The 56,879-nt window shown below is 64.1% G+C and carries 49 protein-coding genes and 1 pseudogene (2 of these 50 cut by a window edge); 23 read left to right on the top strand and 27 right to left on the bottom strand.

All coding sequences use genetic code 11. From position 1 onward, the window contains the following. Positions 1-1,003, bottom strand: partial view of a geranyl-CoA carboxylase subunit beta gene (gene atuC / locus AC19YT_RS09445; protein ID WP_500610144.1) — the 5' portion only. It extends 614 nt beyond the left edge of the window; only the first 1,003 of its 1,617 coding nucleotides appear in the window; it begins with the start codon at positions 1,001-1,003; its stop codon lies beyond the left edge, outside the window. Further along, positions 1,004-2,806 (bottom strand): acyclic terpene utilization AtuA family protein, encoded by a 1,803-nt coding sequence (locus tag AC19YT_RS09440; RefSeq protein ID WP_500610143.1) that lies wholly within the window; start codon positions 2,804-2,806, stop codon positions 1,004-1,006. A 181-nt stretch (positions 2,807-2,987) separates the two neighbouring features. Here AC19YT_RS09440 and AC19YT_RS09435 point away from each other — a divergent pair, with 181 nt between their 5' ends. From AC19YT_RS09435 to AC19YT_RS09425, 3 genes are all read left to right on the top strand, one after another. Beyond that, positions 2,988-3,623, top strand: coding sequence for a TetR/AcrR family transcriptional regulator (locus AC19YT_RS09435; protein WP_095107540.1), 636 nt, complete (start codon positions 2,988-2,990; stop codon positions 3,621-3,623). A 79-nt stretch (positions 3,624-3,702) separates the two neighbouring features. After that, on the top strand, positions 3,703-4,494 hold the full coding sequence (locus tag AC19YT_RS09430) for a substrate-binding periplasmic protein (RefSeq protein ID WP_095107541.1): 792 nt from the start codon (positions 3,703-3,705) through the stop codon (positions 4,492-4,494). Positions 4,495-4,758: 264 nt separating this feature from the next. Continuing rightward, the gene (locus AC19YT_RS09425) at positions 4,759-7,485 is read left to right on the top strand and encodes a hypothetical protein (RefSeq protein WP_500610142.1); all 2,727 of its coding nucleotides are present in this window, start codon (positions 4,759-4,761) and stop codon (positions 7,483-7,485) included. Between the two features lie 50 nt (positions 7,486-7,535). Here AC19YT_RS09425 and dsbG read toward each other — a convergent pair whose 3' ends face one another. From dsbG to dsbD, 3 genes are read right to left on the bottom strand one after another with little or no spacing between them, the layout of a single operon-like run. Next, entirely contained in the window at positions 7,536-8,306 is a 771-nt protein-coding gene (gene dsbG, locus AC19YT_RS09420) for a thiol:disulfide interchange protein DsbG (RefSeq protein ID WP_095107542.1), read from the bottom strand. Next, positions 8,282-9,139: a TlpA family protein disulfide reductase gene (locus AC19YT_RS09415; protein WP_095107543.1), complete on the bottom strand. Its 858-nt coding sequence runs from the start codon at positions 9,137-9,139 to the stop codon at positions 8,282-8,284. The genes dsbG and AC19YT_RS09415 overlap by 25 nt, the downstream gene beginning before the upstream one ends. Further along, positions 9,139-10,878, bottom strand: coding sequence for a protein-disulfide reductase DsbD (dsbD, locus tag AC19YT_RS09410; RefSeq protein WP_500610141.1), 1,740 nt, complete (start codon positions 10,876-10,878; stop codon positions 9,139-9,141). Before dsbD ends, AC19YT_RS09415 begins: the two co-directional genes overlap by 1 nt. Positions 10,879-11,049: 171 nt before the next feature. On the opposite strand from dsbD, the gene AC19YT_RS09405 reads away from it, so the two are divergent. Both AC19YT_RS09405 and AC19YT_RS09400 read left to right on the top strand, forming a co-directional pair. After that, positions 11,050-11,724: a response regulator gene (locus tag AC19YT_RS09405; RefSeq protein WP_500597525.1), complete on the top strand. Its 675-nt coding sequence runs from the start codon at positions 11,050-11,052 to the stop codon at positions 11,722-11,724. A gap of 2 nt (positions 11,725-11,726) precedes the next feature. Beyond that, a complete protein-coding gene (locus tag AC19YT_RS09400) occupies positions 11,727-13,052 on the top strand; it encodes an ATP-binding protein (RefSeq protein ID WP_500610155.1) in 1,326 nt (441 codons plus the stop codon). Between the two features lie 120 nt (positions 13,053-13,172). Here the strand turns inward: AC19YT_RS09400 and AC19YT_RS09395 are convergent, their stop codons facing one another. The 8 genes from AC19YT_RS09395 to AC19YT_RS09360 form a co-directional block, all read right to left on the bottom strand. Then, positions 13,173-14,072: a metal ABC transporter solute-binding protein, Zn/Mn family gene (locus tag AC19YT_RS09395; protein ID WP_500610140.1), complete on the bottom strand. Its 900-nt coding sequence runs from the start codon at positions 14,070-14,072 to the stop codon at positions 13,173-13,175. Beyond that, complete coding sequence (locus tag AC19YT_RS09390; protein ID WP_095107547.1) at positions 14,073-14,972, bottom strand: metal ABC transporter permease; 900 nt, start codon at positions 14,970-14,972, stop codon at positions 14,073-14,075. Further along, on the bottom strand, positions 14,972-15,736 hold the full coding sequence (locus tag AC19YT_RS09385; protein ID WP_095107548.1) for a metal ABC transporter ATP-binding protein: 765 nt from the start codon (positions 15,734-15,736) through the stop codon (positions 14,972-14,974). Before AC19YT_RS09385 ends, AC19YT_RS09390 begins: the two co-directional genes overlap by 1 nt. Next, positions 15,733-16,608 carry a metal ABC transporter substrate-binding protein gene (locus tag AC19YT_RS09380; RefSeq protein WP_371856219.1) on the bottom strand — a complete coding sequence of 292 codons (876 nt, stop codon included), beginning with the start codon at positions 16,606-16,608 and terminating at the stop codon, positions 15,733-15,735. The genes AC19YT_RS09385 and AC19YT_RS09380 overlap by 4 nt, the downstream gene beginning before the upstream one ends. A gap of 89 nt (positions 16,609-16,697) precedes the next feature. Further along, positions 16,698-17,273, bottom strand: coding sequence for a DUF6162 family protein (locus AC19YT_RS09375; RefSeq protein WP_095107550.1), 576 nt, complete (start codon positions 17,271-17,273; stop codon positions 16,698-16,700). Beyond that, positions 17,270-17,614, bottom strand: coding sequence for a hypothetical protein (locus AC19YT_RS09370; RefSeq protein WP_095107551.1), 345 nt, complete (start codon positions 17,612-17,614; stop codon positions 17,270-17,272). The genes AC19YT_RS09375 and AC19YT_RS09370 overlap by 4 nt, the downstream gene beginning before the upstream one ends. After that, positions 17,611-18,153: a PA2404 family protein gene (locus AC19YT_RS09365; protein ID WP_095107552.1), complete on the bottom strand. Its 543-nt coding sequence runs from the start codon at positions 18,151-18,153 to the stop codon at positions 17,611-17,613. The genes AC19YT_RS09370 and AC19YT_RS09365 overlap by 4 nt, the downstream gene beginning before the upstream one ends. Next, the gene (locus tag AC19YT_RS09360) at positions 18,150-19,370 is read right to left on the bottom strand and encodes a PepSY-associated TM helix domain-containing protein (RefSeq protein WP_095107553.1); all 1,221 of its coding nucleotides are present in this window, start codon (positions 19,368-19,370) and stop codon (positions 18,150-18,152) included. The genes AC19YT_RS09365 and AC19YT_RS09360 overlap by 4 nt, the downstream gene beginning before the upstream one ends. 269 nt (positions 19,371-19,639) lie before the next feature. Between AC19YT_RS09360 and AC19YT_RS09355 the strand changes: the two genes are divergently transcribed. After that, on the top strand, positions 19,640-20,326 hold the full coding sequence (locus AC19YT_RS09355; protein WP_095107554.1) for an HAD-IA family hydrolase: 687 nt from the start codon (positions 19,640-19,642) through the stop codon (positions 20,324-20,326). A gap of 69 nt (positions 20,327-20,395) precedes the next feature. On the opposite strand, the gene AC19YT_RS09350 is transcribed toward AC19YT_RS09355, so the two are convergent. Further along, entirely contained in the window at positions 20,396-21,130 is a 735-nt protein-coding gene (locus tag AC19YT_RS09350; protein ID WP_095107555.1) for a phosphoadenylyl-sulfate reductase, read from the bottom strand. A gap of 172 nt (positions 21,131-21,302) precedes the next feature. Here AC19YT_RS09350 and thrH point away from each other — a divergent pair, with 172 nt between their 5' ends. After that, on the top strand, positions 21,303-21,920 hold the full coding sequence (thrH, locus tag AC19YT_RS09345; RefSeq protein WP_500597520.1) for a bifunctional phosphoserine phosphatase/homoserine phosphotransferase ThrH: 618 nt from the start codon (positions 21,303-21,305) through the stop codon (positions 21,918-21,920). A gap of 46 nt (positions 21,921-21,966) precedes the next feature. On the opposite strand, the gene pabB is transcribed toward thrH, so the two are convergent. The 4 genes from pabB to rloA all read right to left on the bottom strand — a co-directional run bounded on the left by pabB (position 21,967) and on the right by rloA (position 26,520). Then, positions 21,967-23,310, bottom strand: a complete 1,344-nt coding sequence (gene pabB, locus AC19YT_RS09340; RefSeq protein ID WP_500610139.1) for an aminodeoxychorismate synthase component I — start codon at positions 23,308-23,310, stop codon at positions 21,967-21,969. Between the two features lie 149 nt (positions 23,311-23,459). Next, positions 23,460-24,446: an alpha-L-glutamate ligase-like protein gene (locus AC19YT_RS09335; protein WP_095107558.1), complete on the bottom strand. Its 987-nt coding sequence runs from the start codon at positions 24,444-24,446 to the stop codon at positions 23,460-23,462. Then, entirely contained in the window at positions 24,446-25,978 is a 1,533-nt protein-coding gene (rloB, locus tag AC19YT_RS09330) for an osmotic stress tolerance membrane protein RloB (RefSeq protein WP_095107559.1), read from the bottom strand. The genes AC19YT_RS09335 and rloB overlap by 1 nt, the downstream gene beginning before the upstream one ends. Positions 25,979-25,983: 5 nt before the next feature. Beyond that, positions 25,984-26,520, bottom strand: coding sequence for a retropepsin-like aspartic peptidase RloA (gene rloA, locus AC19YT_RS09325; RefSeq protein WP_095107560.1), 537 nt, complete (start codon positions 26,518-26,520; stop codon positions 25,984-25,986). Positions 26,521-26,809: 289 nt separating this feature from the next. Here rloA and AC19YT_RS09320 point away from each other — a divergent pair, with 289 nt between their 5' ends. From AC19YT_RS09320 to prpF, 5 genes are all read left to right on the top strand, one after another. Continuing rightward, positions 26,810-27,532 carry a GntR family transcriptional regulator gene (locus AC19YT_RS09320; protein WP_500610138.1) on the top strand — a complete coding sequence of 241 codons (723 nt, stop codon included), beginning with the start codon at positions 26,810-26,812 and terminating at the stop codon, positions 27,530-27,532. Next, positions 27,529-28,422: a methylisocitrate lyase gene (gene prpB, locus AC19YT_RS09315; protein ID WP_095107562.1), complete on the top strand. Its 894-nt coding sequence runs from the start codon at positions 27,529-27,531 to the stop codon at positions 28,420-28,422. The genes AC19YT_RS09320 and prpB overlap by 4 nt, the downstream gene beginning before the upstream one ends. 54 nt (positions 28,423-28,476) lie before the next feature. Further along, positions 28,477-29,604, top strand: a complete 1,128-nt coding sequence (gene prpC / locus AC19YT_RS09310; protein ID WP_095107563.1) for a bifunctional 2-methylcitrate synthase/citrate synthase — start codon at positions 28,477-28,479, stop codon at positions 29,602-29,604. A gap of 123 nt (positions 29,605-29,727) precedes the next feature. After that, complete coding sequence (gene acnD, locus AC19YT_RS09305; RefSeq protein WP_095107564.1) at positions 29,728-32,322, top strand: Fe/S-dependent 2-methylisocitrate dehydratase AcnD; 2,595 nt, start codon at positions 29,728-29,730, stop codon at positions 32,320-32,322. Positions 32,323-32,369: 47 nt separating this feature from the next. Further along, positions 32,370-33,560 (top strand): 2-methylaconitate cis-trans isomerase PrpF, encoded by a 1,191-nt coding sequence (gene prpF, locus AC19YT_RS09300; protein WP_500597513.1) that lies wholly within the window; start codon positions 32,370-32,372, stop codon positions 33,558-33,560. 55 nt (positions 33,561-33,615) lie between these two features. On the opposite strand, the gene AC19YT_RS09295 is transcribed toward prpF, so the two are convergent. Further along, on the bottom strand, positions 33,616-34,494 hold the full coding sequence (locus AC19YT_RS09295; protein ID WP_500610154.1) for a DMT family transporter: 879 nt from the start codon (positions 34,492-34,494) through the stop codon (positions 33,616-33,618). Between the two features lie 142 nt (positions 34,495-34,636). Here AC19YT_RS09295 and AC19YT_RS09290 point away from each other — a divergent pair, with 142 nt between their 5' ends. After that, positions 34,637-36,046, top strand: a complete 1,410-nt coding sequence (locus tag AC19YT_RS09290; RefSeq protein ID WP_095107567.1) for an aminotransferase-like domain-containing protein — start codon at positions 34,637-34,639, stop codon at positions 36,044-36,046. Between the two features lie 70 nt (positions 36,047-36,116). Here AC19YT_RS09290 and ppsR read toward each other — a convergent pair whose 3' ends face one another. Continuing rightward, positions 36,117-36,935 carry a posphoenolpyruvate synthetase regulatory kinase/phosphorylase PpsR gene (ppsR, locus tag AC19YT_RS09285; protein ID WP_095107568.1) on the bottom strand — a complete coding sequence of 273 codons (819 nt, stop codon included), beginning with the start codon at positions 36,933-36,935 and terminating at the stop codon, positions 36,117-36,119. 176 nt (positions 36,936-37,111) lie between these two features. Between ppsR and ppsA the strand changes: the two genes are divergently transcribed. The 8 genes from ppsA to AC19YT_RS09245 all read left to right on the top strand — a co-directional run bounded on the left by ppsA (position 37,112) and on the right by AC19YT_RS09245 (position 45,172). Beyond that, on the top strand, positions 37,112-39,487 hold the full coding sequence (gene ppsA, locus AC19YT_RS09280; RefSeq protein WP_095107569.1) for a phosphoenolpyruvate synthase: 2,376 nt from the start codon (positions 37,112-37,114) through the stop codon (positions 39,485-39,487). Positions 39,488-39,587: 100 nt separating this feature from the next. Further along, the gene (locus tag AC19YT_RS09275) at positions 39,588-40,577 is read left to right on the top strand and encodes an alpha/beta fold hydrolase (RefSeq protein ID WP_500597509.1); all 990 of its coding nucleotides are present in this window, start codon (positions 39,588-39,590) and stop codon (positions 40,575-40,577) included. A gap of 142 nt (positions 40,578-40,719) precedes the next feature. Next, positions 40,720-41,211 (top strand): ribonuclease E activity regulator RraA, encoded by a 492-nt coding sequence (gene rraA / locus AC19YT_RS09270; protein WP_095107571.1) that lies wholly within the window; start codon positions 40,720-40,722, stop codon positions 41,209-41,211. 10 nt (positions 41,212-41,221) lie between these two features. After that, positions 41,222-42,217, top strand: a complete 996-nt coding sequence (gene cmaX, locus AC19YT_RS09265) for a divalent cation transporter CmaX (RefSeq protein WP_500597508.1) — start codon at positions 41,222-41,224, stop codon at positions 42,215-42,217. Between the two features lie 63 nt (positions 42,218-42,280). Next, entirely contained in the window at positions 42,281-42,526 is a 246-nt protein-coding gene (locus tag AC19YT_RS09260; RefSeq protein ID WP_095107573.1) for a CrfX protein, read from the top strand. Positions 42,527-42,528: 2 nt separating this feature from the next. Beyond that, the gene (locus tag AC19YT_RS09255) at positions 42,529-43,353 is read left to right on the top strand and encodes a mechanosensitive ion channel family protein (RefSeq protein WP_095107574.1); all 825 of its coding nucleotides are present in this window, start codon (positions 42,529-42,531) and stop codon (positions 43,351-43,353) included. 90 nt (positions 43,354-43,443) lie between these two features. Then, positions 43,444-44,034: an RNA polymerase sigma factor SigX gene (gene sigX / locus AC19YT_RS09250; RefSeq protein ID WP_500610137.1), complete on the top strand. Its 591-nt coding sequence runs from the start codon at positions 43,444-43,446 to the stop codon at positions 44,032-44,034. Positions 44,035-44,140: 106 nt separating this feature from the next. Next, entirely contained in the window at positions 44,141-45,172 is a 1,032-nt protein-coding gene (locus AC19YT_RS09245; RefSeq protein WP_095107576.1) for an OmpA family protein, read from the top strand. 160 nt (positions 45,173-45,332) lie between these two features. Here the strand turns inward: AC19YT_RS09245 and AC19YT_RS09240 are convergent, their stop codons facing one another. The 6 genes and pseudogenes from AC19YT_RS09240 to AC19YT_RS09215 all read right to left on the bottom strand — a co-directional run bounded on the left by AC19YT_RS09240 (position 45,333) and on the right by AC19YT_RS09215 (position 54,330). Next, a complete protein-coding gene (locus AC19YT_RS09240; RefSeq protein ID WP_500610136.1) occupies positions 45,333-48,050 on the bottom strand; it encodes a nitrate reductase in 2,718 nt (905 codons plus the stop codon). 14 nt (positions 48,051-48,064) lie between these two features. Then, a pseudogene (locus tag AC19YT_RS09235) lies at positions 48,065-49,276 on the bottom strand (NAD(P)/FAD-dependent oxidoreductase); the annotation flags it as partial. 151 nt (positions 49,277-49,427) lie between these two features. Beyond that, on the bottom strand, positions 49,428-51,095 hold the full coding sequence (locus AC19YT_RS09230) for a bifunctional protein-serine/threonine kinase/phosphatase (protein ID WP_500610135.1): 1,668 nt from the start codon (positions 51,093-51,095) through the stop codon (positions 49,428-49,430). Positions 51,096-51,102: 7 nt separating this feature from the next. Continuing rightward, positions 51,103-52,314, bottom strand: a complete 1,212-nt coding sequence (locus tag AC19YT_RS09225; RefSeq protein WP_095107580.1) for a nitrate/nitrite transporter — start codon at positions 52,312-52,314, stop codon at positions 51,103-51,105. A gap of 214 nt (positions 52,315-52,528) precedes the next feature. Beyond that, positions 52,529-53,104: an ANTAR domain-containing response regulator gene (locus tag AC19YT_RS09220; protein WP_095107581.1), complete on the bottom strand. Its 576-nt coding sequence runs from the start codon at positions 53,102-53,104 to the stop codon at positions 52,529-52,531. Between the two features lie 14 nt (positions 53,105-53,118). Beyond that, positions 53,119-54,330 (bottom strand): CmpA/NrtA family ABC transporter substrate-binding protein, encoded by a 1,212-nt coding sequence (locus AC19YT_RS09215; RefSeq protein ID WP_095107582.1) that lies wholly within the window; start codon positions 54,328-54,330, stop codon positions 53,119-53,121. A 299-nt stretch (positions 54,331-54,629) separates the two neighbouring features. On the opposite strand from AC19YT_RS09215, the gene AC19YT_RS09210 reads away from it, so the two are divergent. Continuing rightward, entirely contained in the window at positions 54,630-55,655 is a 1,026-nt protein-coding gene (locus AC19YT_RS09210; protein WP_095107583.1) for a quinone-dependent dihydroorotate dehydrogenase, read from the top strand. Positions 55,656-55,783: 128 nt separating this feature from the next. On the opposite strand, the gene rmf is transcribed toward AC19YT_RS09210, so the two are convergent. Then, positions 55,784-55,999: a ribosome modulation factor gene (gene rmf, locus AC19YT_RS09205; RefSeq protein ID WP_003223300.1), complete on the bottom strand. Its 216-nt coding sequence runs from the start codon at positions 55,997-55,999 to the stop codon at positions 55,784-55,786. 541 nt (positions 56,000-56,540) lie between these two features. On the opposite strand from rmf, the gene rlmKL reads away from it, so the two are divergent. After that, on the top strand, positions 56,541-56,879 hold the 5' end (the start) of the coding sequence (gene rlmKL / locus AC19YT_RS09200) for a bifunctional 23S rRNA (guanine(2069)-N(7))-methyltransferase RlmK/23S rRNA (guanine(2445)-N(2))-methyltransferase RlmL (protein ID WP_095107584.1). Its footprint extends 1,932 nt past the window's final position; 339 of the gene's 2,271 nt are visible here — the first part of the coding sequence; the start codon lies at positions 56,541-56,543; the stop codon falls past the right edge of the window.

Raw genomic sequence — 56,879 nt, 5'->3', positions numbered from 1 at the left:
GGATGTGCAAATGGCCGCAGACCGTGTGGGGGTCGTATTCGTTTTTGAAGCCGAGAAAGCGCGAACCATCGGCCAGGCGCGCGACGATCTCGCGTACGTCGTAAGGCTGTTTTGGCTCCGCGGGGATCAGCCCCAGCAGTTCTTCGCTGGGGTACAGCGGTTCGTCATAGGCCTGGGCCGGGCGGTGCGGCAGGTGTGCGTTCCAGCCCAGCAGGCTGACGATTTCGCGCACGATGCGCAGGCCATCGGCGTCGTTCTCGGCTAGGTATTCGGCGGTGCCGGCCACTTGCGCGTGCATCTGCGCGCCACCCAGTTCCTCCTCGCTGGCCACTTCGCCGGTGGCGGCCTTGAGCAACGGCGGGCCGGCGAGGAACAAACGGGCCTTGTCGCGCACCACCACCACATAGTCCGACAGCCCCGGCTGATAGGCGCCGCCCGCCGTGGCCGAACCGTGGACGAGGGTGATCTGCGGCAGGCCCATGGCCGACATCCGCGCCTGATTGGCGAAACTGCGCGCGCCTTCGACGAAGATTTCCGCCGCGTAGTTGAGGTTGGCGCCGCCGCTCTCGGCCAGGGTGATGATTGGCAAGCGGTTTTCCAGGGCGATCTGTTGCAGGCGCAGGGTCTTTTTCAAACCGCTGGGGGAAATGGTGCCGCCCTTGATCGCGCTGTTGTTGGCCACCACCAGGGCGCGCACGCCACTGACGTAGCCGATGCCGGCAATCAGGCCGCCGCCGGCCTGGGTGCCGTCCTTGTCGTCGTGCAGCTTGTAGCCGGCCAGGCTGGCCAGTTCGAGAAAGGGCGCGCCGGGGTCGAGCAGCAGGTTCAAGCGCTCGCGGGGCAGCAGTTGGCCGCGCTGGTCGAATTTGGCTTTGGCCGTGGCGGCCTTGTCCAGCAGGGCCTGTTGCAGGGCCTGCAAGTGGCCGAGGCTGTCGAGCAGGGCGGCGCGGTTGTGGGCGTAGGCGGTGCTGGCGGGGTCGAGGTGGGAGTGGATCACCGGCATTTAGGCGTTCCTCGGCAGGACGTGGTCGGCGATGTGGCGCGGCACCGGGATCTGAATTTCCAGCAATTGCTGGGCGAACGCCTTGCCCTGGGGGTCGATGCGCAGGCTGGCGACACCGCCGCCGCCCAGGGCGTTTTCCAGGACGAAGTTGAGGCTGTGGCTGGCGGGCAGATACCAGCGCTGCACGCGGCCGTGGATCGGGTCGAGTACGTGGCCCATCCACTCGACCACCACTTGGGCGCTCAAGGCTTCGGCGATCCAGGGCAGAAAGCGCGGCTCGCGGGCCATCACGCCGATGTTGCTGTGGTTGCCCTTGTCCCCCGAGCGCGCCACGGCCAGGTGCACCAACGCCACGCTGGCATCGGCCAGGCCTTCGGCGGCGGGCGGTTCGGCGGGGGCGGGCAAGGTGCTCCACTGCGGCGCGGCGAGTTCCGGCAGCGCGCAGGGGTGGCGCTCGCCGGCCAGTTCCACCGCCAGGGTGCAGGCGCTTTTGTCGATCAAAAACGAGAACAGGCGAATCAGCGGGTACACGCTCGGGCGCCCGCCGACGATCCCGGTCAGCCCCGGCGCCATGCCGGTGGCGGCCTGGGCGATCTCCCGGGAAAACAGCACCAGTGCGGCTTTGAGCGGGTGGCGCACGGCCAGTTTGATAACCACTTCGCGGCTGTCGCGGCGCTGGCCGTGAGGGCCGTAGGTGGCTTCGCTGCCCAACAGTTCAATGTTGACTTCGCTGTAGGGCGCCCAGCCGCGTTCGCTGAACATGTGTGCGGTCTTGGCGATGATCGCCTGGCTCACGCGCTCGGCCTTGGCCACGGCGTCGATGCCGGCGAGCACGCAACTGGCGGTGCAGCGAAAACCGTCCGGGTAGGTGGCACTGACCTTGTATTGAACGGTGGGCGGCAGGCCTTTGGCGCCGTGTACCTGGACGCGGTCGGGGCCGTGCTGGCGCAGTTGCACGGCGGTGAAATCGCAGATCACATCCGGCAAGCGATAGGCGCGTGGGTCGCCGATTTCGTAGAGCAATTGCTCGCCCACCGTCAGCGGGCTGACCAGGCCACCGGTGTCGGCGACTTTGCTCACCGTGAACGTGCCGTCGGCGCTGACGTCGACGATGGGGAAGCCGATGTGCTCGTAGTCGGGTACGTCGCGCCAGTCGGTGAAATTGCCGCCGGTGCACTGCGCGCCGCATTCGATGATGTGCCCGGCCAACGCGCCCTGGGCGAGGCGGTCGTAGTCGTCCCAGGCCCAGGCGAATTCATGCACCAGGGCGGCGCTGACCACCGCGCTGTCCACCACTCGGCCGGTGATGACGATGTCGGCGCCCAGTTCCAGTGCGCGGACGATGCCGGGGGCGCCCAGGTAGGCGTTGGTGGATACGCACAGCGGCGGCAGCGGGGTGTCGTTGAACATTTCCCGCAGGCCCAGGGTCGCCAGGTGCGGGAACTGCGGTTGCAGGTCATCGCCCAGCAGCACGGCGATTTTCAGCGCCACCCCGGCCCGCTCGCACGCCGCTTGCAGGGCGGCGGCGCAGGCGTGCGGGTTGATCCCGCCGGCGTTGCTGATGACGCGGATGTTTTGCGCGCCGATCTGTGGGAGCAGCGGTGCGAGGACTTCGACAAAATCCGTGGCGTAGCCGGCGTTGGGGTCTTTGAGGCGGGCGCCGGCCAGCAGCGACAGGGTGATCTCGGCCAGGTAGTCGAACACCAGGTAGTCGAGTTGGCCGCCCACCACCAATTGTTCGGCGGCAGTGCTGGTGTCTCCCCAGAATGCGCTGGCGCATCCGATGCGCACGGTCTTGTTCATCACCCAGGCCCTTTGCGAAAGAATGCTGGCGAGACTACCAAGCAAGCGCTTGGTTTGTAAATCCTCGATGCATCTGCGGGCCAAGCGCTTGCTTGGTTGCCCCTGTGGGCTTAAATTGCCGCCCACACCGCGCCTGTGGGGCGCGCAGGCAAGACGATCGAAGCACAGGCAGGAGACAGGCGTGGACGAGCAGACAGCCTTGCGCGTGATGCGCGGCATGGTAGACGAAGGGCAACTGACCGACCCCGACAGCGCCCGCGGCAAGCTGTTGCAAACCGCCGCGCACCTGTTCCGCAACAAGGGCTATGAACGCACCACGGTGCGCGACCTGGCCAGCGCGGTGGGCATCCAGTCGGGCAGCATCTTCCATCACTTCAAGAGCAAGGACGAAATTCTGCGGGCGGTGATGGAGCAAACCATCCTCTACAACACCGCGCTGATGCGCGCGGCCCTGGCCGAGGCCACCACCCTGCGCGAGCGCGTGCTGGCGCTGATCCGCTGTGAACTGCAATCGATCATGGGCGGCAGCGGCGAGGCCATGGCGGTGCTGGTCTACGAATGGCGCTCGTTGTCGGCGCCGGCCCAGGCCGATGTGCTGGCGCTGCGCGACATCTACGAGCAGATCTGGATGCAGGTGCTGGGGGAGGCCAAAGAGGCGGGGTTCATCAAGGGCGATGTGTTCATTACCCGGCGTTTCCTCACGGGCGCGCTGTCCTGGACCACCACCTGGTTTCGCCCCCAGGGCAGCCTGAGCCTGGACCAATTGGCTGACGAGGCGCTGACCCTGGTGCTATCGGCGCCGGCCTTAGCGCGATAAACCGCAGCAAAGTTGTTTAAGTGCTGGAAACCGCCTAGCTTGGTGGTATCGATTGTGTTTCCAGAGGTGTGTGGTCTTGATGTTTTCACCAACGCGCACGGCTTTGCGGATCGGCCTGGTGCTACTGGCCGGGCTTTGGGTGGCACCGGTGTTCTGTGCACAGTTGGTCAGAGTGGGCGCGGCTCACTTCCCGCCCTACACGGTGCGCCCGGAAAACGGCGCCGACACCGGCCTGCTGCCGCAGATGCTGGACGCCCTGAACCGCTTGCAGGATGACTACCAATTCGTCCTGGTGCCCACCTCCATTCCCCGGCGCTTTGGCGATTTCAAACAGGGCCGGGTGGATTTGGCCATTTTCGAGAACCCCGACTGGGGCTGGCAGGACATTCCCCACACCAGTGTCGATATGGGCCTGGAAGACGCCGAAGTGTTCGTCGCCCGCCGCGAACCGGAACGCCAGCAAGACTACTTCACCGATCTACAAGGCAAGCGCCTGGCACTGTTCAGCGGCTATCACTACGCCTTCGCCGATTTCAACGCCGACCCCAAGTACCTCGCCGAGCACTACACCGCCACGCTCACCTACTCCCACGACAGCAACCTGCTGATGGTCCTGCGGGGCCGGGCGGACATCGCGCTGCTGACCCGCTCGTACCTGAGCGACTACCTGCTGCGCAACGGCAAGACCGCCGACAGCTTCCTGGTGTCCGAACGCATCGATCAGCTGTATCACCACTACGCCTTGATCCGCCCCCGCGCGCCCATCAGCGCCGCCACCTTCAAGCAATTGCTGGCGCAACTGCACCGCAACGGCGAGATGGTGAAAATATTCGCGCCGTACCGCATTGCTATTACCACAATGGCGCCTTAGGCCTTGCAGCAAGCGGCCTCGGCTGCGCGGCGGCGGTAAAAACCTGCCATGGGTTGAATGACCTGATGGTCCAGTTCGAGACATTGAAGGCGGTTTTCTCGCCACTAGCGGCATGCCGCCACTGGTCGGAAAACCGTTTTTTTTCGCGCTGACCTGTCAGATCTGACAGTAGGCAAGCGCTCCTTTCCAGGCGTTAGATAACCCAGGTTCCCCCTGCATTGGCGGTGGGTTACACCGGTTACTTTCCTGGACAGGAGTCATGTGATGGCCAAAAAGCCCCCCTCCAAAGCCACTTCGCAGCCTGCTACGAAGTCCGTATCGCCACCGAGTACTGCCGCTGCCGAATTGCCCTACCCGCAGATCGAGCATGCCACCAACAACAGCGTGCTGTACCCCATCGATGCCCTGGAGGGCACCTCGGCCACCCTTGCTTTTACCGGCATGACCACCGCGCCCATCACCCTGTATTGGGCGATCAAGGGGCAGGACGAGCCCGCGTTCGAGCCCATCGTGCAGCCAGGCAGTACCAGCGGCAGCATCCAGATTCCCATTCCCTGGCAACAGGTCAGTACCTGCATCGGCCACACGGTGTTGGTCTGGTATACCGCCACGGTGGGCGGGGTGCTCAAGGAGTCTTTGGTGTTGGAATTGGAGATCCAGCACATCCGCGAAGCCGACCTGCGTGGCTCGCTGCCGGTGTTCGTGCACTCGCGCGAGGAGTTCAGCACCTGGTGGCTGAACATGTACGAGTTCCAGGGCGACGAGACCATCCGGATCAAGGCCTGGCCGATGATCCAGGCCGGGCAGCGGCTGTTCGTCACTGTGGCCGGTGACCAGCATCAGGTGCCGTATCAGTTTATTTGGGTGGTGTTCGACCACCTGGTCACGGCGGCGGAAACCGATCCCGAGCATGTCTTCGAGTTCCGCCTGGCGCGGGGTTGGATGTCGCGCCGTCAGGACTATTCGGCCCTGACCACCCACATGGGGGTGATCTGGGACGGCACCGAGCCGAAATTGCCCGAGCCTGACGATCCGGTGCACGAAAACCCACTGCCTCTCAATGCCCAGGATTTTCACCTGCGCACCACCACTTTACTGCGGGTGGCCCCGGCCCTGGACTTACCGCCACCGCACCTCAAGGAGTCGGTGGATTGCGGCAGCGACGGTTGGCTGGTGAACCCGGTCAACACGGTGAAGGGCGCCCATGTAGTGATCGTCTATGACGGCATGCATGCCGGGGATGTGGTCTGCCCCACTTTCAGCGGCACGCCGGGGCTGGGTTCGCCGGCCCTTGAATGCCGCACGGTGAAAGAGGGCGAAAGCAGCCTGGAATTCTTCGTGCCGCCTTCGGCCATCAGCGCCAATTTCGGCTTGCCGATTAACCTGACCTACAACGTCAGGTACAACGGCACCGGCCCCTGGCAATCGCCGCCCAGGGTGGTCAAGGTGCTGGACATCAGCGGCTTGCCCACCCCTGTGGTGGAACAGGCGACGGCAGGCCACCTGGACCTCAATACCTTCAGCGGCGATGCCGATTGCACGGTTATCCCCTGGCCATACATTGCGCTGGGCCAGCCTTGCTGGCTGTGGGTCACGGGCGTGTTGGAGGACGGCACGCTCTACAGTTTCCCAGTGCTGGAAGGCGAACCGGTGACCGCTGAGTGGCTGGCCAGTGGCGTGAACACGCCGCTGCCGCGCCGTGAGCTGGAAAAATTCGCCGATTGCGGTAAGTTCCAGGTGCATTTTGCGGTGAACTTCAATGGCCAATCCGATAGGGCGACGGCGAAGAAATTCCCAGTGCTGACACTGGGCATCGAGCAGGAAAACCTGGTGCTGGATCCACCGACCGTGCGCGAGGCGGTGGGCTCGCAACTGACGATCTACAACGGCCGTGACGGCGTAACGGTGCGGGTGGCCTATGCGCGAATGAGCACCCATCACCAGATCAGCCTGTGCTGGCAGCGCGCCGACGGTACGTGCCTGCCGCTGGCGGCAAAGCCGGGCAGCAGTCACCCCAAGCAGGTGGACTTCGCCATCCCCCGCGAAGCGGTGATCCAGGGCAGCGGCAAGACAGTGGCCATCACCTACACCGTGACCAGCGCCTGCAAAGTGGCCACCTGCGCGCCGTTGAACCTGCAGATCAGCGTGCCGGTGCGGCTACCCACCCCCGTGGTGCCGCAGGCCACCAACAACATCCTGGATTTGCGCACCTTGAGCGGTAACGCTGATATCACGGTGCAGAAATGGTGGTTCATCCTGCCGGAGCAAAAAGTTTGGTTACGCGGTGTCGGCACCCAAAAGGATGGCAGCCCTTACACCCTGAATGTGTATTTGGGTAAAGCGGTGACGGCGCAGGAAGTGAGCGCCGGGTTGGCGCATATTTTGCGGCGCGAGGAGTTGGATTTACTCAAGGACGGCAGCGAGTTGACATTCACCTGCAAAGTCACGGCCGATGGCAGTACCCATGAAAGTGAGGCGGTGGTGTTTCCGACCCTCACATTGCAGGTACGAACGTTACGAGTGCCGACGATCGATCATGAGGACTTTGAAAACTACCCCCCAAGGTTCATTACGGCTGGGCAGAGTATTGATACGGCGTTTATGACCCTCACGCTGCCGCCTGGCATGGCCGGGTTGGCGGGGATTTCGGAGTATCCGTACGCCACGCCAGGGATGCACCACATCAACGCCATCGTCATTGCGCACAAGGGGGAAAGGCTCAACCCTCCACAACAGCTGAACATCGACTTCAAACACGAATACGAGCGGATCAGGTTCGCTTGGAGTTGGTTGCAAGAGCGTGGCTGGGTCACGTTTTACGGCGCGGGCAATCAGGCGATAAAAACCCTTGAATTCAAGGGTACGCTTGAGGGCGGAGCGGTGAACCATTTCTGGGTCGAGTGCTACAGCCCGGATGTTCCTATCGTCAGGATGGAGGTGTTTGCAGTGGACTGGGGGTTCCTGGACTTCTTCACGATGTGGCGTATCTGAGCGGGAAGCGGCCGGGCGGCTCGTGCGTGCCGCCCGGCTGGACGAACGCTCTAGGGCTTGGCCCCGAGAATCTTCACCAGCTTGTCCGGCGACGGCGCGCCTTGCTGTTGTTGCAGTTCGCCTTTGTCGTCCATGTAGAAAATCGCCGGGGTGGCGGACAGTTCCAGCTCTTCCATCAACTGCATGTTGGCGTTGAGCTGGGCCTGAACGTCAGCCGGGATCTTGCCCAGGGCTTTGAGCTTGCTGGCCTTGCCGGCCTTTTCGTGGTCGTGCAGGGCCTTGGCGGGGTCTTTGGCGGCCAGCAGCGCGGCGGATTTGCCTGGGCTGTCTTCGCGGATGATGCCAACCATGATGTGGCGTAGTTGCACCTTGCCCGCGTCCACCCACGGCCGCGCCTGCTCCCAGAACATATTGCAGTAAGGGCAGTTGGGGTCGCTGAACAGGTACACCACACGCGGGGCGTCGGCCTTGCCATCGGCGATCCAGTGGCTGGCCTCCATCTTCGCCCACACGGCCTTGGCCATGGGCGCGTAGACCAATTTTTGCAGGGGCTCGGCGCTCAGGTCGGTGCCGTTGGCGTCGTACAGGTTGCCCAGCAGCACGTGCTTGCCGTCGGGCGTCAGGTACAGGGCCATGCCGCGGTTCTGGTACTGCGCCGCATAGCCGCGCAGGCCATCGGGGGCGTCGAAGGTGCCGAGGATCTTGGCGCCCTTGTCCTGGATCTTTTGGATCGCCGCCGGCAGTTCTTCGGCGTGCAGCAGCGGGCTTTGTAGCAGGGCGGCGCCCAGGCTCAGGGTCAGCAGGTGGCGGAGGCGGAGCATGGTGGTTTCCTTGCAGAAGTGGCCGGGGTCGGCGTGTCGAAGTTTTCCAGGGCCCGGGCCAGGCTGGCCTGGGACAATTCCCCGAGATGGTTGCCCAGCAGGCGCCCGTCGGCGCTGTAGAACAGCGTCGTGGGCAGGGCCATGGAACCCACGGCCTGGCCGAGGCGCCCGCCGCTGTCGAACAGCATGTTGTCCAGGTTCAGGCCCTGGGTTTCCAGGTAGGTGCTGACGCTTTGCATGCTTTCGCCCTGGTTGACGAACAGGAAGGTCAGGTCCGGGCGTTGTTGTTGGGCGTGTTCGAGCACCGGCATTTCCCGCCGGCATGGCGGGCACCAGGTGGCCCACAGGTTGATGACCAACGGGCCGCCCTGGTAGTCGCTCAGTTGTACGGTTTGCCCGGCGGCGTTGCGCAGGGTGATGTCCGGCAGGCGGGTGCCCTGTTCATAGACACTCAAAGACAGGCTGGCCAGCACCCAGAACAGCATGCCAGTGGCCACGCCCGCGCCCAGGGGCTTGCGCAAGGGCGGGCGGCGCCAGCCCCAGAACAGGGCGCCCAGCAACAGGGCAATCGCCCCGGGCCAGGGTAAAAAGCCGCCGTCGCGCAGGTCGACCACTTGCCACGGGTCGTCGCGATAGAACGGCCAGTAGGCCAGGACAAAACCGATGCGCGCCGCCAGCATGCCCAGCAGGAACAGGCTGAACAGCACGGACTCCGGGTTTTCACCACCGCGCTTGGCCACGCGCCAGCCCACCAGCGTGGCCAGGGCCAGGGCGCTAATCAGCAGCAGGTGGTTGAGGGCGATGGCGAAGGTGCCGATGGTGAACGTGAGCATCAGTGGGCATCCCGGGTGGCGTTCCAGCGTTGCAGGAAACCGGCGGCGTCCACTTCGCCGGTGATGCGCTGGCTACGCCGCTCGTTGCCGTCCGGGCCGATCCACAGCAGGCTGGGTGGGCCGGGCACCTTGTAGCGGCTCATCAGCTCACGGCTGTCGGCGTTGTCGGCGGTGACGTCCAGGCGCAACAGGTGCACGTCGCTCAAAGCGGCGAGTACCTGGGCTTTGCCGAACACCTGCTTCTCCATGATCTTGCAGGACACGCACCAATCGGCGTAGTAGTCGATCAGCACCCATTGGCCGCGGGCCTGGGCCTGGTCCAGCTCGGCTTGCAGGGCGGTGGGGGTCTTGATGGTAATAAAGGCGTCGTGAGCGGTGGGTGCCGGCACGCCCGTGGTGCGCGAAGCCGCGTAGACCTGCAACGGTTTCCACAGGTCATCGCTGCCGCCCGCGGCGCCCACCAGCAACGCCGTGCCCCACACCCCGGACACAATGGCGCCGGCACCGAACACCTGGGCCACCCGGCCGAACCCGGCCGACTGACGCCAGCCGACGAACGCCATGACCAGCAGCAACACGCCCCACAGGCCGATCCACAGCGACTCGTCGAGCACCGGGCGCAGCATCAGGATCGCCGTACCCAGGAACAGGAAGCCGAACAAGCCTTTGAGCTGGTTCATCCATTGCCCCGGCTTGGGCAGGAAGCGGTTGCCTACGGTCACCAGGATCAACAGCGGCAGGCCGATGCCCAGGCCCATGCTGAACAGGATCAACCCGCCGTGCAGCGCGTTGCCGCTTTGGGCGATGTACAGCAGGGCGCCGGCCAGGGGGGCAGTCATGCACGGGCCCACCAGCAGGCCGGACAGTGCTCCCAGCACACCGGCGCCGACGAGGCTGCCACCACGGCGCTGGTTGCTGACGTTTTCCAGGCGATCGCGCACGGCCACCGGCAGTTGCAGTTCAAAGAAGCCGAACATCGGCAGGGCCAGCAGGACGAAAATCGCCGCGAAACTGCCCAGCAGCCAGGGTTGTTGCAGCATCGATTGCAGGTTGCCGCCCAGCAGCGCGGCGATCACTCCGAGGCTGGCGTAGACCAGGGCCATGCACACCACATAGCTGCTGGCCAGGGCCAGGCCACGGCGGGGGCTGGCGCCGCTGCCGACGATCAGGCCGGAGAGGATCGGTAGCATCGGCAGCGAGCAAGGGGCGAAGGCCAACAACAGGCCCAGGCCGAAGAACACCAGCAGGCTCCAGCCCAGGCTGCGTTGTTGCAGGCCGCTGGCCAAGGCTTCGTCCTGGGCCTGGCCGGAGGCGGCGGTGGCCGAGGGCGCGCCGCCCAGGTCAACTTTAAGGGTTTGCGGCGGGTAGCACAGGCCGGCATCGGCGCAGCCTTGCCAGCCCAGTTTGATTTCCCCGCTGGCACTGGCCGGGAGCTTGACTTCCAGGCCCTGGCGATAGACCTGCTGGTCGCCGAAGAACTCGTCGCTATGGGCCTCGCCCTCGGGCAGCACGGGTTTTTGCGCCTCGGGCAAACCGTCGAACTTCATGCGCTGCTGGTACAGGTAATAGCCGTCGGCGATCTGCCAGAACAGCTGGGTTTCCCCGGTATCGAGTTTCTGCGAGGTAAAGGTGAAGGCCTTGTCCACCGGCAGGAATTCGGGCTTGGACTCAAACGGGTTCGATGCCGCTTGAGCCAGCCCCGACAGGAACACTAAACATAAAATAAACAGTCGACGCATGAGGCGAGCCTTAGAACGAAGCAAGTGGGGGGCACAATGGGAGGCAACGATTAACCGATTATTAACCCTGGCGGCCATGGACACAGGACTTTTGCCGGGTTTTGCCGCCGCGCAGCATAATGCCGGCTTAATCCGTTATCTTCTTAATTCGCATTTTTTACGGGTTCGATCATGCATGTACTTGTTTGTGAAGACGATGAACTGATCGCCAGTGGCATCGTCGCCGGCCTTTGCGCCCAGGGCCTGACCGTGGAGCATGTGGCCACCGCCAGCGCGGCGCGGGCCATGCTCAAGGCGGCGGAGTTCGACGTCATGGTGCTGGACCTCGGCCTGCCGGACGAGGATGGCCTCAAGCTGTTGCAGCAGTTGCGCAAACAGGGCCTGGAGCTACCGGTGCTGATCCTTACCGCGCGGGACTCGGTGACCGACCGCGTCGACGGCCTGCAAGCGGGCGCCGACGACTATTTGCTCAAGCCCTTCGACCTGCGCGAATTGGCCGCCCGCCTGCACACCTTGCTGCGCCGGGTGGCGGGGCGCAGCGTCAACCTGATCGAACACGGGCGCTTGACCTACAACCCCAGCAGCCGTGAGACCTTCCTGGGTGGGCAACCGGTGGACCTGTCGCGCCGCGAGCAGGCGCTGTTGCAGGCCCTGCTGCACAACCGTGGGCGGGTGCTGTCCAGCGAACAATTGAAGGACAGCGTCTACGGCTTCAACGATGAGCTGGAGAGCAACGCCCTCAACGTGCACATCCACCACCTGCGGCGCAAACTCGGCAACGGCATCGTCGAAACCGTGCGCGGCCTGGGCTATCGCTTGGGCCCGGCCGATGGCGGGGAGGCGTGAGCGTGATGAGCCTGCGCTTGCGCCTGAGCCTGACCCTGGGCGCCGCGTTCGCGATGATCTGGGCCCTGGCTGCGGCCTGGATGCTCAGTGACTTGCGCAACCAGATGATGTTTTCCCTGGACCAACGCCTGGTGGCGTCGGCGCGCATGGTGGCGGGCCTGCTGGAGCAACTGCCGGCCCTGCCGACCCAGGGCGAGGGCAGCCATTTGAGCGCTGAGCAATTGAGCGTCCCCGGTGGCATGGCCTGCCAGGTCAGTTCCTTGCGCGGCGAAATCCTCGCCCGCAGCCACAGCACCCCGGAGCAAATGCTCGAGGCCGAGCAGACCGGTTTTCGCGACCAGATGATCGAGGGTGTGCGCTGGCGTAGTTTTACCCTCGACCGCGGCGACTTGCGTATCACCACCGCCGACCGCCAGGTTGAGCGCGAAGCCTTGAACATGTCGGTGCTGCTGGCCGCGTCGGTGCCGGTGGGCGCGGCGCTGCTTGGCTGCCTATGGCTGCTGTGGCTGGGCATCGGCCGGGGCCTGGCGCCGCTCAACCGCATGCGCGATGCGCTGATGCGGCGCAGCGTCGATTCCCTGGAGCCCTTGCAAGTGGCGCCATTGCCCAGTGAATTGCAGCCGCTGCTCGACACCCAGAACCAATTGTTGCAACGCATCGGCAAAACCATCGAGCGGGAGCGGCGCCTCACCGGCGATGCTGCCCATGAGCTGCGCAGCCCGCTGACCGCAATCAAGACCCACCTGCAAGTGGCGCGCATGACCGAGGGCGTGGCCCGCGACCAGGCCCTGGGCCGTGCCGAGGAGGGCGCCGACCGCTTGCACCGGACCCTGGAGCAATTGCTGTTGCTGGCGCGAGTGGAGGGCAGCCTGTCGTTCGACGACGGGGTGCAGTGCAGCGCCGAGCAAGCCGCGCGGCTGGCGATCCAGGACGCCACTAGCGGCCAACGCGAGCGCATCCGCCTGCATCTGCCCCTGGGCCTGTCCAGCGCGCCGCTGGAAATGCCCTCGGCGCTGTCGATTGCCGCGCTGCGCAACCTCCTGGACAACGCCCTGCGCCACACCCCAGGCGACGCGCCGGTGGAGCTGAGCTTGCACACCGAAGGCAACCGCGTGCGTTTCGAGGTGCGCGACCACGGCCCGGGGATTCCCGCCGAGCACCTGCCCAACCTGACCCAACGCTTCTGGCGCAACGGCCAGAGCACCGGGTGCGGGCTGGGGCTGGCGATTGTCCAGGCGATTGTGCAGCGCTGCGATTGCGTGCTGACCTTCGACAGCCGCCCCGACGGTTTGCGCGTAGGCCTGACCATGCCGCTCAAGCCCCAGTAATCCCTTTGCGCCTTGGGCCGCCCTCCTCAGTTGCAGAGCGCGGGCGGGCCCGCTGACTACACAAAGCACCGCCTACAAAAAAACCGCTGACTTCAGCGGTTTTTTTGTAGGCGGTGTACCTCAGGCGTCGGTCAGGGCCTTGACCAGCGCATCGATGTTGCCTTCGAGTTCGGCCACCGGGTCGGCGCCGTCCACCTTGAGCACCAGCAGTCGGCTGCCGGATGCGGCAATCGCGGCCTTGATCGCCTCGGCCGGTTGGCGGTGGTGCAGCACCAGCGCGACGTCGTTGGCCTTGAGGGTCTGGGTCAGTTGCTGGAGGGCCTCGGGGGTCCATTCGGTGTCGGCCCGCGGGTCGACGCCGGCCGATTCCAGGTTGAGGCCGCTGAGCAGGTAACCGAAGTGGTCGCTCAGGCTCATTACGCTGAGGTTGTCGGCATCGGCCAGGCGCGCCTCGCTGGCGGCGCTGAGTTTGAGCAGGCGTTGCTTGAGGGCACTGAGGTTGGCCTCGATCTGCGGCTTGGCGCCGGGGGCCAGGCGCACCAGGTCGGCGGCGGTGACGTCGGCCATGCGCCCCAGGTTGTTGCTCGACATCCACGGCTGGCTGTTGAGGCCGTCGGCCTTGCCCGGTTGCAGGGCGATGCCGGGCAGGGCGCCGTCCACGGGGCGGGCGGCGTCGATTTCGACGACGCGGATGTTGCTGCGCCGCGACACCGGGTACAGCGGGTCATCGGGCCACAGCGAGCGGATGCCGATTACGGCGTCGGCCTCCACCGCCAGTTTGTGCAGCGCCGGGGCGCCGCGCCCGGTGAAGTAGGCGGTTTGGCGCGAGCCCGGCAGGTTGGCCGGCGCGGCGCGTTCCAGCGTCACGTTGGTGCCTTTGAGCAGCAGTTCGCCCAGGCCATGGGTGACAGGCAGGGCGGCGAGCACCCGCAGCGGCTTGGCCTCGGCGGCCATCAGCGGTGTACTCGCCAGCCCACAGAGGGCCAGGGCCAGGGTCAGTTGACGCAAGGAGATAGGCATTTATCCGATATTCCCTTTCAGGCTGGGGACCGTGCCGCGCGCGATGGCGGCCAGGGCGAAGGCGATGCCGGCGGTCAGGATGATGGCCGCGCCGGACGGTACGGGCAGGTCGAAGACAATCGGCGCCATGATCCCGCACAGGGTGCTGAGGGTGGCGATCAGCACCGAGATCCAGAAGAAGCCCTTGAGCGACTGGCTCAGCAGGCGGGCCGCCGCGGCGGGAATCACCAGTAGGGCGCCGACCAGGATCGCGCCGATGACTTTTACCGCGGCCACGGTAATCAAGGTCACCAGGATCACGAACAGGTAATCCAGGGTCTTGACCGCAACCCCGCGTACCGCCGCCAGTTGCGGGTTGAAGCTGGCCAGCATGATGCGGTTGTACAGCGGCAGGGCCAGGCCCATCACCAGGCTGCCGACGATGCCCAGCACCAAGAGGTCGTTGCCGTTGACGGTGAGCACCGAGCCGAACAGCACGTTTTCCAGGATGTGCACGTTGATCTTGCCGGCCAGGATCAGCAGCAGGCTGGCGCCCAACGCCAGGGACACGGAGAGGAACACGCCAATCAGGGTGTCCGGCGCCAGGCCGGTGCGGTTGCGCAGGTAGTTGAGCAGGATGCCGAACAGCAGGCAGTAGCCGAACAGGCTGCCATAGGGGCCGGTGTAGGGTTCGCCCAGGAGGATGCCGATGGCCACGCCGGTGAGGGCGGCGTGGCCCACCGCTTCGGAGAAGAACGCAAAGCGCTTGACCACCACCAGGGTGCCCAGGCCACCCAGCACCGGGCCGATCAGCAGGCCGGCGAGCAAGGCGTTGACCACGAACCCGTAGGCCAGCGCTTCGGGCAGGTAACCGGACGAGGCCCAGCCCTGGATCATCAAACGGAAGGCTTCGTAACTCATCAGGCAAGGCTCCCGCTGGCGGCGTGCTCGGCACGCGGATGGGTGGAGAACAGGCTCAGCAGGCGTTCCGGGGTCAAGGCCTCGCGGGGCTTGGCATCGAACAGCACGCGGCGGTTGAGGCCGGTAACACGGTCGGCCAGGCGCCCGACGGCTTCCAGGTCGTGCTCGATCCACAGCACGGTGATGCCGCTCAGGCGCCAATCCCCGAGCAGGCGCTCGAAAACCTGGATGCCGGCTTCGTCGAGGGCCGACATTGGCTCGTCGAGCACCAGCAGGTGCGGCGCGGGAATCAGGCCTTGGGCCAACAGCACCCGTTGCCGTTCGCCGCCGGACAGTGCGCCCATGCGCCGCTTGCGTTTGTCCTGCATGCCGACCCGCTCCAGGGCCTCGCCAATGGCGGCGGCGTAGTGCCGGCTCAGGCCGAGGAACGCCGGGCGGCGCTGGCACATAGCGGCCATGAAATCGTCCACGGTCATCGGCAGCCCGCGGTCGAATTCCAGGGCCTGGGGCACGTAGCCGATGGTGCCGGGCGCGCCCGGCCAGTGCAGGCTCAGTTGGCCCTGGTGCGGCATTTGCCCCAGCAGGGTCTTGATGAGCGAACTCTTGCCGCCGCCGTTGGGGCCAACCAGGGCGTGGACGCTGCCCGGTTGCACGGTGAAGCTGACGTTGTCGAGGATGGTGGTGCGGCCCAGGGTCAGGCCGACGTTGGCGAACTCCAGGGTCGGGCCGTCGCTGCGCACGGCCAGGTGGGCGGCGGCGGTCATGCCCCGGCCTCCTGGATCGCGCGGACCACGGTATTGAGGTTGCCGGTCATTTCCTTCTCGTATTTCTCGGCGCTGTAGTCGCCGTAGGAGATGTGCGACAGCGGGTAGAGCTTGACCCCGGATTCGCGCTGGATGGTGTCAACGTAGGAGGACGGGAAGTCCATTTCCGAGAAGATCACCTTGACGTCCAACTCGCGCAGTTGGTCGATGGTTTTCTTCAACTGGCTGGGGCTGGGCTCGATGCCGTGGGCCGGCTCGACCACGGCGGTCACTTCCAGGCCGAACTCGCGCAGCAGGTAGTCGTAGGCCGCGTGCACGGTGGCCACGCGCAGGTCGGCGTTGGGCGCGCTGGTGAGCTTGGCCAGGGCGTCGGCGCGCATCTGGCGCAGGCGCTTGCCGTAGGCCCGGGCGTTTTGCGTGTAGGTTTTGGCGTTGGCCGGGTCGAGCTTGCCCAGTTCGCGGGCGATGTTGTTGACCTGGGCGATGGAGGCGCTGATGGACAGGAAGGTGTGCGGGTTGACCACTTTACCGGCGCCGCGGGCGGCGTTGCCGGTGGCGGCCAGCAGCGGCACGTTTTCGTTGGCTTCGATGACCTTGATGCGCGGGGTTTCGCTGGCTTCGATCATGCGGTCGGCGAAGTCGTCGTGGCCCACGCCATTGAGCACTATCACGTCCAGCCCACCGATGCGCTTGATGTCTTCGGCGCGGGGTTCGTAGGCGTGGGGGTTGAAGCCGGCGGGGATCAGCGGCACCACCTCGGCCTTGTCGCCGACAATGTTGCTCACGTAGCTGTAGTAGGGGTGCAGGGTGATGCCGATACGCAGGCGCTTGGCCTCGTCGCTGCTGGCGTGGGTGGCGAACAGGCTGGCCATCAGGCCAACCAGCAGCAGACGCAACAGCGCAAAACGGTGAGATGAACTAGACATGGGGGAACGGTCTTCTCTCGGGTGAAGGCATGGATTCAGTGGCGGTGCTGGCGAGTCACCCCAGCATCGAATTGCGCGACGATCTGTTGCCAACCTGCGCTGGCCAGCGCCTGGTCATCCAGGCTGGCCGGGGCCGCAAGGCCTGCGCTGCGGTTGAGCCAGACGTCCGGGGCGGCGTCGCTGTGCTCGCTGACGCGCATCAGGAACGAACCGGCGACGCTGGGGTTTTGGCTCAGGCCCAGGTAGGCGTTGGCCGCCAGCAAGCGCCAGGCGTGGCCGCCACGGCTGACCGAACTGGCGTCCTGGGCGAAGGGCGCAAAACCTTCCTCGGCCAACTGCTGCGGGGTGGCCAGGGCATTTTGCTCGGCGCGCAGCAGGTGGATTTCGTCCAGGGTTACCCGCAGGTCGGCGTAGATGCCTTGCTCGGCGGCGCTCAGGTCGCGGCGCGCGTCCAGTTGATGGCTGGGCACGGCGCTGACGGTTTGGGTTTCGCCGCGCCACAGCACCACGGATGCGGCAACGGCGAGGATCAACAGGCACAGCCCGAGGACATAGAGGGTTTCATGGCCGGCGCCGGCGGGGCGCACGACCTGGGTGGTGGGGCTGGTCATGGCGCTTGGATATCCGCTTGGTCGATTTCCACGACGTGGCCGGGGCCGGCGTCGAACAGCACATAGAACTCGGCGCCGGGTTTCTTGAAGGTCAAGGTCGAGTCGGCACCGAGTTTGCCTGGCACCAGGATGGTTTCGTCGTAGCCGATCACGTCCAGGGTCACTCCCGGCGCGCCGCTGCCATCGGAAAAACCGCCGGTGCACTGGATCTGCTCGCCGTCGATTTCCTTGCATTCGCACAAGGGGTTGTGGGCCAGGGCTGTGCCGCTCAGGCCAAGGCCCAGCAGGAAAGCGCCGGCCAGGGCCAGGCGCAGGCGGGAAAAGCGTGGAACAGGCTTCATGGTTTGCCTCCTTGTTTGTTCAGCCAGGCAACGGTGGCCGGTGAGGCCTTGCTCAGGGGAATGCCGGCCTGGTGCATGCTGCCGTCCCAGCCTTCGAGGGTGATCCACAGTTCGGCGTCGGGCTTGGTCTTGGGCGGGATCTGCAGCGACGCGCCCATGTTGTACGGCGTGCCGAAGAAGATCACCCCGGCGGCGCGCAGGCTGCGGGGCTTGCCGATGCGCAGGTAAGTGGCCTTGACCTTGTCGGTGCAGGCCTCGCACAGGGCGGCGTTGAAGCTTTTCAGGTAGCCGGAAGCGCCACTGAGCTGCGGCGCTTCGTTGCGCATTTCAGCCAGGCGCAGGCTCCAGGGGCCGACCTGGATCTCGCCGACTTCCCGCTCGCCCAGGCCCGCGTCACCGCGAAACAGCGCCTGGTCGGCGAAGTATTTGGGCATCAGGCCCAGGGGAATGAGCAGCAGCAGGATGTTCAGGTGGAAGCGCCACTTACGCCACCACAGGCTCAGGCGGGACGGTTGCGCGGCGGTCTGGGACTGGCTCACAGGTGGCCCTCCGAAGTCTGGGCGGCCATGGCCGGTTGGCCCTGGGACGCAGGGGTCGGGCGAGCGGGGCGTGGCGGTTTGTTGGCGCGCTTGAGGGCGTTGGCGGTGGCCAGCGCGGTGCGCTTGGTCCAGATCAGCAGGCCACTGAGCACCATCATGCTCAGCAGCAGGCCGAAGAAGAACCAGATCAGCTTGATCCACAGCCCACCGAAGTCACCGGTGTGCAGCGGGCGCATGGATTCGGTGACGAACTCCAGGGCCGTGCGGTCGGACAGCAGGCTGGTCACGGCGATTTCGCCGGTGTAGGGGTTCAGTTGCGCGGTCTGGAACATCAGCGGGTACCAGCCACGGCCGCCGATCATGATGTGGCTGTAGGCGTTGCTCGGCAGGCTGACGAAGGTGGCCTCCAGGCCGGGGATTTTCTTCAGGGTTTCGGCGATGGCGTTGTCCAGGCTGATGCGCGGCGCGGGGGAGCCGTCGGCGGTCAGGGGCACGCTTTCGCGCGAGACCACCGGCACGATGGGCTCGCTGGAGATGGAGATCTGGTTGTCGCCCAGGATCGCCTGGATTAGGAACCAGGTGCCGGTGATGGCAATCACCGCGATGAACCAGATCGACCAGATACCGCTGAGGCGGTGGAAGTCGCCCCAGAAAATCCGTGCACCGTGGTTGAAGCGCAGGGTGGGCTTGAAGAAGCCTTTCCAGAAACGCTTGTAGACCACCAGCCCGGTCACCAGCGAGGCCAGCAACGGCAGGCCGAGGATCGACACCAGATACCAGCCCCAGCTGTAGCCATTGGTGAAGGGCACCAGCCACCAGCCGTGCAGGGCGCGGGTGAAGCGCTCGAAGTCGAAGGCCGGCGCCACGCCCTGGATCACCCCGGTGTAGGGGTTGACGTAGGTGGTCATCGAACGGCCGTCGGGGTAGCTGGCGCTGACGCTGAGGGCAAAGTGGGACTCTTGGGGCCGCACGATCTGGTCGACGATGGTTTGCGGCTCGGCCTTGGCAATCGCGGCGATGATCTGGTCGTAACTCAGCGGCTGGGCATCGTCCGAAGGCTTGCTGGCGCGTACGTCGGGGTTGGCCAGCCACACGATCTCCTGGCTGACCACCGCCAGGGTGCCGGTGACGCACACGATCAGCACGAAGAACCAGATGGGCAAGGCCAGCCAGCTATGAACGAGAAACCAGAGTTTTGAACGGGACTTCTTCGACATGGAATAGGGTCTTGATTCGGGGGGTGGTGCGGTACAAACCTCACGGCTTGCAGCGCATGCCAGAAAAGCCGGCCGTGGCTTTTGCCTACGCAGCCTGCTGCATCATAGTAAGACGAATGAGAATCGTAAAACCCGCAACTGTATATGAAAGCAAATGTTTCTGATCCTGATTATTTGTCGCATCCCCCCGGCAGCAAACAGGTGAGCCCGCTTGCTACAGGGGGCGGTGCTATGCTGCGGGCCCTTTATGAGTTGTCAGGTCGGTCGCAATGAATGCGCAGTTGGAGACAAGCCCCATCAAGGCCGTGATTTTCGATATGGACGGCCTGTTGTTGGACACCGAAGGCATCTACACCGAGGTCTGCCAGATCATCGCCCAGCGCTACGGCCGCAGTTACGGCTGGGAGATCAAGCAGAACATCATTGGTCGGGGCGCCCAGGACCTGGCGCGCTACGTGGTGCAGGCCTTGGATTTGCCCCTCAGCGCCGAAGAATTTCTGGTGATCCGCGAACCTCTGTTGCAGGCGCGCTTCCCCAAGGCCTTGGGCATGCCCGGTGCCGAGGCGTTGGTGCGCCATCTCAAGGCCCATCACGTGCCGATTGCCGTGGGCACCAGTTCGTCGCGCCATTCCTTTGCGCAAAAAACCACCCTGCATGGCGACTGGTTCGCCTTGTTCGACACCATCGTCACCGCCGACGACCCCGAAGTGAGCGCCGCTAAACCGGCGCCGGACATCTTCCTCACCGCCGCCCGGCGCCTGGGTGTGGCGCCCGCCGATTGCCTGGTGTTCGAGGATTCGCCCTTTGGCGTGACTGCCGCCAAGGCTGCCGGCATGACCGCGATTGCCGTGCCGGATGCGGCGATGGCCGATGAAAAGTACGGCCACGCCGACCGCATCCTGCGTCGCCTGGCCGATTTGCGCTTAGCGGACTACGGCTTGCCTCACCTGGCGTGAACCGCCCCACGGATGGGCGCGGTTCAGCCCACTGGCGCTGTTGTAGCAAGCGGGCTCGCCCGCTTGCTACTAGGCCTTGCTGATGATGTTGCCTGCATGCAGCCCGCATTCTTTCTGGGTGGCTTCTTCCCACCACCAGCGGCCTTCGCGTTCGTGCTGGTTGGGCAGCACGGGCCGGGTGCAGGGTTCGCAGCCGATGCTGATGAAGCCGCGTTCGTGGAGGCTGTTGTAGGGCAATTCCAGCATGCGGATGTAGCCCCAGACCTCTTCGCTGCTCATCTGCGCCAACGGGTTGAACTTGTAGAGGGTGCGCTCGGGGGTGGAAAAGGCGCTGTCGATTTCCAGTACGGCCACCTGGCTGCGGGTGCCGGGGCTCTGGTCGCGGCGCTGGCCCGTGGCCCAGGCGCTGACGGTGGACAGCTTGCGCCGCAGCGGCTCGATCTTGCGCACGCCGCAGCACTCGCCGTGGCCGTCTTTATAGAAGCTGAACAGGCCTTTTTCCTTGACGAAGGGTTCCAGCTTGCTCTGGTCGGGTGACACCAACTCGATCTGGATCTGGTAGTGCTCGCGCACCTGCTCGATAAAGCGGTAGGTCTCGGGGTGCAGGCGCCCGGTGTCGAGGCTGAACACCTTGACGTTCTTGTTCAGCTTCCAGGCCATGTCCACCAGCACCACGTCTTCGGCGCCGCTGAAGGAAATCCACAGCTCATCGCCGAACTGGGCGAAGGCCAGTTTGAGGATGTCTTGCGCGGATTTGTTGGCATAGGTCGCGGCGAGTTGGGCGACGTCGAATGGCTGGCTCATCAGGGCGGTTTCCTACAGGTCGGTGGCGCTGGGCGCTCTATATGGCGGCGATGGTAGCAAAAGCAGGGCGCGGTGGCGCGCGCGGGCGCGTTGCAGTGCCCCGCCCGAGCCGCTAGAGTTCGGCAGTCTTTTTGCTGGCTCAACTCAATAAACATTACAAATGGGGTGTGTTGTGGAAATTGCCTGTCTGGATCTGGAAGGTGTGCTGGTCCCGGAAATCTGGATCGCCTTCGCCGAAAAAACCGGGATCGACTCCCTCAAGGCCACGACTCGGGACATTCCCGACTACGACGTGCTGATGCAGCAACGCCTGCGCATCCTCGACGAACATGGCTTGAAGCTGTCGGACATCCAAGAAGTGATCGCCACCCTCAAGCCCCTGGAGGGCGCCATCGAATTCGTCAATTGGCTACGCGAGCGCTTCCAGGTGGTGATCCTCTCCGACACCTTCTACGAATTCTCCCAGCCGCTGATGCGCCAACTGGGTTTTCCGACCCTGCTGTGCCATCGCCTGGTCACCGACGACAGCGGCCGGGTGACCGGTTACCAACTGCGCCAGAAAGACCCCAAGCGCCAATCCGTGCTGGCGTTCAAGAGCCTGTACTACCGAGTGGTCGCCGCAGGCGACTCGTACAACGACACCACCATGCTGGGCGAGGCGGACGCGGGGATTCTGTTCCACGCCCCCGACAACGTGATCCGCGAGTTCCCGCAGTTCCCCGCGGTGCATACGTTCGAGGATCTCAAGCGCGAGTTCATCAAGGCGTCCAACCGCGAGTTGAGCCTGTAGTTTTGTAGTGCTGCGGGTGTTGTCATCGCGGGCTTGCCCGCGATAGCTACAACCCTCCAAGGGTGTCGAGCAGCACCTTCACCTTGGTGATCGATTCCTGATATTCGGCCTGCCAGTCGGAGTCGGCCACTATCCCACCACCGCCCCAGCAGCAGATCTGCCCGTCCTTGACCAGCAGGCTGCGGATGGCGATGGAGCTGTCCATTTCCCCGCGCACGTCCAGGTACAGCAGTGAGCCGCAATACAGGCCACGGCGAGTGGGCTCCAGTTCGTCGATGATCTGCATGGCGCGAATTTTTGGCGCGCCGGTGATGGAGCCGCCGGGGAAGCTGCCGGCGATCAGGTCCAGGGCGTCTTTGCCCGGCGCCAGTTCGCCGGTGACACTGCTGACCAGGTGATGGACGTTGGGGTAGCTTTCCAGGCTGAACAGCTCCGGCACCCGCACCGAGCCGACGCGGCAGGTACGGCCCAGGTCGTTGCGCAGCAGGTCGACGATCATCAGGTTCTCCGCACGATCCTTGCTGCTGGCTAGCAGTTCGGCGGCGTTCGCCGCATCTTCCTCGGTATTGGCACCCCGTGGCCGGGTGCCCTTGATGGGCCGGGTTTCCACCTGGCCCTGGCTGACCTTGACGAAGCGCTCGGGCGACAGGCTCAGCACCGCGCCGCCCTCCGGCAGGCGCAGGAAACCGGAGAACGGCGTCGGGCAGGCCTGGCGCAGCGCGCTGTAGGCGGCCCAGGCGTCGCCCTGGCACGGTGCGCGAAAGCGCTGGGCGAAGTTGACCTGGTAGCAGTCGCCGGCCTGGATATAGGCCTGGATATGCTCAAAAGCCTGCCGGTAGCCGTCGGCGTCGAGGTCGGCGGTCATGGCGCCGTTGAGTGCAAAAAGCGAGGCCGGCGCGGCAGCGGGTTGGCTGAACAGCGCGATCAGGCGTTGGCGCTCACTTTCGTCCAGGCTGGGGTGGAACACTAAGTGGCTGCTGGCGCGCAGGTGATCGCTCATCAGCGCCCAGTTGTACAGGCCTAGGCGTGCGTCGGGCAGGTGCAGGTCGTCCCGCGAGTGGCTGGGCAGGGCTTCGAGGTGGCGGCCGAAGTCGTAGCTCAGGTAGCCGATCAAGCCCCCGGCGAACGGCAGTTCGCAACCTTCGGGCAAGGTGGCCTCGCCCAACCGGGCCAGGCTGTTGCGCAACCTGGCGAGAAACCCGGCGCCGCTTTCCTGTTCGGCTACCGCCAGTTCCTCCACCGGCCAGGCACTGAGCAGGTCGAAGCGCCCGCGCCCGGCCACCGGGCGGCCACTGTCGAGCAGCACCGCACCGGGGGCGTGGCTGATGGCCGCGAAGTAGCGCGCCGGGTCGGCGTGGTAGGGCACAGGGTGTACGGAGCAGGTTGGCATGCGGGGCATATCAGTCAGCGAGGGGCGGGCGGCGATTGTAGTCCCCCTGGCGGGTTGCTCCTAGGGGCGGTCTTCTGTGGGAGCGTGGCCAGTGCAGACTGGCATGCCGCCATCGCGGGCAGGGCCCGCTCCCACAGGGTTTGTGGTATTTAGCCCTCGACCGGTGGGATGTGGCCGAACAGTTCCTGGGCGAACTTGACTCGTTCTTCCACGGTTTCGGTCTTGCCCTGGGCTTTGAGCTGTTCCAGGTGCGCTTCCACGGCGTGGGTGCGCAGGGTCAGGCCGCAGTCGTTGGCGATCTGGATGTTCAGGCCGGGGCGGGCGTTGAGTTCCAGGATCAGCGGGCCTTTTTCCTGGTCCAGCACCATGTCTACGCCGATGTAGCCCAAGCCGCAGAGTTCATAGCAGCCGGCCGCCAACTTCATGAAACCGTCCCAGTTGGGCAGTTGCACGTTGTCCACCGCGTTGGTGGTGTCGGGGTGCTTGGTGATGATGTTGTTCAGCCAGGTGCCGCGAAGGGTCAGGCCGGTGGCCAGGTCCACACCCACGCCGATGGCGCCCTGGTGCAGGTTGGCCTTGCCGCCGGACTGGCGCGTGGGCAGGCGCAGCATGGCCATCACCGGGTAACCCATCAGCACGATGATGCGGATGTCCGGCACGCCTTCGTAGCTGATGCTTTTGAAGATCTGGTCGGGGATCACCCGGTACTCGATCAACGCCCGGTCGCGGTGGCCGCCCAGGGAATAGAGGCCGGTGAGGATGCTGGAGATCTGGTGCTCGATTTCCTCGTGGCTGATGATCTTGCCCGACACCGTGCGGTAGCGCCCCTCGAAGCGGTCGGCGATCACCAGGATGCCGTCGCCGCCGGCACCCTGGGCCGGCTTAATCACGAAATCGCTGCGATCACCGATGATCTCGCCCAGCTTTTCGATTTCCTTCTCGGTGGAAATGATCCCGTACATCTCGGGTACGTGGATGCCCGCCTTGATCGCCCGTTCCTTGGTGATGATCTTGTCATCGACAATCGGATACAGGCTGCGCTTGTTGTACTTGAGCACGTAGTCGGCGTTACGCCGGTTGATGCCCATGATCCCCCGCGCTTCCAGGGCCTTCCACGTCTTCCAGAAGCCGAACATCAGGAGTCCGCCTTGAGGAAGGCTTTAAAGCGCACCAGCTCGGTCAGGCGGTAGCCGCGATAGCGACCCATGGCCAGCATGAAGCCGACGAGGATCAGCAGAATCGCCGGGAAGGTGAATACGAAGTAGACCAGCTCCGGCACGCTCATGATGAGGTGCGCCAGCGAGGCGGCGAACAGGGTGCCGACCGCGACTTTCATCGCGTGGCCACCGCCGCGTTCTTCCCAGGTGATGGACAGGCGTTCGATAGTCATGGTCAGGATCACCATCGGGAACAGCGCCACCGACAACCCGCGCTCCAGGCCCAGCTTGTGGCTGAACAGGCTGATGGCGGCGATCAGTACCACCACGAAAGTCAGTACCACCGACAGGCGCGGCAGCATTTGCAGCTTGAGGTGCTCAAGGTAGGAACGCAGCGACAGGCCCAGGGCGGTGATGACGGTAAACAGCATGATGCCGAAGCCCAGTTGGGTCTCGCGAAACGCCAGGGCGATCAGCACCGGGGTGAAGGTGCCCAGCGTTTGCAGGCCGATCAGGTTGCGCAGCACCAGGATCACCAGTACGCCGATGGGGATCATCACCATAATCATGAAGGTCTGCTGGGTTTGCAGCGGCAGGCCGTAGAGCGAGTATTCGAGGAAGCTGGCGTCGGTATTCTCGTCGGTCAGCTTGGCCAGGCGAATGGCGTTCATTTCGCTGTTGTTCATGCTGAAGGTGACGTTGGCTTTTTTGCCGCCATCGACGGTAATCAGGTTGTCATCGCCGGTCCACCACAGCAGGCGGTCGGAGGGCAGGCCCTGCTCGCCGGTTTCCGGGTTGAAGTACAGCCAGTCGGTGCCGTTGAAGCTGCGCAGCCACAGTTCCGGGGTTTGCGGCTGGTCGGCCACCAGGCGGATGGTGTGGACCTTTTCCACCGGCACGTGGGCGATGGACAGCAGCAGTTCGACGATTTTGGCCTTGTGCGCGGTGGACGGGTCGCCCGCCAGCAGCAGCTTGACGTTGTCGTCGTTGAGGTTGTTGACGCGCTTGATCGCCTCGCCGATGAAGGTCTCGACGTCGGCCGAGTGCTGGCGGATCGGCGCCAGCAGGGCTTCGGCGGCGACTTTCTCGGCACCTTCCACCGCGATGCTGTCGCGGAAGGTCGGGCCCTTGATCTTGAGCTTCTCGGCCGAGTAGCGCTTGGTCAGCACCAGGCGGTAGTAGAGGGTCTGGTTGCCGCTGGCACGGCGCGCCGACCAGGTGACCTTGCGGTTGCCATCGACGCGGTTGACCGCCACGCCGTAGTTGTTGGAGATGAAGCTCTCATTGAGGCTCACGTAGTCGCGGCTCAGCGGCGGTACGAACATCTGGATCTTGATCGGGTCCTTGCCGCTGGCGACGAACTCGACCTTGGCGTCGATGTTCCACAGGTCGTCGGTGGCGTCTTCGGTCACCGGGATGCCGAGTACAAAGATCTGATAAGCCGTGATCGAAATGCCCAGCACCACCAGGATGGCAATCAGGACTTTCAGATGGAGGGTAAGAGCGCGCATTGGAATTACTCTGCGGTTGGAGCGTCGGTGGCGCAGGCGGGTTTGCCAGCAGCGTATTTAAGACTGGGGTCGACCAGTGCATCGAAGCGTTTGAGCGCCTCGGAGCCGATCAAAAGCGGGAATTGGAACGCACTACGGTCGGTCAAGTTCACTTCGATGCTGCGCAGCGCCGTGCCCATGCAGATATCCAGGGCGATCACCGGGCGGGCGGTGTAGTTCTTGCCTTCCTCGGGATCGTAGTCGCCGGCGCGGCGCTTGATCTTGCTCACCCGGGCCAGGGGCCGCTCGATGGGGTGGGAGTGGGCGGTGTCGATGGCCAGGTAGAAGCGCACCCAGGACTCGCCATCGCGCTTGAAACGCTTGATGTCGCGGGCACTGAGGGAGGCGGTCTTGGCCCCGGTGTCGAGTTTGGCCGCCACCTCCAGGTCGATGCCGTCGAGCTTGGCGTATTCGTTGAGGCCGTACACGGTTTTACCGGCCGCGAAGCTCACGGCGGGCAGGCACAGCAGGCATAAAAATGTGGGGAAGGGCTTGAGTCTCATAAATCCTGACGCGTGGCGGTGCGGTCTTCAGGTTCAAGGCGGCTGGCATGGCCGCGCAAGCGCCCTCGTGTGCCGGCCCCTCTGTATGAAAGTGGCAGGCGAATGCGGGCGGCATTCTAGCACGGTGGCTTTTTGGCGCCACCGCTGCGCGAGGGCATTAAAGAGGGGTGGATGAAACCGACGGTAGGCGAGCCGTATTAGACGATTGTCGACAATTGCTATTTTGTCTTTGACTGATTGCTGCTGATTAGCTAGTTTCTGCCGTATTGTTTTTAAAGGTGTCGACAATATGCTCGGTCAGCTCGAAGCCCCGGTGGCGATGCAGGACGAATCGGAGACCCTCTCCGAGAACGTCTTCCGCCGTATCCAGGCAGCCATCGTCAAGGGCGAAATCGCCCCGGGCAGCAAGATCTCGGAGCCGGAGCTGGCGCGCACCTATGGCATCAGTCGCGGCCCGCTGCGCGAGGCGATCCATCGCCTGGAAGGCCAGCGCCTGCTGGTGCGCATTCCTCATGTCGGGGCGCGGGTGGTGTCGCTGAGCCACGCCGAGCTGATCGAACTGTATGAAATCCGCGAATCCCTGGAAGGCATGGCCTGCCGCCTGGCCGCCGAGCGCTTGAGCGACGCCGAGATCGAGGAACTGCGCCAGGTGCTGCACACCCACGAGCGCGACGCCGCGTTCCAGGCCGGCGTGGGCTATTACCAGCAGGAAGGCGACTTCGACTTCCACTACCGCATCATCCAGGGCAGTGGCAACCGCACCCTGAGCCAGATGCTGTGCGGCGAGCTGTACCAGTTGGTGCGCATGTACCGCATCCAGTTCTCCGCCACGCCCAACCGCCCGCGCCAGGCCTTTGCCGAACACCACCGGATCCTCGACGCGATCGCTGATCGCGACGGCGAACTGGCCGAATTACTGATGCGCCGCCACATCGGCGCCTCCAAACGCAATATCGCCCGTCACTACCAGGACGGCGCCCAGCCGACAGCCACTCCACGAGGTGAGTCATGAGTTCTACTAACAACAGCACCCCAGGCCAGCGTTTCCGCGATGCGGTCGCCAGCGAACGGCCCCTGCAAGTCGTGGGCGCGATCAACGCCAACCACGCCTTGCTGGCCAAACGCGCCGGTTTCAAGGCGATCTACCTCTCCGGCGGCGGTGTCGCCGCCGGCTCCCTGGGCGTGCCGGACCTGGGCATTACCGGCCTGGACGACGTGCTCACCGACGTGCGGCGCATCACCGACGTCTGCGACCTGCCGCTGCTGGTGGACGTGGACACCGGTTTTGGCTCCTCGGCCTTCAACGTGGCGCGCACCGTGCGTTCGATGATTAAGTTCGGCGCCGCCGCTATCCACATCGAAGACCAGGTCGGCGCCAAGCGCTGTGGCCACCGCCCGAACAAAGAGATCGTGTCCCAGCAGGAAATGGTCGACCGTATCAAGGCGGCCGTCGATGCGCGCACCGATGACAGCTTCGTCATCATGGCCCGCACCGATGCCCTGGCGGTCGAAGGCCTGGAATCGGCCCTGGAACGCGCCGCCGCGTGCATCGAGGCGGGCGCCGACATGGTCTTCCCCGAGGCCATCACGGAACTGGAGATGTACAAGCTGTTCGCCAGCCGCGTGAAAGCGCCAATCCTGGCCAACATCACCGAATTCGGCGCCACGCCCTTGTACACGGTCGAACAGTTGAAATCTGCCGATGTTTCCCTGGTGCTGTACCCGCTCTCGGCCTTCCGCGCCATGAACAAGGCAGCCGAGAACGTCTACACCGCGATCCGTCGCGACGGCACCCAGCAGAATGTGGTCGATACCATGCAAACCCGCATGGAGCTTTACGATGCCATCGACTACCACGTCTTCGAGCAGAAGCTCGACGCACTGTTTGCCGCAAAGAAATAACGCTCCCAACACCGTGAAAGCGTTTCCCTAACAACTACAACATTGGAGAAAACCATGGCCGAAGCAAAAGTATTGAGTGGCGCCGGGCTACGTGGCCAGGTTGCCGGGCAAACTGCGCTGTCCACCGTCGGGCAGTCGGGTGCGGGGCTGACCTACCGTGGCTATGACGTGCGCGAACTGGCCGCCGAGGCGCGGTTCGAGGAAGTCGCCTACCTGCTGCTCTACGGCGACCTGCCGAACAAAGAACAACTGGCCGCCTACATGGCCAAGCTCGCCACCCTGCGTGACCTGCCCCAGGCGCTCAAGGAAGTGCTTGAGCGCATTCCCGCCCAGGCCCACCCGATGGACGTGATGCGCACCGGGTGTTCGTTTTTGGGCAACCTGGAACCGGAGAAAGACTTCTCGGCCCAGAACGCCGTCACCGACCGCTTGCTCGCAGCCTTCCCGGCGATCATGTGCTACTGGTATCGCTTCAGCCACGAGGGCGTGCGCATCAGTTGCGTGAGCGAGGAAGCCTCCATCGGCGGGCATTTCCTGCACCTGCTGCACGGCAAGGCGCCGAGCGAGCTGCACCGCAAGGTGATGGACGTGTCGCTGATCCTCTACGCCGAGCACGAGTTCAACGCCTCCACCTTCACCGCGCGGGTCTGCGCCTCCACCCTGTCGGACCTGTACTCCTGCGTCACCGCCGCCATCGGCTCGCTGCGCGGCCCGTTGCACGGCGGCGCCAACGAAGCGGCGATGGAAATGATCGAGCGCTTCGCCTCCCCTGAAGAGGCCATCAAGGGCACCCTCGGCATGCTGGAGCGCAAAGACAAGATCATGGGCTTTGGCCACGCGATCTACAAAGACAACGACCCGCGCAACGAGGTCATCAAGGGCTGGTCGAAAAAACTCGCCGACGAAGTGGGCGACAAGGTGCTGTTCCCGGTCTCCGAAGCCATCGACCAGACCATGTGGGCGCAGAAGAAGCTGTTCCCCAACGCCGACTTCTACCATGCCTCGGCGTACCACTTCATGGGCATCCCGACCAAGCTGTTCACGCCGATCTTCGTCTGCTCGCGCCTGACCGGCTGGGCCGCCCACGTCTTCGAGCAACGCGCCAACAACCGCATCATCCGTCCAAGCGCCGAGTACATCGGCGTTGAACAGCGCAAGTTCGTGCCAATCGAACGTCGCTGAGTACAGACCTAAAAGGCACGGCAAATGAGCTGTTCTGTGGGGGCGGGCGAGCCCGCTCCCACAGGTACCGCTGTCGATGCCCACAGTTCGCTTTTGTGAACCTACCGTGACCGAGTCCCGACGATGAACACACACTTTCGCAAACCGCTGCCCAACAGCCGACTCGACTACTTCGACGCCCGCGAGGCGGTCGATGCCATCAGCCCCGGCGCCTACGCCACCTTGCCGTACACCTCCCGCGTGCTGGCGGAAAACCTGGTGCGCCGTTGCGACCCGGCGACGCTCACCGCGTCGCTCAAGCAACTGATCGAACGCAAGCGCGACCTCGACTTTCCGTGGTTTCCGGCCCGCGTGGTGTGCCACGACATCCTCGGCCAGACCGCCCTGGTGGACCTCGCCGGCCTGCGTGACGCCATTGCCCTGCAAGGTGGCGACCCGGCCCAAGTCAACCCGGTGGTGCCGACCCAGTTGATCGTCGACCACTCCCTGGCGGTGGAATGCGGCGGTTTCGACCCCCAGGCCTTCGAGAAAAACCGCGAGATCGAAGACCGGCGCAACGAAGACCGTTTCCACTTCATCAACTGGACCAAAAAAGCCTTCAAGAACGTCGATGTGATCCCGCCCGGCAACGGCATCATGCACCAGATCAACCTGGAGAAAATGTCCCCGGTGATCCAGGCCCGCGACGGCGTGGCCTTCCCTGACACCTGCGTGGGCACCGACAGCCACACGCCCCACGTCGATGCCCTGGGCGTGATCGCCATCGGCGTCGGCGGCCTCGAAGCCGAGAGCGTGATGCTCGGCCGCGCTTCGTGGATGCGCCTGCCTGAAAGCGTCGGCGTCGAGCTGACCGGCAAGCTGCAACCGGGCATCACCGCCACCGACATGGTGTTGGCACTGACCGAGTTCCTGCGCCAGCAGAAGGTCGTCGGCGCCTGGCTGGAGTTCTTCGGCGAGGGTGCCAGCGCCCTGACCCTGGGCGACCGCGCGACCATCTCCAACATGGCCCCGGAGTACGGCGCCACGGCGGCGATGTTCTACATCGACCAGCAAACCATCGACTACCTGCGCCTCACCGGCCGCGAAGACGACCAAGTGAAACTGGTGGAGGGCTACGCCAAGCTCACCGGCCTGTGGGCCGACAGCCTTGCTGGCGCGCAGTACGAGCGCAGCCTGCGCTTTGACCTGTCCTCGGTGGTGCGCAACATGGCCGGGCCGAGCAACCCCCACGCCCGCGTCGCCACCAGCGACCTGGCGGCCAAAGGCATTGCCGGGCAATGGGACGACGTGCCGGGGCAGATGCCCGACGGCGCGGTCATCATCGCTGCTATCACCAGTTGCACCAACACCAGCAACCCGCGCAACGTCATCGCCGCCGGCCTGATGGCGCGCAACGCCAATCGCCTGGGCCTGGCCCGCAAGCCGTGGGTCAAATCGTCGTTGGCGCCGGGCTCGAAAACCGTCGCCCTGTACCTGGACGAAGCCGGCCTGACCAAGGAACTGGAACAACTGGGCTTTGGCGTCGTGGCCTTTGCCTGCACCACCTGCAACGGCATGTCCGGCGCTCTGGACCCGGCGATCCAGCAGGAAATCATCGACCGCGACCTGTACGCCACCGCCGTGCTCTCGGGCAACCGCAACTTCGACGGGCGCATCCACCCTTACGCCAAGCAGGCCTTTTTGGCTTCGCCGCCGCTGGTGGTGGCCTACGCCATTGCCGGGACCATCCGCTTCGACATCGAGAAGGATGTGCTGGGCCTGGACGCCGAGGGCCGGGAAATCCGCCTCAAGGACATCTGGCCCAGCGATGAAGAGATCGACGCCGTGGTCAAGGCCGCGGTCAAGCCGGAGCAGTTTCGCAAGGTCTACATCCCGATGTTCGCCATCCACGAAGACACCGGGCCGAAAGTCGCGCCGCTGTACGACTGGCGCCCCATGAGCACCTACATCCGCCGCCCGCCGTACTGGGAAGGCGCCCTGGCCGGGGCACGGCCCCTCAAGGGCATGCGCCCGCTGGCCGTGCTGCCGGACAACATCACCACCGATCACCTGTCGCCGTCCAACGCCATCATGCTCGACAGCGCCGCCGGCGAGTACCTGGCGAAAATGGGCCTGCCGGAAGTGGACTTCAACTCCTACGCCACCCACCGCGGCGACCACTTGACCGCCCAGCGCGCGACCTTCGCCAACCCTAAGCTGTTCAACGAAATGGTCGTGGAAAACGGCAAGGTCAAGCAGGGGTCCCTGGCGCGCATCGAACCCGAGGGCAAGGTCACGCGGATGTGGGAAGCCATCGAAACCTACATGGAGCGCAAGCAGCCGCTCATCATCATCGCCGGCGCCGACTACGGCCAGGGCTCGTCCCGCGACTGGGCGGCCAAAGGCGTGCGCCTGGCCGGGGTGGAGGCGATTGCCGCCGAAGGCTTCGAGCGCATCCACCGCACCAACCTGGTGGGCATGGGGGTGTTGCCGCTGGAGTTCGCCCCGGGCACCAACCGCCACACCCTGGGCATCGACGGCAGCGAAACCTATGACGTCATCGGCCAGCGCACCCCGCGCGCGACCCTGACCCTGGTCATCAACCGTAAGAACGGCGAGCGCGTCGAAGTGCCGGTGACCTGCCGCCTGGACACCGCCGAAGAAGTGTCGATCTACGAGGCCGGGGGCGTGTTGCAGCGCTTCGCCCAGGACTTCCTGGAATCGGCTGCCGCCGTTTAACTCGATGGGGCGCGGGGGGCAAGCCCCTGCGCCTGATAAGGACAACCATGGCCCACGTACCGCAAATCAAGATCCCCGCCACCTACATGCGCGGCGGCACCAGCAAAGGCGTGTTCTTCAGCCTGCAAGACCTGCCCGAAGCGGCCCAGGTTCCGGGCCCGGCCCGCGATGCCCTGATGCTGCGGGTGATTGGCAGCCCCGACCCCTACGATAAGCAGATCGACGGCATGGGCGGGGCGAGCTCCAGCACCAGCAAAAGCGTGATCGTGTCCAAGAGCATCAAGGCCGGGCACGACGTCGACTACCTGTTCGGCCAAGTGGCCATCGACAAACCGTTCGTGGACTGGAGCGGCAACTGCGGCAACCTGTCGGCGGCGGTCGGTTCGTTCGCCATCGGCAGTGGCCTGGTGGACGCCAGCCGCATTCCCGCCAATGGCGTGGCGGTGGTGCGTATCTGGCAGGCCAACATCGGCAAGACCATCATCGCCCACGTACCGATTACCGACGGCGCGGTGCAGGAAACCGGCGACTTTGAGCTCGACGGCGTGACCTTTCCCGCCGCCGAGGTGCAGCTGGAGTTCATGGAACCGGCGGCTGAGGAGGAGGGCAGCGCCGGGTCGATGTTCCCCACCGGCAACCTGGTGGACGACCTGGAGGTGCCGAGCGTCGGCACCTTTAAGGCGACCCTGATAAACGCTGGCATCCCGACGATTTTCCTTAACGCCAAGGATTTGGGTTACACCGGCACCGAGTTGCAGGGCCAGATCAACGGTGATGCCAAGGCCTTGGCCATGTTTGAAACCATCCGCGCCTACGGCGCCTTGCGCATGGGCCTGATAAAGGACGTGGCCGAGGCCGCCCAGCGCCAGCACACGCCGAAAGTGGCGTTCGTCGCCGCGCCTGCCGACTACACCGCGTCCAGCGGCAAGCAGGTGAAGGCGACGGACATCGATTTGCTGGTGCGGGCGCTGTCCATGGGCAAGCTGCACCACGCCATGATGGGCACCGCCGCGGTGGCCATCGGCACGGCGGCGGCGATCTGCGGCACCCTGGTCAACCAGGCTGCCGGCGGCGGCGCGCGCACGGCGGTGCGTTTCGGCCACCCCTCGGGCACCCTGCGCGTCGGCGCTGAGGCCCGCCAGGTCAACGGCGAATGGACCGTGAAAAAAGCCATCATGAGCCGCAGCGCGCGGGTATTGATGGAAGGTTGGGTGCGGGTGCCGGGGGATTCGTTCTAACGCCACATTCTGCCTCTGTGTGGGCTAGCCCACACAGACTCTCTCCAAGTCGTCCTCACCCTTGCCGTGCCGGCAACTTGGTAATGGCAAACCCCGCCAACAAAATCGCCGAATACAGCATCAACTCCCGGGATACCACCTGGCCTTCGTACCAGGCGCCGATCACCACGGCGAACACCGGGAAAATAATGAACACGAACGACAGAATGATCGGGCTCAAGCGCTTGAGCAGGATGAAGTACACGATAAAGCCCCCCACCGACGCCACCAGCCCCAGGTACAGCAGGGCGGCCCACGAGCGTTGGCTGATGGCGCCGAACGCGGGCGCTTCCAAAAAACAACCGGCGACGAACAGCATCAGCCCGGCAATGCCGATGGGCAGGGTGTTGTAGGTGATGACGCTGATGGCCGTGCCTTGTTTCTTGGTTATCACGTAGCACAGCGCATGCAGGATGGCGGCCGTGAGGATCGCCACCACGCCGAGGAACTCCGCGTGGTCCAGGCTCAGGCCCTGGCTGCGCAGGATCATGAACAGGCTGGCAAAACCGATGCCGATCCCCAGCACCTGCGCACCACGAATGCGCTCGCCGAGGAACAGTGCGCTGAAAATCAGGATGAACACCGGCATGCAACTGAACAGCAGGGCCGTGAGGCCGGACGAGACGTGCATTTCGCCGTAGTTGAGCAAGTAGTACGGCACGCTGAAGTACGACAGGGTGACGAACACGAAAAACCAGCGGCTTTGCCGAGGGAACAGCAGGGGTTCGCGGCGCCACAGGGCAAAGCCCAGGAACAGCGGGAAAGCGATCAGAAACCGCAGGCCCGCCGAGGTCAGGGGCGGCACGCTTTCCACGGCGATCTTGATCCCCAGCCAGGTGGTGCCCCAGCTCAGGCAGACAATCAGGAACAGCACGCTGGTGACCAGTTTGGCCAGCCACGCCTTGCGTGCGGGGAGGGCCGGGTGGGCGGTGATGGCAGTGGGCATTGATTGCTCCTTTCGTGAAACGGAATTGACCTCTATATTTCGAGGCTTGATCCGAAATTGAACCCTTTTCGGCACGTTATTAGGGAAGCAGATGGCCGTCAAAGTAAGTATTGCCATGGTGTCAATGATGCGGGCCGGGTTGGCCGATGGCCTGGGCGCCAAGTACCAGCGCCTGGCGGAGGCGGTGGCGGCGGGCATCGCCCAGGGTTTGATTGAGCCTGGTTGCAAGTTGCCACCGCACCGTTTGCTGTCCGACAGCCTGGGAGTGACCATCGGCACCGTCAGCCGTGCCTATGGCGAGTTGGAGCGCCTGGGCCTGGTAGTGGCGCGGGTCGGCGACGGTACCTATGTGCGCGAGCAGGGCATGGAACGGGTACGTGACCAGGGCTTTCGCAATGTCGGCGATGAACCGCGCGCCTGCCTGGACATGAGCCGCAACCAGCACATCCCCGGCCAGGAAACCGCCAGCATGGCCCGCACTCTGCAAACCCTGGCCGGTGACCGCGCGGCGTTGCAGGGCATGGGTGGCTACACCGCCGACGCCGGGCTATTGCGCTACCGCATGGCGGGTGCGCAGTGGATGCGTCACGGCGCCTTTGTGCCAGACCCGGCCCAGGTCATCTGCGTCAATGGCGGCCAGCACGGCCTGCTGTGTTGCCTGATGGGCCTGCTCAAGGCCGGCGACACCCTGGTCACCGAGCACTTGACCTACCCGGGGCTTATCAGTGTGGCGCGCATGCTGGGCATCAAGTTGCTGGGCCTGGCCATGGACGAGCAAGGCCTGCTGCCCCAGGCGTTGGCTGAGGCGTGCCGCATGCACCGGGTCGCGGCGCTGTACTGCACGGCGACGCTGCAAAACCCGAGCACGGCGGTGATGTCTGCCGAACGGCGCGAGGCCATCGCCCGGGTCTGCCGGGAGCACAACCTCTTGGTGCTGGAAGATGAGGCCCACGGTGTGCTGATGGCTGACCGGCCCTTGCCCCTGAGTCATTTTGCCGCTGAGCGCAGCGTGCTTATCAGCAGCTTGAGCAAGGCCTTGGCGGCGGGGTTGCGGGTTGGCTACCTGCATGCGCCCGCCGCGTTGGTGGGGCGCTTGGCAGCCGCGGTGCGCGCCACCTGCTGGATGGCCACGCCCCTGAGCCTGGAGCTGGCCACGGCCTGGATTGAACAGGGTGTGGCCGCGCAGTTACTGCAGCAGCAGGTGGCCGAGATTGCTCGGCGCAAGGCGCTGGTAGAAGGGCAGTTGAGCGGGCTTGAGTACCAGACCCAACCCGGGTGCCCGCATTTCTGGATCAAGGTGCCCGAGCCGTGGCGGGCCTCGGAGGTGGAGGCGCGGCTCAAGGAAGGCAATTACCTGGTCGCCACCGCCGAGGCGTTCGCCGTGGGGCAGGCCGCGGTGCCGCAGTTCATCCGCGCCAGTGTGTGCAATGCCAGCGCAGATGACGCCTGGCTGGCAGAGGGTTTTGCCTTGTTGGGCGAGGTGCTGCGCCGGCCAGGCTAGTGAAATGGCCGAGAGTGATGACGGCTGCCCAGGCCGGATCACGTCACTTGGGCCGCCGGTCATGGCCCGCTTATTTGAAGCGCCGTTCCACGCCTTTTTCGACAAGGATCTTCGCCGAGATCTCTTCCACCGAAAAATGCGTGGAGTTGATGTGGGGAATGTTCTCGCGGCGGAACAGGTTTTCCACCTCACGCACCTCGAACTCGCACTGGGCATAGCTCGAATAGCGGCTGTTGGGCTTGCGCTCGTTGCGGATCGCGGTGAGGCGGTCGGGGTCTATGGTCAGCCCGAACAGCTTGTGCTGGTGGGCGCGCAGGGCATTGGGCAGTTGCAGGCGCTCCATGTCCTCTTCGGTCAGCGGGTAGTTGGCGGCGCGGATGCCGAATTGCATGGCCATGTACAGGCAGGTCGGGGTCTTGCCACAGCGGGACACGCCCACCAGGATCAGATCGGCCTTGTCGTAATAGTGGGTGCGGGCGCCGTCGTCGTTGTCGAGGGCGAAGTTCACCGCCTCGATACGCTCCATATAGTTGGAGTTGTGGCCGATGGAGTGGGATTTGCCCACCGAGTACGAGGAGTGCTCGGTCAGCTCGGCCTCCAGCGGCGCGAGGAAGGTGGAGAAGATATCGATCATGAAACCATTGGACGTGGCGAGAATCTCACGGATGTCCTGGTTGACGATGGTGTCGAAGATGATCGGACGCAAGCCGTCCTTTTCGGCGGCACTGTTGATTTGTTGTACCATTGCCCGCGCTTTTTCCGCACTGTCGATGTACGGACGGGTGAATTTGGCGAAGGTAATATTTTCGAATTGCGCCAACAGGCTCTGGCCGAGGGTCTCGGCTGTGATACCTGTGCCGTCGGAGATAAAGAAAGCAGATCGTTTCATTTGCGCCTTGGGCCTTAAGCTAGTCACGATTCTTGGATATGATAGGCGCGATTTGTTGGCCGCCAATTGGCCAGCATTCTCACTTATTTTCCAGGTCCAGGCCATATCGCTGGCAAATGCTCCTTTGAGCTGCCGGCCTCCTGAGCTTTTCCAACACAGTTAGTGGAGAGATCACCTTGGTAGAGTACGTAGTTTCCCTCGATAAGCTCGGCGTCCATGATGTGGAGCATGTAGGGGGCAAGAACGCATCCCTTGGCGAGATGATAAGCAACCTGGCGGGTGCTGGCGTGTCGGTGCCGGGTGGCTTTGCCACGACAGCTCAGGCTTACCGTGATTTCCTCGAATTGAGCGGCCTCAACGAACAGATCCACGCCGCGCTCGACGCGCTGGATGTGGACGACGTCAATGCCCTGGCCCGCACCGGCGCCCAGATCCGCCAATGGATCATGGAAGCCGAGTTCCCCGAGAAGCTCAACGCCGAGATCCGTACCGCGTTCGCCGCCCTGTCGGCCGGCAACCCGGATATGGCCGTGGCCGTGCGTTCCTCTGCCACCGCCGAAGACTTGCCGGATGCCTCTTTCGCCGGCCAGCAAGAGACTTTCCTGAACATCCGTGGCGTGGAAAACGTGATCCGCGCTGCCAAAGAGGTGTTCGCCTCGCTGTTCAACGACCGCGCCATTTCCTACCGCGTGCACCAGGGCTTCGACCATAAGCTGGTGGCCCTGTCTGCGGGTGTGCAGCGCATGGTGCGTTCGGAAACCGGCACCGCCGGCGTGATGTTCACCCTCGACACCGAGTCGGGTTTCCGTGACGTGGTGTTCATCACCGGCGCCTACGGCCTGGGCGAAACCGTGGTGCAAGGCGCGGTCAACCCGGACGAGTTCTACGTGCACAAGCACACCCTGGCGGCCGGTCGCCCGGCAATCCTGCGCCGCAACCTGGGCAGCAAGGCCATCAAGATGATCTACGGCGACGAGGCCAAGGCCGGTCGTTCGGTCAAGACTGTCGATGTTGACAAGGCTGATCGCGCGCGTTTCTGCCTCACCGACGCGGAAGTGGCCGAGTTGGCCAAACAAGCGATGATTATCGAGAAGCACTACAAGTGCCCGATGGATATCGAGTGGGCCAAGGACGGTGACGACGGCAAGCTGTACATCGTGCAGGCCCGCCCGGAAACCGTGAAGAGCCGCACCCAGGCCAACGTCATGGAGCGCTATCTGCTCAAGGAAACCGGCACCGTGCTGGTGGAAGGCCGCGCCATCGGCCAGCGCATCGGCGCTGGCAAGGTGCGCATCATCAAGGACGTGTCCGAGATGGACAAGGTCCAGCCAGGCGACGTTCTGGTCTCCGACATGACCGACCCGGACTGGGAACCGGTCATGAAGCGCGCCAGCGCCATCGTCACCAATCGCGGCGGGCGTACCTGCCACGCGGCGATCATCGCCCGTGAACTGGGTATCCCGGCAGTCGTCGGTTGCGGCAACGCCACCGAGCTGCTCAAGGAAGGCCAGGGCGTGACCGTTTCCTGCGCCGAAGGCGACACCGGCTACATCTTCGAGGGCCAGTTGGGCTTCGACATCAAGAAAAACTCCGTGGATGCCATGCCGGACCTGCCGTTCAAGATCATGATGAACGTCGGCAACCCGGATCGCGCCTTCGACTTCGCCCAATTGCCGAACGCCGGCGTGGGCCTGGCCCGCCTGGAGTTCATCATCAACCGTATGATCGGCGTGCACCCCAAGGCACTGCTGAACTACGCCGGGCTGCCACAAGAGATCAAAGACAGCGTCGACAAGCGCATCGCCGGCTACGACGATCCGGTCGAGTTCTACGTCGAGAAACTGGTGGAAGGCATCAGCACCCTGGCGGCGGCTTTCACCCCGAAAAAGGTCATCGTGCGCCTGTCGGACTTCAAGTCCAACGAATACGCCAACCTGATCGGCGGCAAGCTCTACGAGCCAGAAGAAGAAAACCCGATGCTGGGCTTCCGTGGTGCTTCGCGCTACATCAGCGAAGCCTTCCGCGACTGCTTCGAGCTCGAATGCCGCGCCCTCAAGCGCGTGCGCAATGAAATGGGCCTGACCAACGTCGAAATCATGGTGCCGTTCGTCCGCACCCTGGGCGAGGCGAGCCAGGTGATCGACCTGCTGGCCGAAAACGGCCTGGCCCGTGGCGATAACGGCCTGCGCATCATCATGATGTGCGAACTGCCGTCCAACGCGATCCTGGCCGAGGAATTCCTGGAGTTCTTCGACGGCTTCTCCATCGGCTCCAACGACCTGACCCAGCTGACCCTGGGTCTGGACCGTGATTCCGGGATCATCGCGCACCTGTTCGACGAGCGTAACCCGGCGGTCAAGAAGTTGCTGGCCAACGCCATCCAGGCCTGTAACAAGGCTGGCAAGTACATCGGCATCTGCGGCCAGGGGCCTTCGGACCATCCTGACCTGGCCAAATGGCTGATGGAGCAGGGCATCGAAAGCGTCTCGCTGAACCCCGATTCCGTGCTGGAAACCTGGTTCTTCCTGGCTGAAGGCCAGGCAGCAGGCTGATCGATGGATGAGGCGCCGCGCAGCCTTGGCTGAGCGGCGCTTTGGGATTCAAGCAGGGCGGGCTCCATTCGGATGCCGCCCTTTTTTGTGCAAGAGCATTATGCAAAGCAGCAGCAACCTATTTCCTGTCGCCCTGATTAGCGCCGAACGGCGCGGTGATCTGAGCGAAGATGTCTACCGCCTCAAGCCCGGGAACAGCCCGGACGGCTCCGTGGAGCTGGCCGTCACCCGTTTGGGCATGGCCGATGGCGGCCCGGTGCGCGGCGTTCCGGTGGTCTTGCTGCATGGCAGTTTTTCCAATCGACGCTTCTGGTTTTCCCCCAAGGGCCTGGGCTTGGGCGCCTTTCTGGCGCGGGCCGGGTTCGATGTGTGGATTCCGGAGATGCGCGGCCATGGTCTGTCCCAGCGCAACCAAGCCTATCGCAACAACCGTGTGGCCGATTACGCGCGCTACGACCTGCCGGCCATCGCCGCCTTCGTGCGTGAGCAAAGCGGCCAGGTACCGCACTGGATCGGCCATTCCCTGGGCGGCATCACCCTCGCCGCTGCGCTGGGCGGGCAGTACCTAGGCGAGCCAGCAGTGGCGTCCGTGGCGTTTTTCGGCACCCAGGTCAGCCGCACCTATTGGCCTTTGAAAATTCCGCCGGTGGAATGGAGCGGGCGTTTCATTCTCAAGCGTTTTGCCCAGTTGTCCGGTTCCCGGCTCAAGCGCGGCCCGGAGGACGAGCCTATTGGCCTGGCCCTGGAAAGCCTGCGCTGGTATGGCTTGTTTGGCCGTTTTGGCGAAAAGGACAAGGACTGGTGGGCCGGGCTGGCCGAGGTACAAGTGCCGGTGCTGGCGGTGAGCGCCGCGGGCGACGATCAAGACCCGACCTGGGCCTGCCGCAAACTGTTCGACCAACTGGGCTCGGCGCACAAACAATTCGTCTGCCTGGGGCCAGAGCAAGGCTTCAGCGAGCGCTTCGGCCACGTTGAGATGCTGGTCAGCAAGAATGCGCGCACCGAGGTCTGGCCGCTGGTGGCGCGCTGGCTGGCCGAGCCGCTTTCGCCCTTGTTGACCCAGGAGTCTAAGCAGGCCCTGGCAGTCTGATTGCGACGCTCTAACATCGGCGTTCCGCTGGCTCGGGCTAACGGCTAAGCTATGGCGCATTACACGGCTGGCGGCCTCAACATCTGCTACCGTGGCGCGTGTTTTTCGACCCCTCGTGTTTTTCCTCTACAGGAGTTTCTCGATGAACCATTACATCACTCCCGACCTGTGCGACGCCTACCCGGACCTGGTCCAGGTGCTCGAGCCGATGTTCAGCAATTTCGGCGGCCGAGACTCGTTCGGCGGCGAAATCGTGACCATCAAGTGCTTTGAAGACAATTCGCGGGTCAAGGAACAAGCAGAACTCGATGGGCAGGGCAAGGTGCTGGTGGTCGATGGTGGCGGCTCCCTGCGCCGTGCGTTGCTGGGCGACATGATCGCCGAGCGAGCGGCCAAGAACGGCTGGGAAGGGCTGGTGATCTACGGCTGCATCCGCGACGTGGATGTCATCGCGCAAACCGACCTGGGCGTACAGGCTCTGGCCAGCCACCCGATGAAGACCGACCGGCGTGGCGTGGGCGACCTGAACGTGCCCGTGACCTTCGCGGGCGTGACCTTCCGCCCGGGCGAGTACATCTACGCCGACAACAACGGCGTGATTGTCTCCCCCAGCCCGCTGAAAATGCCTGAATAAAGGGATTCAGATGTTCGAGGAAGAAAACGCGCAGTGGGGCCTGGTCCATGCCCTGGTGCTGGACGGTAAAGGCGGTGCGCGTTCGATTGCCCGGACTGAACTCGATGATTTGCAGCTTCAGGCCCACGAAAGCCTGTGGCTGCATTGGGATCGCAGCCACCCGCAAACCCAGACCTGGTTGCGTAAGTCCAGTGGCTTGAGCGAATTCAGTTGCGACTTACTGCTGGAAGAAAATACCCGCCCACGCCTGCTGGCATTGCCCGACAGCGAACTGTTGCTGTTCTTGCGTGGGGTCAACCTCAACCCGGGGGCCGAGCCCGAGGACATGGTGTCGGTGCGCATCTTCGCCTCGGCGCAACGGGTGATTTCCCTGCGTCTGCGGCCCTTGCGCGCCACCGATGAGCTACTGGCGCAACTGGCCGAGGGCAAAGGCCCGAAAACCAGCTCTGAACTGGTCCTTTATATGGCTCAGTACCTCACCAATAAAGTGCAGGACTTGGTCAGCGACCTCTCGGAAGTGGTCGATGAGGAAGAGGAAAAACTGGATACCGACGAGCGGTACACACCCGAGCACGGGGCCATTTTGCAGATCCGCCGCAGGGCAGCGGGGCTCAAGCGCTTCCTGGCGCCACAGCGGGATATTTTCGCCCAGTTGACCCGTATCAAACTGCCCTGGTTCGTCGATGACGATGGCGATTACTGGAACGAATTGAACAACAGCCTGACCCGTTATCTCGAAGAACTGGAATTGACCCGCGAGCGCGTGGGGCTGGTGCTGGAGGCCGAAGACCGGCGTTTGAGCGTGCGCATGAACCGCACGATGTACCGCTTCGGTATCGTGACCGGGATTTTTTTGCCCATGAGTTTTCTCACCGGCCTGCTGGGGATCAACGTCGGCGGAATTCCGTTCTCCGACAGCCCATATGGCTTCCTCCTGGCGTGCCTGATGATGGTTTCGGTGGCGCTGGGGCAATGGTGGTTGTTCCGCCGATTGCGATGGGTATGACGGCGCGCCGTGTGACCCGAAGAATTTTGATCGCGTCTTTCACTGACATCTCGAGAGGTGCGTATGCACGATCCGTTTGAACAGTCCCTACGTGACATGCTTAACGCCACGCCGTCGAGCCGCGACGACGACGCCTGCTTGGGTCGCGTACTGAAAACCGCCAACCGCCAGGTCGGTGCCGGTGATCTCTTCAGCCTCCTGGGCCGCTGGTTGCCGGCGCTGATGATCGCGCTCAATAACGGCTCGGCCCACGTCTCGCCGGTTTCCCGCCGCAAATCTACCGCTCGTACTGCTGATAAGGCTGATTGAATATGGAACTTGATCTCTGGACCCAGAGCCTCGTCACGGCAATGACCGCGTTGTGGACCAAGGTGGCGAACTTCATTCCCAACCTGTTCGGGGCGTTGGTCGTTCTGTTGCTGGGCTTTGTCGTGGCCAAGCTGCTTGACACCCTGCTGTCCAAGTTGCTGGCCAAGCTGGGCCTCGACCGGCTGATGGGCGGCACCGGCTTGACCAAGTTGCTGTCGCGCGCGGGCCTGCAAGTGCCGATCTCCACACTGATTGGCAAGATCGTCTACTGGTTCGTCCTGCTGATTTTTCTGGTTTCTGCCGCAGAGTCCCTTGGCCTTCAGCGAGTTTCAGCTACGCTCGACATGCTTGCGCTGTATTTACCGAAGGTTTTCGGCGCTGCGCTGGTGTTGTTGGTTGGGGTGTTGTTGGCGCAATTGGTCAACGGGTTGGTGCGCGGGGCGGCAGAAGGCGTGGGTCTGGACTACGCTGCCGGGCTTGGTCGCATTGCTCAGGGGCTGGTCATTATCATCAGCATTTCTGTTGCGATCAGCCAGTTGGAGGTCAAGACCGACCTGCTTAACCATGTGATCGTGATCGTTTTGATAACCGTTGGTCTGGCAGTTGCCTTGGCCATGGGATTGGGAAGCCGGGAAATCGCCGGTCAGATTCTTGCAGGAATCTATGTGCGTGAGCTGTATCAGGTTGGGCAACAAGTGCGTGTAGGCGAGGTCGAAGGCCAGATCGAGGAAATCGGCACGGTGAAAACCACCGTGCTGACCGACGAGGGCGAGCTAGTCTCCCTCTCCAATCGGATCCTGCTGGAGCAGCATGTGAGTAGCCGCTAACCCGGCAAACCCTGCTACTGTATGCCGCCGCAAAAGCCCGCGAAACGCCGGCTGCGGCGGACATTGACCTGACTGTCGGCCCGACTCGTTTTGAATAAAGCCCAATCGCTATCCACGCGCTACGATCCCCGCGAGCTCTCTGATGAGGAGTTGGTTGCGCGCTCGCACACGGAGCTGTTTCACATAACACGCGCCTATGAAGAATTGATGCGGCGTTATCAGCGGACCCTGTTTAACGTTTGTGCGCGTTATTTAGGGAACGATCGTGACGCCGATGATGTCTGTCAGGAGGTGATGTTGAAGGTGTTGTACGGGTTGAAGAACTTCGAGGGGAAATCGAAGTTCAAGACATGGCTCTATAGCATCACGTACAACGAATGCATCACGCAGTATCGAAAGGAACGGCGAAAGCGTCGCTTGATGGACGCCTTGAGCCTGGACCCCCTCGAAGAGGTGTCTGAAGAAAAGACACCAAAGCCCGAGGACAAGGCCGGACTCGACCGCTGGCTAGTGCACGTGAACCCGATTGACCGCGAAATCCTGGTGCTACGATTTGTCGCAGAACTGGAATTTCAGGAGATCGCAGACATAATGCACATGGGTTTGAGTGCTACAAAAATGCGTTACAAGCGTGCTCTAGATAAATTACGTGAGAAATTTGCAGGCGTCGCTGAAACTTAGTTCGATGCAAATATCTCTTACGTCCAGGCAAGTCTGTTAGACTGGCCGCCGAGTTGTCCCCCGGTTTGCGGGACTGCTTTACAATCACCAGATGGGGATTTAACGGATGAAACTGAAAAACACCTTGGGCTTAGCCATTGGTTCTCTTATTGCCGCTACTTCGTTCGGCGCGCTGGCACAAGGCCAAGGCGCAGTTGAAATCGAAGGTTTCGCCAAGAAAGAGTATTACGACAGCGCTCGTAACTTCAAAAACGACGGCAACCTGTTCGGTGGCTCGGTTGGTTACTTCCTGACCGACGACGTAGAGCTGCGTCTGGCCTACGACGAAGTGCACAACGTACGTGCCGACAACGGCCGTAACATCAAGGGCTCCAATACCGCACTGGACGCTCTGTACCACTTCAACAACCCGGGCGACATGATCCGTCCGTACGTTTCGGCTGGTTTCTCCGATCAAAGCATCGGTCAGAACCAATCCGGTCGTAACGGTTCCACCTTCGCCAACCTGGGCGGCGGTGCCAAGCTTTACTTCACCGAAAACTTCTACGCCCGTGCTGGTGTTGAAGCTCAGTACAACATCGACCAAGGCGACACCGAGTGGGCGCCAAGCGTCGGTATCGGTGTGAACTTCGGTGGCGGCTCCAAGCCTGCTGCTGCTCCAGTTCCAGCTCCGGCTGAAGTCTGCTCCGACAGCGACAACGATGGCGTGTGCGACAACGTCGACAAGTGCCCAGACACCCCAGCCAACGTAACTGTTGACGCTGATGGCTGCCCAGCAGTTGCTGAAGTTGTACGTGTTGAGCTGGACGTGAAATTCGACTTCGACAAGTCGGTCGTCAAGACCAACAGCTACGGCGACATCAAAAACCTCGCTGACTTCATGAAGCAGTACCCACAAACCACCACTACTGTTGAAGGTCACACTGACTCCGTCGGTCCTGACGCTTACAACCAGAAGCTGTCCGAGCGTCGCGCTAGCGCCGTTAAACAGGTTCTGACCAACCAGTACGGTGTTGAATCGTCCCGCGTTCAGTCTGTTGGCTACGGCGAATCCCGCCCAGTTGCTGACAACGCCACTGACGCTGGTCGCGCTGTTAACCGTCGCGTAGAAGCTGCGGTAGAAGCTCAAGCTAAGTAATTAGCTGGTAGCTCTGAAAAGCCCGGCCTTGGCCGGGCTTTTCTTTGCCTGCGATTTGATGAACGCCTGCTGTTTTCATGGCTCCTAGCGTGCCACGTTGCCATCAGTCAGGCAGCCGGACGCTTCAGTTTAAAGCGGTGGCCGGCTTCCTGCGTGGATGTCAGGGCACTCCTACGCTCGCCGTTAGTGTGCTGGCGAGCAGGCGTTTGATTTCCGGTACGCATGAGCCGCACTGAGTGCCGCAGCCCAGTTCCTGTTGCAGGCCTTGTAGGTTGAGGCCACGGCCAATGCCAGCGCACACGGCTTGTTGGCTGACGTTCTTACAGTTGCACAAAACCTTGTGCGCTCCGGCGTCGCTGGCTTCGGCGCCGGGCGCGGCACTCAGGGGGGCCAGCAGCCAGCGCTGCAGCGCTGCATCGACCCGGCCTTCCAGCCACAGCCCTTGTAACCAGTGGCTTGCCCGGATTTCGCCGGCCAGGCGAACGGCGGTGATGCGGCCCTGCTCGATGCGTACCCGTTTACCGATGGCCCGTTGCGGGTCGTCATAAGCCATGACCGGCCCCTGATGGAGCTCAAGCTGACGGTCAATGGCTGCCAGCAGTTGCGGATCGGCTGGGCAGGTGTTGGCGCCGCGCAGCACCAGGGCCGGGCGTTCGCGGCCGGTGAGGCTGAGGCTGAGGTAATCCAGGCCCCCGCAGAGCGGGCGCAGCGCTTCAAAATGCCGCTGCACATCGCCCTCTATCAGCACAAACAGCTCCCAAGGCAGCCCCGCCGGGCTGATGCGCACACCTGTGTGCTTGAGTTCCGGTTGCTTGGACAAGGGGTCGAACGCTGAAGGGGTGAGGGTATTGATACCGCCCTTGAGGAAGCGATCGCCCCAGTGCATGGGCAGGAATGCCTGCCCCGGGCGTACGGCAGTGTCCTCGTGTACTGCAACGATCAGCTCGCCGTGGCGGCTGTTCAGCCGCGCCAAGTTGCCGCTTTGCAGGCCCTGGCGGCGCAGTTCGTCGGGATGCAGGCTCAGCAGCGCTTCGCTGACATGACCGAACAACTGCGCTGCGGTGCCGGTGCGGCTCATGCCGTGCCATTGGTCGCGTAGGCGGCCGGTGAGCAGAGTCAACGGGTAATCGCGGTCAGGCTGCTCCAACGCAGCGACGAACGGTTCGCTGATAAACCGCGCCCGAGCATTGGCGGTAGGAAAGCGGCCATCGCCATACAAGCGCGGTGTACCCCTCACGGCGCCTTCAGGGAACGGCCACTGCTGCGGGCCGATGCGCTCCAGCAGGTCGTGGCTCAGGCCACTGAGGTCGAGGTCGCGGTGGCGGGTCAGGCCTTTGAATTCATCGAACAAGTGGCTGGCCTGGGTGAAGTCGAACAGGCTTGGCAACCCGGGGCGTAGGTATTTCTCCAGGCGCCGGGCGAAATCGACGGTGATGGCCCAGTCTGCGCGTGCTTCGCCGGGGGCGGCAATGGCTTGGCGCACCAGGGAGACGCGCCTCTCGGAGTTGGTCACCGTGCCTTCCTTTTCGCCCCAGGTGGCGGCGGGCAGCAGTAGGTCAGCGTAGGGCACGGTTTCCGTGGTGCGGAAGGCCTCCTGCAGGACCACGAACGGGCAGGCCTGCAACGCCTCGCGCACGGCATTTTGGTCGGGCAGCGATTGCGCCGGGTTGGTGCAGGCGATCCACAGCGCCTTGATCTTGCCGCTGCGCACCTGCTCGAACAATTCGATGGCGGTCAACCCTGGGGTGTCGGGTAAATGGCTGACGCCCCAGTAATCGGCGACTTCGGCGCGGTGCTGGGCATTGGCGGCGTCACGGTGGCCGGGCAGCAGGTTGGACAGGCTGCCGGTTTCCCGCCCGCCCATGGCGTTGGGTTGGCCGGTCAGGGAAAACGGCCCGGCGCCGGGGCGGCCAATTTGCCCGGTGGCTAGGTGTAGGTTGATGAGCGCGCTGTTTTTTGCGCTGCCGGCGGTGGACTGGTTCAGGCCCATGCACCACAGCGACAGGAAGCTCGGCGCCGTGCCGATCCACTGCGCGCATTGGTGCAGTTGCGCGACGCTGATTCCACACAATTGGGCCGTCAGCGCCGGGGTGTAATCGTGTACCAGGGTTTTCAGCGCCGCCAGGCCTTCGGTGTGGGCGTCGATAAAGGCCTGGTCGGCCCAGCCTTCCCACAGCAGCAGGTGCAGCAGGCCATGGAACAGCGCCACGTCGCTGCCCGGCAGGATGGCCAGGTGCAGGTCGGCGAGGTCGCAGGTGTCGGTGCGGCGCGGGTCAATGACGATGACTTTCATTTGCGGGCGCAGGCGTTTGGCTTGCTCGAGGCGACGAAAGAGCACCGGGTGGGCGTAGGCCATGTTGCTGCCCGCGATCAGCACGCAGTCGCTGCATTCCAGGTCTTCGTAGCTGCACGGCGGGGCGTCGGCGCCCAGGCTGCGCTTGTAGCCGACCACGGCCGAGGACATGCACAGGCGTGAATTGCTGTCGATGTTGTGGGTGCCGACCAGGGCGCGGGCCAGTTTGTTGAAGGCGTAGTAGTCCTCGGTCAGCAGTTGCCCGGACAGGTAAAAGGCCACGCTGTCGGGGCCGTGTTCGGCGAGGGTGGCGGCGAACACCTGAGCGGCGTGGTCCAGGGCGGTGCCCCAGTCGGTGCGGGCGCGGGCCAGGCCTTTGCCCAGGCGTAGTTCGGGGTAGAGGGCGCGGGCGGCGAGGTCGCCGGTCAGGTGCAGGCTTGCCCCCTTGCTGCACAGCTTGCCGAAGTTGGCCGGGTGCGCCGGGTCGCCGCGCACCCCCAGCACTTGGCCGTGGTCATGTTCGATCAACACGCCGCAGCCCACGCCGCAGTAGCAACAGGTCGACGCGGTGGTGTGCAGGCTCATCAGCGGGCGTCCTGGGCGGTGGCGCCGAACATCAGCCGATCGCGGATCGCCGCGATGTTGTGCCGCTCGCTGATCTGCTGCCGGTACCAGGCACCATCGCGGGTATCGCCGTACAGGCAGGCGCCGACCAGCACGTCATCTTTTATCACCAGTTTTTTATAGATGCCGCCGATGGGGTCGCGCAGGGTGATGCTGTGGGTGCCGGGTGCGCCGAGAAAGTCCCCGGAGGAGAACAAGTCGATGCCGGTGACTTTCAGCTTGGCCGCGGTGACGGAGCCGGGGTAGCGGGCGAACCCCAGCCGGGCCAGGTGATTGGCGCAGACCCGCGCCTGCTCGAACAGCGGCGCCACTAGGCCGTAGGCGACGCCGCGATGGCTGGCGCATTCGCCGATGGCGTAGATGCGCGGGTCGAAGGTTTGCAGGGTGTCGCTGACCAGAATCCCGCGCGCACACGGCAGGCCGCAGTCCAGCGCCAGTTGGATGTTGGGGCGGATGCCGGCGGCCATCACCACCAGGTCGGCGGGCGCTTGTTCGCCGTTGGCAAATTGCACCGCGCCGACCCGCGTCGGCTCTTGCCGGGACGGGAGCAAGGCTTGGGTCTGTTCTGCCAGGCGAAAGCGCAGGCCGCGCTGTTCCAGGGCCTGTTGCAGGAGTTCGGCGCTGGTGCGGTCCAGTTGCCGCTCCAGTAACCACTGGCCGATGTGCACCACGGTCACCTGCATGCCGCGCAGTTTCAGGCCATTGGCCGCCTCCAGGCCCAGCAAGCCGCCGCCGATGACCACGGCATGGGTGTGGCTGCGGGCGGTGGCGATCATGGCCTGGGTGTCGGCGATGTCGCGGTAGCCGATCACGCCGCGCAGGTCATTGCCCGGCAGCGCGGGCATAAAGGGCGAAGAGCCGGTCGCGATCAGCAAACGGTCGTACTCGGCTTCGGTGCCGTCGTCGGCGATGACCCGGCGCCGCACGCGGTCGATGCGCACCACGGTGCGGTTGAGCAGCAAGCGGATGCGGTGTTCTTGATACCAGCTCAAGTCGTTGAGCACGATCTCGTCGAAGGTCTGCTCGCCGGCCAGCACCGGCGACAGCAGGATGCGGTTGTAGTTGGGATGGGGTTCGGCGCCGAACACGGTGATGTCGTACAGCTCGGTGTCGAGCTTGAGCAGTTCCTCCAGGGTGCGGACCCCGGCCATGCCGTTGCCGATCATCACCAACTTGAGTTTGTTCATGGTGTTCTCCGAAGGGGGCGCGACACATCCGGGCCTGCCCAAAGATGAAGGTGGTTCTTTGTAGAAAGCGGGCTTGCCCGCGCTGGAGTGCGTAGCGCTGCCAACAGCGCTTAGGCGCTGCTGCGCAACCCAGTGCGGGCCAACCCGCGTGTTACCTAAGCAGCATGGCCAGCAGCGCCAGGTTGATGAGCACCGCCACCAGCGCCACGCTGCGCCACACCTTCAGCGGCTCGCGCTCCAGCAGGGGCCGGGGGCGCACGTTAAGGCTGTGGCGTTCGCCCTGCTCTAGTAGCAACAGCCACTGCTCAGCGGTTTCGAAGCGCCGCGCCGGGTCGGCGCTCACCGCCCGGGCCAGGCACTGGTCGAGCCAGTCGGGCAGGTCCGGGCGGTAGCGGTTGGCGCTGACCGAAGCGCCGAAGCGCGGGCGTTGAAAAGCTTCGATTTCGCCATAGGGGAAGTGCCCGGTGAGCAGGTGATAGAGGGTTACGCCCACCGCGTAGAGATCATGTTGCGCAGTGGGGCTTTCGCCGTCGAAGGCCTGGGGGGCGATGTAGCTGGGGGTGCCGGGCAGGGCGTGGGGCTCGTCCCGCGACAGCCCCGGGCAATAGGCCAGCCCAAAGTCCAGCAGGCGCAGCTCGCCGTCGTCCCCCAGCAGCAGGTTTTGCGGTTTGATATCGCGGTGCAGGATTTGCCGGCGGTGCAACAGCCCGACCGCCCGCAGCAGGCGTTCGGCGAGGTCGCGCCATTGCGCCAGGGGTAGGGGGCCATGGTCGGCCAAGAGCTGGGCCAGGGTGACGCCCGGGTAATGGCGCATCACGTAATACAGGTGTTGGCGCGTGGTGGCGGCATGCACCTCGGGGAAGTGCCGCCCGGCCACTCGGCGCAGGAACCATTCCTCGGCCAACAGGTTCTGCCCGGCCTGTGGATCGTCGTGCAAGTGGGCGGGCAGGGTCTTGAGCAGCCAGGGTTGCTGTTGCCCGTCGAGCACCCGGTACAGCAGCGATTGCCGGCTCTGGCCGAAACGCTCCTGCACCTGCCAGCCCTCGAAGCACTGGCCGGGTTTGAGGGCGGGCGGCAAGGGCCATTGCTGCTGGTGCAGCAGGGCATCGCCGAGGCTGGCTTCGCCGCGCTGTTCGATACGCACCAGCAAGGCGCTGGCGTTGTCCTGGCTGCCGGCCAGGTGTGCGGCGCTGACCAGGGTGCGGACGGCGCTGTCGGGGTCGGGCTGGTCGCGCAGGATCGCGGCGATGGTTTGATCGCCCAGGGTCGCCCAGATGCCGTCGCTGAGCAGCACGAAGCTTTCGCCGTCGCGCAGTTCGCCGTCGAGAAAGTCCAGCACCAGGTGCTGGTCCAGGCCTAGGGCGCGCTTGAGCACATGCTGCATGCCCGGTTGGTCCCAGACGTGATCTTCGGTGAGGCGTTGCAGGACATCGGCGTGCCAGCGATACACCCGGCAATCGCCGACATGGGCCAGGGTGAAACGCTGGCCGCGCAGCACCAGGGCGCTGAGGGTGGTGAGCAACGGCTGGCCGCCGCCATTGGCGCGCAACCAGCGGTTTTGCGCCAGCAACAGGCGCTCCAGGGCCTGGGCTACCGCCCAGGTGGGCGGCGTGGCGTAGTAGTCCAGGGCCAGGGCCTGCAAGGTCGATTGCGCCGCGAGCGCACCGTCGGCGCATTGGCTGACGCCATCGGCCAGGGCCACCAGGTAACCCTTGGTCGCGGCGAGCGCCGGTGCCGGGGTGACCACGCGCAAGGCGTCCTGATTGTGCGCCCGCGGGCCGGTGGCACTGGCCTGGGCGAAGCTCAGTTGCAGGCTCATGGGCGCCTCAGACCCGCGCCGCCGTCACGGCCGCCGAGCCCCAGGTGGTTCTCCAGCGGCGCTTGACCCCGTGCAGGCCGAACCACGCCAGCACGCCGAGGCTGGCGAACAGCCACAGGGCCAGTTGATAGCTGCCGCTGCTTTGCTTGATCGCGCCCATGCCCGCGGCGAGGGCGAAGCCGCCGATGCCACCGGCCATGCCGATCAGCCCGGTCATTACACCGATCTCCCGGGCAAAGCGCTGGGGCACCAGTTGGAACACCGCGCCATTACCCGCACCGAGGCCGAGCATGGTGCACACAAACAGGGCCAGGGCTGCATAGGAACTGGGCAGGTTGAACCCCACGGCCGCCATGCACACCGCCGCCACGCTGTACATGCCCAGCAGGGTGCGGATGCCGCCAAAGCGGTCGGCCAGGGCACCGCCCAGGGGCCGCATCAGGCTGCCGCCGAACACGCATGCGGCGGTGTAGTAACCGGCGGTCACTGGGTTGAGGCCGTACTGGTCGTTGAAGTAGCCGGGCAGGGCGCTGGCCAACCCAATGAAGCCGCCAAAGGTCACGCTGTAGAAAAACATGAACCACCAAGTGTCGCGGTCGCCCAGGGCCTTGAGGTAGTCGGCCAGGGATTTGGCCTTGGGCCGGTGCGGGGCGTTTTTCGCGGCCCAGGCGAACACGATCAGGGTCAGGGCCAGCGGGATCAGGGCAAAGCCGAACACATTGCTCCAGCCGTAGGCCGCCGCTAGCACCGGGGCGATCAGCGCCGCCAGCACGGTGCCCGAGTTGCCTGCCCCGGCGATGCCCATGGCCTTGCCCTGGTGCTGTGGCGGATACCACTGGGACGCCAGCGGCAAGGCCACCGCGAACGACGCCCCGGCCATGCCCAGGAACAGGCCCAGTAGCAGCGCTTGTTCGTAGCTGTGGATGCCCAGTTTCCAGGCGCCGAACAGGGCGCAGATAACGATCACCTGGCCGATGATGCCGGCCGTCTTGGGCGACAGGCGATCGGCCAGCAGGCCCATGGCGAAGCGCAATACGGCGCCGGCAAGGATGGGCGTGGCCACCACCAGGCCCCGTTGTTGAGTGGTCAGTTGCAGGTCGGTGGCGATTTGCACTGCCAACGGGCCCAGCAGGTACCAGACCATGAAACTCAAGTCGAAGTAGAGAAACGCCGCGAACAGGGTCGGGGTGTGGCCGGATTTCCAGAAGCTTGAATTCATCGTGCACCTCAGGGGTCAAGAGTCTTGGAGGGAGTCATCGAGATGCGCCGGTTGTCGGCCGCACCACCGGCCCCGTGCAGTGGGGCCAGAACGAAAAAACGCCGCAACCCCGGTGGCTTTGGCCGTGGAGGGTGCGACGTCTTTGTCGTAGGTGGGGCAACCGCCGTTGGTTACCTGTGTGTTGGCTTAAGCCAGATTTGTGCCAACTTGCACGTCAGCTGAGCATGTCGCTCATGGCGATGATCTGTTCGGCCACCTGAATCAACTTTTGCTGGCGGCTCATGGCCTGGCGGCGCATCAGGGTGTAAGCCTCGTCTTCCTTGCAGTCCTTCATTTTCATCAGCAAGCCCTTGGCCAGTTCGATGCGCTTGCGTTCGGCCAGTTGCTGGTCGCGGGCATGGAGTTGGGCGCGCAGGGCCTGGTCGCTCTCAAAGCGCGCCATGGCGACGTCGAGGATCGGTTGCAGGCGCGTAGCCAGGATGCCTTCGACGATATAGGCGCTGACCCCGGCCTTGATGGCCTGGCGCATCACCGCCGGGTCGTGTTCGTCGGTGAACATCACGATGGGCCGGGGCTGGTCGCGGCTGACCAGCACCACTTGCTCCATCACGTCGCGGCTGGGGGATTGGGTGTCGATCAGCACCACATCGGGGCGCACGCTTTCGACGCGGGCGGGCAGGTCGATGGTCAGGCCCGATTCGTCGAGCACCTCGAAACCGGCTTCCACCAGCGCCGCTTTCAGGCGCCCGACTTTGTTCGCGGTGTCGTTGATAAGCAGGATGCGCAACATGCTCTGGGTTCCTGTCAGCGGCGGGCGAGAAGGGCGGGGCTGTCGCTCAGGGCGTGCAGCTTGAAGCCGCGGGCGTAGCCGGCCGGGTCGCTGCCGTTCCAGGTGATGCCGTCGATCAATTGGCTGCTGCGCATGTCCCCTTGCGTGGCGTCGATGCCCAGGGCCTGCGCGGCTTGGCGGTACAGCGCCAGTTGCTGGACCTGGGTGGCCACGGCCAGGTAATCCGGGTCGTCGCGCAGCAGGCCCCAGCGGCGGAATTGGGTCATGAACCACATGCCGTCGGACAGGTACGGCAGGTTGACCGCGCCGGCCCCGTGAAAACGCACGGCGTGGGGGTCTTGCCAACTGTTGCCCAGGCCATCGGTGTACTCGCCCGACAGGCGCGGGGCGATGCATTCCAGCGGCGCGTCGAGGTATTGCGGGGCGCTGAGCAACTGCGCGGTGCTGCGGCGGTTTTGCGGGCTCTGTTCGATAAAGCGGCTGGCTTCGAGGATCGCCATCACCAGGGCCCGGGCGGTATTGGGGTACTGCTCGACAAAGGCGCGGGTGCAGCCCAGGACTTTTTCCGGGTGGTCGGGCCAGATGCTCTGCGAGGTGGCCAGGGTAAAGCCCAAGCCTTGGCGTACCGCGCTGGCGCTCCAGGGCTCGCCCACGCAGAAGCCGTCGATGCGCCCGGCCTGCAGGTGGGCGACCATTTGCGGCGGCGGCACCACCACGCTTTTGACGTCGTGCAGCGGGTCGATGCCCTGGCTCGCGAGCCAGTAATACAGCCACATGGCGTGGGTGCCGGTGGGGAAGGTCTGGGCGAAGGTCAGCTTTGCGCGGCTTTGGTGCACGCGCCGGTGCAGCGCCTCAGGACCGGTCACGCCAGCGCCTTGCAGACCGTGGGAGAGGTTGATGCTCTGACCGTTCTGGTTCAGGCCCATCAGCACCGCCATGTCGTTGGCCGCCACGCCGCCGATGCCCAGGTGCACGGCGTAGATCAGGCCGTAGAGGCTGTGGGCGGCGTCCAGTTCGCCGCTGACCAGGTTGTCCCGCAGGTTGGCCCAGGAGGCTTGGCGCTTGAGGTTTAGGCTCAAGCCGTAAGGTTGGGCGAAGCCCTGGGTGGCGGCGACCACCACTGAGGCGCAATCGCTCAGGGCCATGAACCCTAGGTTGACTGTGGTTTTTTCCGGCGCGTCACTGCCGTTGACCCAGGCCAGCGGCCCGGGGAGGAAGTCATTCATGGGTAAGCTCCAATACAGGGCCTGGGTGCATAAAAAAGCGCCACTGAGATAAAACCGGTCAGCCAAGGCTTTGAAACCTGTGGGAGCGAGCCTGCTCGCGACTCGGACCGGCGCGGGTATTTGCGTGGGCAAAAAAACCTGGCGCGACCCTGTTGCTGCTTTTGGCCCCAGTGTCGATGGCGTGAACGGTGCAAGGCATATGCCATGCCCGGATGATTTCGCCCCATGCCTCGCGTGCGAGGGGCTAGCCCGGCTATAATCGCCGCCTCTTTTTGCCGCCCGTCGAGTCCATCGCGCCCATGTACACCCTGGCCCGTCAGCTGTTGTTCAAACTTTCCCCGGAAACCTCCCACGATCTGTCCCTGGACCTGATCGGCGCGGGCGGGCGTTTGGGCCTCAACGGCTTGCTGTGCAAGGCCCCGGCGAAGATGCCGGTGACCGTCATGGGGCTGGACTTCCCCAACCCGGTAGGCCTGGCCGCAGGCCTGGACAAGAACGGCGCGGCCATCGACGGCTTTTCCCAACTGGGTTTTGGCTTTGTCGAAATCGGCACCATCACCCCGCGCCCGCAACCGGGCAACCCCAAGCCGCGGATCTTCCGCCTGCCCGAAGCCGAGGCGATCATCAACCGCATGGGCTTTAACAACCTGGGCGTGGATCACCTGCTGGCCCGCGTGGCGGCGGCCAAGTACCGAGGCATCCTGGGTATCAATATCGGCAAGAACTTCGACACCCCGGTCGAGCGCGCGGTGGACGACTACCTGATTTGCTTGAACAAGGTCTACGCCCACGCCAGCTACGTGACGGTCAACGTCAGCTCGCCCAACACCCCGGGCCTGCGCAGCCTGCAATTTGGTGACTCCCTCAAGCAACTGCTCCAGGCCCTGCGCCAGCGCAAGGATGAACTGGCCCAGATGCACGGCAAGCAGGTGCCGTTGGCGATCAAGATCGCCCCGGACATGAGCGACGAGGAAACCATCGAAGTCGCCCGGGCGTTGATCGAAACCGGCATGGATGCGGTGATCGCCACCAACACCACCCTGAGCCGCGTTGGCGTCGAAGGCATGGAGTTCGGTGACGAGGCTGGCGGCCTCTCTGGTGCCCCGGTGCGCGACAAGAGCACCCACACCGTCAAGGTGCTGGCCGCGGAACTGGCCGGGCGCTTGCCGATCATTGCCGTGGGTGGCATCACCGAAGGCAAGCACGCGGCTGAGAAAATCGCCGCCGGCGCGAGCCTGGTGCAGCTGTATTCGGGCTTCATCTATAAGGGGCCGGCGCTGATTCGCCAATCGGTGGATGCCATCGCCGCATTGCCCAAGGCCTGAAGCCTGGCGCGCGGGCAATAAAAAGGGCTCCTTGAAGGAGCCCCTGGGCCGTAGCCCGCCGTCCGGATGGGACGTGCATGGTAAGGCGGTACGTCGTCAGATTGTGGTGTCGGAATAAGTGCCCTGTGTTAGCCGACGGCGTGAAGTTCGTTGAGTCTATGGATGCCCGCAGTGCCAGTCATACCGTCCCAGTTGTCGCCGCGTCCCTCCCGCCAGCCGTTGATCCAGGCTTGGCGCACCGACGGTAGAGTAAAGGGGCAAAGCTCACGGGATTTACCACCAACGCCATATTGATATCCGCGCAAAAATGCTCTTTCCAACGGATCACGCTTAAGTCTTCTCATAGGGTGTTTCCCTCACTTGTTGACTGTAGGTGTAGCGTTGACCTCGTTTGAGGTCGGGCAGAGGGCTTCTGCCGTAGGCGGCTCGCGACGGGCGGCGAGCCAGGGTGTTGACGTCATTGCGGCGTCAACCTGTAGGGAGTTCTAACCAATGAGTCACATGCTGGGAATGATCGTTTTGTCATAAGCACGTCACAATATTGATGTTATGGCCATAAGTAGCGCAGGGCGTTTGGCTCGCCCCTCGGGCAAACCCCGCTATGATGAGGCTTACGCTGGATGATGAGGATCATTCTCCGATGCGAATGTCCCACCGTTTTGGTGCGGCAATATTCGACGAAGGGTCCGGATGTGACATCTTGTTGCACACATTTTTTATCTGCCCGGGCATTCAAGCTCTTTTAACCGTCTGGTTAGTCGAGCCGCCGGGGTGGGACGGCACAGTTTCGTGCCACGCGAGCGCTTCTTGAGAAAAGCGCTTGATTGAAAACCGAGCCGGCAATGCGTTGCCCGCTCACTTATTGCCAAAGGCCCTGGAATACCCATGTCGGATCGTTACGAACTCTTCCTCACCTGCCCCAAAGGCCTAGAAGGCCTGCTGATCGAGGAAGCCGTCGGGCTTGGCCTTGAAGACGCACGCGAGCACACCTCCGCCGTGCGGGGCATGGCCGACATGGAAACGGCTTATCGCCTGTGCCTGTGGTCGCGCCTGGCCAACCGGGTACTGCTGGTGCTCAAGCGCTTCCCGATGAAGGACGCCGAAGACCTCTACCACGGCGTGCTGGACATCGAGTGGCAAGACCACATGCTCAGCGACGGCACCCTGGCGGTGGAGTTCAGCGGCCATGGTTCGGGCATCGACAACACTCACTTCGGCGCCTTG

Source organism: Pseudomonas sp. MF08875, from assembly GCF_059862525.1.
Note: the sequence above shows the minus strand (reverse complement) of the source record. Positions and strands in the feature narration are given on the sequence as shown.

What these genes read in the sequence shown, in the direction of transcription:
- AC19YT_RS09425 (WP_500610142.1), top strand. Translation starts at nt 4,759, where the DNA reads ATGGCCAAAAAGCCCCCCTCCAAAGCCACTTCGCAGCCTGCTACGAAG.
- AC19YT_RS09230 (WP_500610135.1), bottom strand. Translation starts at nt 51,095, where the DNA reads ATGAGCCTGCAACTGAGCTTCGCCCAGGCCAGTGCCACCGGCCCGCGG.
- AC19YT_RS09355 (WP_095107554.1), top strand. Translation starts at nt 19,640, where the DNA reads ATGAATGCGCAGTTGGAGACAAGCCCCATCAAGGCCGTGATTTTCGAT.
- AC19YT_RS09370 (WP_095107551.1), bottom strand. Translation starts at nt 17,614, where the DNA reads ATGAAGCCTGTTCCACGCTTTTCCCGCCTGCGCCTGGCCCTGGCCGGC.
- prpB (WP_095107562.1), top strand. Translation starts at nt 27,529, where the DNA reads ATGAGTTCTACTAACAACAGCACCCCAGGCCAGCGTTTCCGCGATGCG.
- AC19YT_RS09350 (WP_095107555.1), bottom strand. Translation starts at nt 21,130, where the DNA reads ATGAGCCAGCCATTCGACGTCGCCCAACTCGCCGCGACCTATGCCAAC.
- AC19YT_RS09415 (WP_095107543.1), bottom strand. Translation starts at nt 9,139, where the DNA reads ATGCTCACGTTCACCATCGGCACCTTCGCCATCGCCCTCAACCACCTG.
- prpC (WP_095107563.1), top strand. Translation starts at nt 28,477, where the DNA reads ATGGCCGAAGCAAAAGTATTGAGTGGCGCCGGGCTACGTGGCCAGGTT.
- AC19YT_RS09215 (WP_095107582.1), bottom strand. Translation starts at nt 54,330, where the DNA reads ATGAATGACTTCCTCCCCGGGCCGCTGGCCTGGGTCAACGGCAGTGAC.
- AC19YT_RS09255 (WP_095107574.1), top strand. Translation starts at nt 42,529, where the DNA reads ATGGAACTTGATCTCTGGACCCAGAGCCTCGTCACGGCAATGACCGCG.
- AC19YT_RS09275 (WP_500597509.1), top strand. Translation starts at nt 39,588, where the DNA reads ATGCAAAGCAGCAGCAACCTATTTCCTGTCGCCCTGATTAGCGCCGAA.
- AC19YT_RS09210 (WP_095107583.1), top strand. Translation starts at nt 54,630, where the DNA reads ATGTACACCCTGGCCCGTCAGCTGTTGTTCAAACTTTCCCCGGAAACC.
- acnD (WP_095107564.1), top strand. Translation starts at nt 29,728, where the DNA reads ATGAACACACACTTTCGCAAACCGCTGCCCAACAGCCGACTCGACTAC.
- pabB (WP_500610139.1), bottom strand. Translation starts at nt 23,310, where the DNA reads ATGCCAACCTGCTCCGTACACCCTGTGCCCTACCACGCCGACCCGGCG.
- AC19YT_RS09395 (WP_500610140.1), bottom strand. Translation starts at nt 14,072, where the DNA reads ATGCCTATCTCCTTGCGTCAACTGACCCTGGCCCTGGCCCTCTGTGGG.
- AC19YT_RS09240 (WP_500610136.1), bottom strand. Translation starts at nt 48,050, where the DNA reads ATGAGCCTGCACACCACCGCGTCGACCTGTTGCTACTGCGGCGTGGGC.
- dsbD (WP_500610141.1), bottom strand. Translation starts at nt 10,878, where the DNA reads ATGCGTCGACTGTTTATTTTATGTTTAGTGTTCCTGTCGGGGCTGGCT.
- ppsR (WP_095107568.1), bottom strand. Translation starts at nt 36,935, where the DNA reads ATGAAACGATCTGCTTTCTTTATCTCCGACGGCACAGGTATCACAGCC.
- AC19YT_RS09320 (WP_500610138.1), top strand. Translation starts at nt 26,810, where the DNA reads ATGCTCGGTCAGCTCGAAGCCCCGGTGGCGATGCAGGACGAATCGGAG.
- AC19YT_RS09385 (WP_095107548.1), bottom strand. Translation starts at nt 15,736, where the DNA reads ATGACCGCCGCCGCCCACCTGGCCGTGCGCAGCGACGGCCCGACCCTG.
- AC19YT_RS09245 (WP_095107576.1), top strand. Translation starts at nt 44,141, where the DNA reads ATGAAACTGAAAAACACCTTGGGCTTAGCCATTGGTTCTCTTATTGCC.
- AC19YT_RS09375 (WP_095107550.1), bottom strand. Translation starts at nt 17,273, where the DNA reads ATGACCAGCCCCACCACCCAGGTCGTGCGCCCCGCCGGCGCCGGCCAT.
- AC19YT_RS09380 (WP_371856219.1), bottom strand. Translation starts at nt 16,608, where the DNA reads ATGGCCAGCCTGTTCGCCACCCACGCCAGCAGCGACGAGGCCAAGCGC.
- rloB (WP_095107559.1), bottom strand. Translation starts at nt 25,978, where the DNA reads ATGCGCGCTCTTACCCTCCATCTGAAAGTCCTGATTGCCATCCTGGTG.
- dsbG (WP_095107542.1), bottom strand. Translation starts at nt 8,306, where the DNA reads ATGCTCCGCCTCCGCCACCTGCTGACCCTGAGCCTGGGCGCCGCCCTG.
- AC19YT_RS09390 (WP_095107547.1), bottom strand. Translation starts at nt 14,972, where the DNA reads ATGAGTTACGAAGCCTTCCGTTTGATGATCCAGGGCTGGGCCTCGTCC.
- prpF (WP_500597513.1), top strand. Translation starts at nt 32,370, where the DNA reads ATGGCCCACGTACCGCAAATCAAGATCCCCGCCACCTACATGCGCGGC.
- AC19YT_RS09290 (WP_095107567.1), top strand. Translation starts at nt 34,637, where the DNA reads ATGGCCGTCAAAGTAAGTATTGCCATGGTGTCAATGATGCGGGCCGGG.
- AC19YT_RS09430 (WP_095107541.1), top strand. Translation starts at nt 3,703, where the DNA reads ATGTTTTCACCAACGCGCACGGCTTTGCGGATCGGCCTGGTGCTACTG.
- cmaX (WP_500597508.1), top strand. Translation starts at nt 41,222, where the DNA reads ATGTTCGAGGAAGAAAACGCGCAGTGGGGCCTGGTCCATGCCCTGGTG.
- AC19YT_RS09220 (WP_095107581.1), bottom strand. Translation starts at nt 53,104, where the DNA reads ATGTTGCGCATCCTGCTTATCAACGACACCGCGAACAAAGTCGGGCGC.
- rmf (WP_003223300.1), bottom strand. Translation starts at nt 55,999, where the DNA reads ATGAGAAGACTTAAGCGTGATCCGTTGGAAAGAGCATTTTTGCGCGGA.
- AC19YT_RS09225 (WP_095107580.1), bottom strand. Translation starts at nt 52,314, where the DNA reads ATGAATTCAAGCTTCTGGAAATCCGGCCACACCCCGACCCTGTTCGCG.
- AC19YT_RS09335 (WP_095107558.1), bottom strand. Translation starts at nt 24,446, where the DNA reads ATGTTCGGCTTCTGGAAGACGTGGAAGGCCCTGGAAGCGCGGGGGATC.
- AC19YT_RS09440 (WP_500610143.1), bottom strand. Translation starts at nt 2,806, where the DNA reads ATGAACAAGACCGTGCGCATCGGATGCGCCAGCGCATTCTGGGGAGAC.
- rraA (WP_095107571.1), top strand. Translation starts at nt 40,720, where the DNA reads ATGAACCATTACATCACTCCCGACCTGTGCGACGCCTACCCGGACCTG.
- rloA (WP_095107560.1), bottom strand. Translation starts at nt 26,520, where the DNA reads ATGAGACTCAAGCCCTTCCCCACATTTTTATGCCTGCTGTGCCTGCCC.
- AC19YT_RS09405 (WP_500597525.1), top strand. Translation starts at nt 11,050, where the DNA reads ATGCATGTACTTGTTTGTGAAGACGATGAACTGATCGCCAGTGGCATC.
- AC19YT_RS09360 (WP_095107553.1), bottom strand. Translation starts at nt 19,370, where the DNA reads ATGTCGAAGAAGTCCCGTTCAAAACTCTGGTTTCTCGTTCATAGCTGG.
- AC19YT_RS09260 (WP_095107573.1), top strand. Translation starts at nt 42,281, where the DNA reads ATGCACGATCCGTTTGAACAGTCCCTACGTGACATGCTTAACGCCACG.